Source organism: Psychrobacter coccoides (genome assembly GCF_017498085.1).
GTDB classification, from domain to species: Bacteria; Pseudomonadota; Gammaproteobacteria; order Pseudomonadales; family Moraxellaceae; genus Psychrobacter; species Psychrobacter coccoides.
In genome coordinates this window covers 236,692-294,362 of the sequence record NZ_JAGBKM010000001.1, presented here as the reverse complement: position 1 = coordinate 294,362, position 57,671 = coordinate 236,692, and the positions used below count along the sequence as shown (strand labels likewise).

Here is a 57,671-nt window from a genome sequence, read left to right as displayed (position 1 = left end):
ATTGATATCGAGCTCAAACAACAGATGCACTTGCTCAGCACGATAGTCCCAGACCTCAGTATCGAAGTTAAAGCAAATCGCTTCGATGGGGTATTGTACACCTGGATAACGTAAAGATAATTTGAGATGCTTGTCTTTTAATATCTTAAAACTCAGTACGTCAAATACGCCATCAAATACAGGCGGGGCAAAGCCATGGCCCCAGATGCTTGCCTCAGCCAAGTGCTCTGCAAACCACAAGCTAAAGTCACTTGCTTGTAGCGCCCCATCAGTGAGTTTTTGTTCAAAAAACACCGCATCATCCAATTCTGCCATGACCTCATTGAACGCTTGAACAAAACCTGTAAAGTGACCACGCTTAATCGTCAAACCTGCTGCCATCGCATGACCCCCAAAGTGACTGATCAAATCAGGGTGGCGCTCAGCGACCATTTCGATGGCATCACGGATATGTACGCCAGCTATAGAACGGGCCGAACCTTTGATCGCATCGTCATGGTCTGTATGCGCTTTATCTGCTGGTGCAAAGACGATACTTGGCAAATAATGATGTTCTTTTAACCGTCCTGCAACGATACCGATGACGCCTTGGTGCCAGTCATCTTGATACAGCACAATACTGCGCTTACCTGTACTGCTGGTATCAGCAGCCAACGTCTGTACGATATTATCCGCTTGCTTGCGCATCTCGCCTTCTACCTGACGACGGGTACGGTTGAGGTGCTCAAGCTCTTGCGCCAGACGCTGGGCGGTACGCCAGTCTTCAGTCAATAAACACTCAATACCGATACGCATATTATCCATACGTCCAGCAGCGTTAATACGTGGACCCAATACAAACCCAAAATCCTGCGCCTGCAATTGCTTGGGATCACGGCCTGCTTGCTCAAGCAGTGCTAAGATACCTAAGCAGCAGCGTCCTTGACGAATTGCCGCCAGACCATGATGAACCAAGATACGATTGTTTTTATCAAGCACACCAACGTCAGCGATCGTGCCCAGCGCCACTAAATCTAAATACTGGCTGACCTGCACGCTAGTCTTGCCCGCCTCACGGCGCTGCTTGGCCAAGCGTCCGAGTACATAAAACGCCACACCGACCCCGACGAGCGCCTTGCTAGCAAAATGACACTCAAGCTGATTAGGATTGACTACTGCTTCAGCAGGCGGTGTTTCTTTGGTCGTGAGATGATGATCAGTAATGATAACGGTAATGCCATCTGCTTGCGCACGTGCCACCCCTTCATGGCTTGAGATACCGTTGTCCACCGTCACTATCACGTCTGGCTGATAGGTCTTAATACCCAACTCAACAATCTCAGGTGTCAAACCATAACCATACTTAAAGCGATCAGGAACCAAAAAGTCGACAACTGCCCCCATAGCAGTCAAAGCCCGCATCATCAATGCCGTACTCGTAGCACCATCGCAGTCAAAGTCACCGACTATCAAGATTCGCTGGGCATTGTCGATAGCAGCATCTAACAAGTCCACGGCCTCAGTGACGCCATGCAGCTGCTCAGCAGGCAATAGTCCAGACAGACTGACCTCCAGCTCATCAGGTGCAGTAATACCACGGCCAGCATACAGGCGTGCCAGTGTTAGTGATTGGGCAGCAAGAGGCTGCAAAGCCATGGGCAACTCGTCGATGCGAGTGCCTTGATAACGGGGGGTTAAATTTAGCATGGCTGTATTCTACTGACTTTGACTCAAGGTCACAATCACAACTTATGGGAGTTTCGATATTTTATGGCATTTCAGTACATGGTTTACTCTTGCATCTTATCAGCCTGACGGTTATGTTAAAAAAAGCCAGTTAAAGGATCGATAGACAGCTGACTTCAAACAGTTATAGATGGAGACGCACTTCTGATGTACATTTTATGGGTATGCTTTGTTTACAAAAACTGTGCATATGCATCGTATTTTTCTGCATTTTGCTACAAAGCCATGATTGTATGTCGCCTACAAACCCATAGAATAGTAACTATCGAGTCATAGCCATTTATCGTTTGCTAGCTCTAAAACATTTAACACTCTCATATAATAAGGAAGCTTTATGAAAACCACCCCAGCGGCCGAAAAACTACCAAACACCATCGATCCAAACTTAGATTTGGATCAAGTAAAAAAAGAGTGTAAGAAACTCGTAAAAAAACGGGCCAGAGTTTCTGCTGGTGTCGCCATCGTACCCGTCCCTTTTTTTGATGTCGCTGTCGATGCCGGCATGCTTACCCATTTACTGCCTGAGATAAGTGAGCGCTTTGGTCTGATCGAAGGCCGAGAGTCTGCTGTCGACTTAGAGTCACGTGAGATTCATTGGCAGGCGTTAAAAGACCGTACGGTTGACTTTGCAGGCCTCATGGCGACACGTGGTATCGTCAAAAAAACCATTCAGGGCTTCGGTGGACGTATCGCTGCCAAGCAAGTGACCAAGTTCATCCCACTAGGCGGTCAATTGGTGGCAGCAACGATGGGTTATACGATATTTAGAAAAATCGCCAACGATCATATTAATGAATGCTATAAGTTAGCAAAAGACATTCAGAAAAAAGAAAGCAGCCAAAACGTCTAAAATCACTTGTACTAGTAGTTGTTGACAAGAAAAAACCAGCTGAGAGAGTCTTTCCAGCTGGTTTTTCGACGTAAGAGGCTTCGAAATGAAAAAAGTGTAAAATAAACGCCGCTTATTTAAGCGGCAGTCATATCAAAATCAGCATACTACTCTAGGGCGTGTCCTCAATCTGAACGATTGCATCTAAATGGACTAAAAATGGCTAAATTTTGCCAAACGGCGTCAAATAACTGGCTAGTATCCCGATATTATCTGCGTTATTTTCCTTGTTTGACTTCAATTTATCTCATTTTTATCATAATTTTCAAAATGAGGACACGCCCTAGTCTTTATCAGCTTCTGTAATCACAGTATCGCCATCTAAAGCTGCCGTCATTGGCAAGACTTTGTTGATACGAAAATACTTTGAATGACTGTTTATAATCTCATTCACACTATCGATTAAATCTTCAATCACATCATCATAGATACCGTGATGCAGCTCGGTGTCAAAAGTGGTAAAAGGGTGTTTACGTGCTGCTGCTCTAACATCGGTAATCCCTTCTTTACTATAAAAAATATTGACGCTGCCGTCGCTGTTTAGGATACACTTTAAGTCGCCATCTTCAACTCTCATTTCATATTGTTTAGGCGTAAAGATATAGTCATCTACATCGAGTAATTGTTGTTCTATACCTTTTTTAAATAACGCTTTTACATCCATTATCTTTATCCTTATTATTTAAAAACACTGAATAGAGCAAACTGGTATTAGCTGCGCTCATCTGTCTATCTTATTAAAGATATGACGATATTTTAAGAGTAACTATGTAAACCTACGTTTATGCCAGTAAGGGAAACGGCGTAAAAGGGTTAAACCCTGTCTGTCATCTCTGCAGATACTACGAGCTAACTGATGAGATTACTCTGAGCTGTTTTTACTCATCAAACCCAGCCTTTTTTGCGAAAGCGCTTTAATGCTTTAATAAATACTGCCATCTCGTCAGGTGTACCAAGCGTCAAGCGGTTGAACCCCTCAATCGGTGGAAAAGCCCGTCCAACCACAATGTCCTGCTCTTGCATTCTATCTATGTAGGTTTGGACATCACCTTTGACTTCATGAAAGATAAAGTTAGCTTGTGAAGGCAGATAACGCAGTCCTAGCTCGTCTAATGCCTCTTCTATCATCTGCCGAGACTGATTGGTTGTACGCAAACTGTGCGCCAAAAACGCCTCATCATTCAAGGTCGCTAGCACGGCTACTGCTCCTGACAGATTGGTGTTGTCTATAGACATAAAGTCTTCGACAGCGGCTGTGGTTTTGGGACTCGCAATCGCATACCCCATCCGCATGGCTGCTAGCGCACAGAGCTTCGAGAAAGTGCGAATCACGATTATATTATCTGACAGCTGTTGCCTCACCCATTCGACACCGCTCTCAAAGTCTGGGTCGGTAATATACTCTGAATAAGCCTGATCGATTAAAAAGTAATGATGCGCAGGGGCATTTTTTATCCAAGACTTAAGCTTATCGGTTGCAGTAATCGTTGCTGTTGGGTTATTAGGATTACAAATATAAAACAGGCTGATACCAGCAAACGCATCTGCAGCGCTTTGAAGCGCATCAAAGTCCAAATCATGACTGTGTGGGGTAAGAGGTACTTTGACCACGGACTCACCGATTGAGTGCGTATACAACTCTGCATAGGCAAAAGTAGGGTCTGGGACGATGACTTGCAGAGACTGGCCTTGTTTTAGCGCTTTGATTTGCAGCATTTGTAGCACTGCTCGAATGTTCTCGCTTGAGCCGTTGCCGAGCGAGACTTGGTTCTCTGCCACACCATTGATTTCAGCAATCTTACTGATAAGAGCAGCACGCTGATCATCTGGATAACGAAAGCCAATATCTAAAGTATCGATAATGGCTTGTTTGGCAGATTCTGCCATGCCTAAAGAGTTTTCGTTAGAGTTTAATTCGAGTAAATTATGAGTATGCACAGTGATAAATTGACCTAATAAGTATGTGGGTTATAACGCAAAAGGCTGCCATATTAAGGTGCATTTTATTGATTGACAAGGACTCTGAGTCAGATCCAGCCTTTTTTACGAAACGACTTCAGTGCTGCAATGACCACCCTCATCTCATCAGGCGTACCAAGCGTAATACGATTGAACCCTGGTATAGAGGGAAACTCACGGCCAACCGCAATGCCGTATGCTTTCATTCTATCTATGTAGGTTTGGACATCACCTTTGATTTCATGAAAAATAAAGTTGGTTTGCGAGGGCAGATAGCGCAGTCCGAGTTTATCTAACGCCTCTTCCATCATCTGCCGTGCCTGAGTGGTGGTGTGCAAACTGTGCGCCAAAAACGCCGTATCTTCTATCGTAGCTACGGCAGCTACGGCAGCTGAGGTGTTGATGTTGTCAGTAGACATCAAAGCCTCAATCTCTAAAATAATCTGCGGGTTTGCAATGGCGTAGCCCACTCGCAAACCTGCAAGCCCAAAGAGCTTCGAAAAAGTACGAACAACGACTAGGTTATCTGACAGCTGATGTTTAACCCACTCAACCCCACTCTCAAAGCTTGGCTCCGTGACATAGCCAAAGTAAGCCTCGTCTAATAAAAAATAATGGTTTTTTGGGGCGTTTTTTATCCAAGCTTTCAGTCTGTCGGTTACCGTTATCGTCCCTGTTGGATTATTAGGATTACAAATATAAAACAGGCTGATGCCAGCAAATGCGTCAGCGGCTTTTTGTAGCTGCTCAAAATCTAAATCATAGTTGTCGGGCATTAGTGGTACTTTGGTCACTGACACCCCAAGAGAAACTGCATACTGCTCAGCACACCCAAAGGTCGGGTCGGGCGTGATCAGCTGAAACGCTACGCCTGTCTTCAGCGCCTTGTCATATAACATTTGTACGACTGCTCTGATACACTCAATTGAGCCATTGCCTAACAAAACCTGCGCTTCAGGTACGCCATTCATAGCAGCGACCTTGCTCATTAGCATGGTGCGCTGTTTATCAGGATACCGTGCGCCATCGTTTAGAGCGTCAGTGACCGCTTGTCTGGCCGAGTCTGACATGCCTAAGGCGTTTTCATTAAAGTCCAACTTGAGCAATTCATTATTATAAGTCTGCATGATAAATCGTCCGCCAAAACAGCCAATGGGTAATAAAGTCAGTGGGCAACACCTTCAGTAACTGATACAGCTCATCTTAATCATTGATATCATATTAAGTGGCATCTACTATAATTACAAGTTATCTGACTACCAAATATAAGTTATCTATAGTGCTGTCTGCAGCATAAAAAAGGTGAGATGCAAAGGATGCACCTCACCTTTTAGTATCGATGAAAGCTAAGATATAGGGCGCTAAATCAAATGCGCTTTGAGCTCTAGCACCTTATCACGGGTTTTGGCGGCATCTTCAAACTTTAGATCACGAGAGTACTGCTTCATAAGCTTCTCAAGGCGATTGATCTCTTTAGCGAGCAGATCAGGGCTACGCAATATACTGATATCGACATCGGGCAGATTACTCTTGACGGGTATGGCCTGATTGTCATTGGCGTCAAGCTCCTCGCCAGTATCAATCTTATCCGTGACATTACGCCGTGCTCCCCTTGGCGTAATATTATGCTCACGATTAAAGGCGATTTGTTTTTCACGGCGACGGTCCGTCTCTTCTATCGCCTTTTCCATACTAGGGGTCATACGATCTGCATAAAGAATCGCCTTGCCGTTTAGATGTCGTGCAGCACGGCCAATGGTTTGAATCAAAGAGCGCTCAGAGCGCAAAAACCCTTCCTTGTCCGCATCAAATATTGCCACCAACGACACCTCAGGCATATCAAGGCCCTCACGCAGCAAGTTAATACCGACGAGGACATCATGGACACCGGTGCGCAGCTCGTGAATGATCTGCATGCGCTCAACGGTATCGATGTCCGAATGCAAATAAGCCACCTTGATATCATACTCTTGCAGGTAGCTGGTCAGATCCTCTGCCATACGCTTGGTCAAAGTAGTGATCAATACACGCTCATCGAGCTCACGGCGTTTGGTAATCTCTGAGAGTACGTCATCGACCTGAGTGAGTACTGGACGGATCTCAATTTCAGGGTCAATCAGTCCCGTTGGCCGCACCACCTGCTCGACCACTTGTTCGCTATGCTCAAGTTCATATTGCGCTGGTGTCGCACTCACATAAATGGTCTTGGGCTTAATACGCTCCCATTCTTCAAACTTCATCGGACGGTTATTCATGGCACTCGGCAGACGAAAGCCATAATTCACAAGGTTTTCTTTACGTGATCGATCACCTTTATACATCGCCCCCACTTGCGAGACGGTCACATGCGACTCATCGATAAACAGCAGAGCGTCCTCAGGAATATAGTCAAACAATGTCGGCGGCGCTTCTCCCCAAGGACGGCCAGAGAGATGCTGTGAGTAGTTTTCAATACCGTTACAATAGCCAAGCTGTTGGATCATTTCTAAATCATATTGGGTACGTTCTTTGATGCGTTGGGCTTCAATCAACTTATTATTATCACGGAAGTGCTCTAAGCGCTGCTCAAGCTCATCACGAATGGTATGGCTGGCCGCCTCCAAGCGATTACGCGGGGTCACATAATGCGACTTAGGATAAATAGTAATACGTGGCACACTACGCACGGTTTTACCAGTTAAAGGGTCAAACCAAGTGATTTTTTCTACTTCATCATCAAACAGATGAATACGGACCGCAAGCTGCTCAGACTCCGCAGGGTAAATGTCAAGCAGCTCACCACGCAGACGATAAGTACCACGCCCAAAGTCCAACTCGTTACGGGTGTACTGCATTTCAACCAAGCGTTTAATCGTCGCTGTGCGATCTATTTTATCGCCGACGACGACATGCAACAGCATTTTTAGGTAACTCTCAGGATCGCCCAAACCATAGATACAAGAGACCGAGGCGACGATAATGGCATCACGGCGCTCAAGCAGCGCCCGCGTCGCTGACAGACGCATCTGGTCGATATGGTCATTAATGGCGCTGTCTTTTTCGATAAAGGTATCACTGGCCGCTACATAGGCTTCAGGCTGATAGTAGTCGTAATAACTGACAAAATACTCAACTGCATTATTTGGGAAAAACGCCTTAAATTCACCATACAGCTGCGCTGCAAGGGTCTTGTTATGCGCCATGATAATGGTGGGACGCTGACACTCTGAGATAACCTTGGCCATCGTGTAGGTTTTACCGGAGCCTGTCACGCCAAGCAAAAGCTGCTCATCCATGCCAGCATCAACACCTTTGACCAGCTTTTCAATCGCTTGTGGCTGATCGCCTGCCGGCTCAAAATCAGTCACCATTTCAAAGGCACGACTGGATATCTGCGTTCCAGATGCATTCACACCACTGATCTCAGCTTCACCTTGGAGCTGAGTGGCCAACTGATTTAACTGACGCGACGAGCGTGGTTCGGGCATTCGCATATTGTACTTTCTTCTTGTTAACGTTTATAACAATATGGGGTCAAGCGCTTCTTTTTAAAGCATAATTCAGTACAAAAAACAGCGGCCCTACTGGCGGCTTGAGAGTAGTTGGTCTTTAAAATAAGCCGCTTGTCTAGCCGGCTTATATAGTCAGCTTATAGTCGATACACTCTAAAAATATCATAGCGCTACTGGGATGCTTTCTGTTCAAAATATAGGTTGCGCAGCATCGAAGGAACGCAGCACGCAAGTAAAATTTATACCAGTAGCGCATTGAAATCCATAACAGTTTTACATTCAGCTGACTATATATTGTTTTATAGCCGTTCTTATTTACAAGGTCTTTTTAACAAAGCCATTACATGACTACTCAATAAAACCTAACACTTTTGGGTTCCATTCATATGATGAGCTGATAACATAGATATCGAGTTGATCAAGGGACGATAAGCATAATCAATAATATGTCCGATGATTCATCTTTGTTGATCCTTTCTACAATAATTTAAAATAATGGAGTAATTTATGAGAGAACGCTATGCCAGTGGTATAAACGACAATACTGCCAAAAAAATGGTAGCGCTACTAAATTCGAATTTAGCCAACTTAATCGACTTAAGCATGGATTCTAAGCAGTGTCATTGGAACTTGCAGGGCACAGGGTTTATTGGTGTACATCAGTTATTAGACGAGACTTATGAGCGCCTGACAGAAGCTTATGATACGGTCGCTGAACGTATCGTGATATTGGGCGGTAAAGCCAACGGTATCTCCAAGCGTGTCGTTGAAGACTCTATTTTAGAGACTTATCCCACCGATATCACCGAGGTCGACTCACACGTTCGTGAGCTGACCAATCGCTATAAGACCATCGCTGCTTCATTGCGTGAGGGCATCGATGTCGCTGGCGACGCTGGTGATGAGGATACCGCCGACCTACTTACTGAAGTCAGCCGTATTATCGACAAAGACGCTTGGTTTATCGGCGCTAACGCTCCTAAATCATAACTCTGAAGTCATCGTATAATAGCCAGATCATAAGCCGCTATTATGCGATATGAATCAAAAAGTCACCTTACTTAGTAAGGTGACTTTTTTGTTTCCGCGTTCCTTCCTAAAATAAGCTTATAAAAAGCAGCACTGCGACTTACTCGTTGATGTCACAACTGGGACGATCTGAGCTTTGCATACGCATATTTTTACGAGCCAGCGCTGCATCAGCACGGCACTGCTGTAGAGGGGTTTTGATGTCTAGCGGCGGTATGGGTGTGGGTTTGCCATTGTCATCGATAGCAACCATAGTAAAATAGCAACTGTTGGTATGACGAATGGTACGTGCACGCACATCTTCTGCTTCGACACGTATCCCTACTTCCATAGAAGTCTTACCGACATAATTAATACTGGCAGCAAAAGTGACCAGCTCACCGACATAGATAGGCTCACGGAACATCACTTGATCAACAGACAAGGTCACTACATAGTTACCGCTATAACGACTGGCGCAAGCATAAGCCACCTGGTCGAGCATTTTGAGTAGATCGCCGCCATGCACATTACCGATGAAGTTTGCCATATCAGGTGTCATCAGTATCGACATATAAAGCTCATGATTTAACGGCGCTTTTTTTGCAGTTGAAGAAGTATTGGACTGTGCCATAATGTTCCTTAGGTTTTTAAAAGTACAATTATATTAGACATCAGTGTATCTAAAGCGCTCTTGGATTAACAGCGCTTAATGAGCCACTGACACCCTCTTTTTAGCCCGAACAACCTTAAACAAACCAGTCAATCGACCCTATCAGTAGTGAGAAGTAACGCTGTAAACTCACTAGCTAAAACGCCTTCTAAGAGACATAACCACCCTAATATCAAAATATTATACAAAAAGGCTTGACCTATTTTTTATCTTTGCTAGAATACGCCCCACTTAGCAACGACATGTAGGAGCAATCCTCAAGCGTCAATACTCAAATACTTGTATTAAGTCAGAGTGATGTTAAGCTGTAGTGAGATGATTCATCTTCACAACCTATTCCCCAATAGCTCAGTTGGTAGAGCGTCGGACTGTTAATCCGTGTGTCCCTGGTTCGAGCCCAGGTTGGGGAGCCATATTTTGTAGTTGCTTTTTATGCAGTACCCCTTCAAGTCATTTTTGATTTGATTATGGCATTTGCCAAGACCCTTATTTTTGTAGTGAGGGTTTTTTTGTGTCTAAGGCTTTATATAGAGTTGAAGCTGTTTATTGTCTGTATTTGATATACACAAACAGCGACAAACACCCGAAACCCTACGACATAAGAAAATATATTTTTAATTGCGTATTATGGTTGACAGACTCGCACTACTTGGCTAAAATACGCTCCACATAACGCAAACAAGCTCAGATCAAGTTGCTTGGTGTTATAACAACTTATTCCCCAATAGCTCAGTTGGTAGAGCGTCGGACTGTTAATCCGTGTGTCCCTGGTTCGAGCCCAGGTTGGGGAGCCATATTCTAAAACCTTCATCGATTTTGATGAAGGTTTTTTTATGTCTCGTTTTTTTATGTCTCATTGTTTTTACGACTGCTATTTTTTAGTCGGTTCTATTGTGTTATATGATATAGTTAGTCTTAGATAGCAGCTTATAACGCTTATTTCAGGTACTGCTGAGCACTTATCAATGTCATCACAACATATAACTACCTGTCCTGCGCTTTCATTCATTCTCTTTATTCTTACTCAATATAAGTAATGGTTTACTATGATACCTGTACGCATAAAAAACAAATTTTCTGATCATCCCCAAAAAGTCACGCGCCCAGTTAGTATCCGCCTGTCTGAGGAGATGATTGAGTTATTAGAGACCACCTCATCAGAGCTTGGTTTTAAACGCATTCAAGGTCTGATACGCCTATATATTCGTCAAGGGCTTGACCGTGATCACCAAGACTATACCCTAGCGCATGATGAGGTCTTTATCGAGACTTTACGCAAAAGTGGTGTGAGCCAGCATATCATCGATAAAGCGATTGTAGAGACGCATGATAGCAGTATCACTCATCCCCTATCAGAGCTACAAAACGAAGATTAAAACCTGCTATGACTCACGATTAAAAGACCAGTCCTGCCCAATCGCAGCTGGTCTTTTTTATTGTCTGCTGATTAGAATCTGATAAAAGTTTTAGGCATAAAAAAACCCCAATCAGCATATTGATTGGGGTTTTTATTTTTAAAACTTAAATTTGGCGGAGACGGTGAGATTCGAACTCACGAAGGGCTATGAACCCTTGCCGGTTTTCAAGACCGGTGCATTCAACCGCTCTGCCACGTCTCCATAGGTGCATCATTATAGCGATATCGAATGAGAATGCAAGCGCATATTTAAAATAATTTAAATTATTTTTTTTCTAAGGCTTTTTCAGTCAGTTTTTGCTTACTAGATGCCAGGTGCAAACACATATCCAGCAGCCTGTTGGCATAGCCCCACTCATTGTCATACCAAGCAAAAACCTTGTATTGATTGCCTACCTGCATGAGCTGCTGACCATCAATGATCAGCGACTCTGACTGATGAATAAAGTCACTTGAAACCAAAGGCTCCTCAGTATAAGACATAATATCAAGCAAATGCGCCGTACTTGCTGTTAGCAGTGCTTGTTTTACTGAGTCAATTCGGACATTGGGCGTCTCAAATACAAAGGTCACATCGATAGCAGCAACGTCTATGGTTGGCACACGTATAGAATGACCATTGATTTTATCTGTCATCGTCGGCAATACCCGCTCAGTCGCTGCGATACTACTAGATGTCGTAGGAATGATGTTATGGCCTGAAGCACGTGCCCGTCTTGGATCACGATGCGCCTGATCGAGCACCGTTTGATCAGCGGTCACTGCATGAATCTCAGTCATCATAGCCGACTGCACACCAAATGCCTTGTCAAGTGTATCAATCAAGGGCACCAAGGCTTGCGTGGTACAAGAGACGCTAGAGATGATTGGTAACTCGCACGTCAATAGCTCAGTGTTGACACCCATCACGATACAGGCGTCCACATCATCAAAAGGGGCTGCACCGATGATAACTTGCTGCGCACCTGCCTCAATATGCAAGTGCGCCTGATCGTAAGACCGAAAGTAGCCCGTGCACTCTAACACCACATCAATACCAAGCGTTTGCCATGGTAGCTGCTTAGGATCTGGCTCTGAGAGCATGCGAATACAATACGTGTGGTTTTTTTTGGTCAAGCACAATTGCGTTTGGCTGTATTCATCGATGGTGCTCTCTATGATGTCTGCACTGACCCCTAGCCGACTGAGACGACCATGAGTACTGTCAAACTTTAACAAATGCAATAAAATATCTGCTGGTGCTAAGTCATTGATAGCGACCACATGTATAGCACGGCCTAGCACCTCAAAGCGCTCAAGTAGCGCACGGAGGACATTACGTCCTATGCGACCAAATCCATTAATAGCGACCCTCAATGGCTGTGTGTGCTCACTGGTTGCATGAAACCCTGATGCTACTGCGGGGTCTGATGTGAGATGGTAGGTGGTGCTGGAAAAATCAGGCATAACAGGATATCGCTATAAAGGTTGGAAGTGGTATAAAGAGATAATAGACGCGGAACACTATAAATAATACTAGGGCTTGTCCTCATTTTAAAAATGGAGATAAAAATGAGATAAATTGCCGTCAAACAAGGAAAATAGCGCAGATAATATCGGGATATTACCTAGCTATTTAACGACGTTTGGCAAGATTTAGCCATTTTTAGCCCATTTAGGTATCCTTCGATTGAATTGAGGACATGCCCTAGGGTGTGATAAATATCAATGCCAAACGAATGGTATTATAGTCAAAGGCTTGTTTAAGATGCTCATAGATAGGACGCAGCTTGATACTGCCATTGTCGTTAAAGTCATTGGGGTTGTTGGCGACTTTAATAGCGACATAGGCATTGCCAACTGCGGTCATAATATCATCATCAGGGCGCAAGTGATCGCAAGCAAGGCTGGGGTCTTGTGACTTCAGCTCACTGATATGGCGCATAATCGTCGATTGTGCCAGTTCCCGTGTTTGGGCAATATCAGCGATAGACAGACTCTCTTCTAATAGTAGCCTGGTCGCCATCAGCGTACTCTCAGACTTATCAGCCACTTGATTGCTTAGCTTGCTCTTTTTATCCAGCTGCGCTTGCTGACGCTCACGGCGGCGCTTTTGTAGACTGGTATAGGCTTCAATGACGGACTGACTCAGTGTACCACCTGACTTTAGTACGAACTTATCATGAGCTTGTGACATGCTTTTTTCATCAAGCATGGCATAGTTGGCGTCTGCTTCTTCAGAGAGCACCAAAAACCGTTTATCAGCACCACGGGCCAACGGGTCAAGCTGTAGGCTCATCTCATTCATACCCAGCAGCTGCAAGCCTGCCAATGACTTAAGTCGTGACAACGCCACATAACCTTGTCCCAGCTCAAAGGTACGTGACAAATCGATTTCAGCGGCGTCCAGGGTCATGCCTTGAGATTTATGAATGGTAATCGCCCATGCCAGACAAAGCGGTACTTGATGATAACTTGCCAGCACGTCCCCAGTTTCGTCTTCGATAATCCACTCTTCAGGCTCTGCAACGACTTCACGTCCTGAGTTGAGTCTGACCACAGGCATTTTCTGTGTGATGGCTTTTTTTGACTTTTCTTTGTCTTTTTTTGCTGCCTCTTTTTTATGATCAGCTGTCTCTTCATCATTATCAGCAGCGCTGTCTGTATCCAAATCGATATCAGTGCCTTTTTCGGTTAAAGTCTCCTCACTATCTTTATTGTCGTCAACCTTGACCGCTGCAAAACCAACGAGCTCGCCCATGGTGCCATTAGAGACGCCAAGCTCCGTGTTATTTTTGATAAACATCACTTTCGCCCCAACTTTCAAAATCAGCTCATCTTGGGTGCGCACCGTCTTTTTTAATGTCTCAACCAGTTTGCTATCGCCTGTGGCTGTTGCCTCAAAGCGCATCATCTCGCCATTTAGATTTGCAAGCTCTTTGTCATTGATTTTATTGACATTAAGATTATGGGTATAAAGACGGGTGCGGCTGACATCAACATCTTGATCATAGGTGGCTTCCAGTGCCGCAATCGCTTCAAACGTGACTTCTTGTCTGCGAATCTGATTGAGAATATCATCCAAATCTAGACCACCCTGAGCCGCCTCGCTGACTTGCCTGTGTTGCTCCGACAAATAACAAATGTGAAACCCAGCATCGAGCCACGCTTCTGACATAAAAGCAAACTTCTCTCGATTGCTCTCGCCCTTACTTCCAATCGGTGGCAACTGAAAAAAATCCCCCGCCACCACGACTTGAATCCCCCCAAAAGCCTCATCTTTTTTTCGTATATGCTTGAGCACCTGATTGACTAGGTTGAGCTGCTTGGCATGGAGCATAGATATCTCGTCGATAATCAATACTGCAGTGTCTTTGATTCTGTCTGCCAAAAACTGCTTACGTGACAGATTGACCAAATCACGCTCTGATAGTTCATCCTTGATACCTATACCCGACCAGCTATGGATGGTCGTACCACTCATATGGGTCGCAGCGATACCAGTACTAGCGGTCACCGCCACCGGTACACGGCGTGCACGCAAATAATGAATATATTGGTTAAGCGTATAAGTCTTACCAGAGCCTGCCGAACCCGTCAAAAAGACATTTTGACCTGTTTTTAATATATCAAGTGCAGAAGATTGACGCATATATCCAAACCAACCCATAACTTAAGAAAGTAGAGCGCTACGCTTGTAGCATAATAGTGGTAGCAATTATAGCAGCTGTATCCAGTTTTCGAACCAATTAAAGCAAATACCTATACATAACCCAAAGTTATCAACAATCTTGCCAGCTCTTACTAAAAGTAGCTTTGTTTATATACAAAAGTTCAGTACGATAGTATGACAAGCAGATCAGGAAGGTCTGTAAAAACCGTGTGAGTAAATAAAAAAATCTTGCACTTTGAACCACTTCAATAAGTGCATACAACAAGGAGCCGTTAATGCTACACGCCTATCCCAATACTGAAAACAGTCCCGTTCAATTTCGTGAAAAATACGACAACTTTATCAATGGTGAGTGGGTGGCACCTGTCGATGGTGAGTACTTTGAAAACACCAGCCCCGTCGATGGTAAGGTCATCTGCCAAGTCGCTCGCTCAAAAGAAGCGGATATCGAAAAAGCATTAGATGCTGCCCATGCGGCCAAAGAGGCTTGGGGCAAGACCAGTGTCGCAGAACGTGCCAACCTACTGCTAAAAATCGCTGATAAAATGGAAGCCAATTTAGAGGCTATCGCCATTGCCGAAACCTATGAAAATGGCAAGCCCGTGCGTGAGACCCTTGCGGCAGATATTCCGTTAGCGGTCGATCACTTCCGTTATTTTGCCAGTGCCATTCGTGCTCAAGAAGGCGGTATCAGCCAAATCGATGATGACACTGTTGCCTATCACTTTCATGAGCCGCTAGGCGTCGTCGGGCAAATCATCCCGTGGAACTTCCCTATCCTGATGGCGGTATGGAAGATCGCTCCTGCACTTGCAGCAGGCAACTGTATCGTCATGAAGCCGGCTGAGCAAACGCCAGCATCTGTTTTATTCATGCTAGAAACCATCGGTATCGCTGATATTTTGCCTAAAGGTGTGTTAAATATCGTCAACGGTTTCGGTGTTGAAGCAGGTAAACCATTGGCATCTAACCCACGTATTAACAAAGTGGCCTTTACTGGCGAAACGACTACTGGTCGCCTTATCATGCAATATGCCAGTGAAAACATCATTCCAGTGACCTTAGAGCTGGGTGGTAAGAGTCCCAATATCTTCTTTGCCGACGTCATGGATGAAGATGATGACTTCTTAGACAAAGCAGTCGAAGGTCTTGTGATGTTTGCTCTTAACCAAGGTGAGGTCTGTACTTGTCCGTCACGAGCGCTCGTACACGAGAGTATTTATGATGAGTTTATCAAACGCTGTATCGAGCGTGTCAAAGCCATAAAAATGGGCAACCCACTCGATACTGATACCATGATTGGCGCACAAGCCAGTACTGATCAGCTAGAAAAAATCCTGTCTTACTTAGATATCGGTAAGCAAGAAGGGGCGAAAGTCTTGGTTGGTGGCGAACAAGCCAAGCATGAGGGTGACCTTAGTGAAGGCTACTATGTCCAGCCTACGATCTTTGAAGGCACTAACGACATGCGGGTATTCCAAGAAGAAATCTTCGGCCCTGTCTTAGCCGTCACCACTTTTAAGGACGATGAGGAAGCCATGCAAATCGCCAATGACACCTTATACGGTTTAGGTGCAGGCGTCTGGACACGCAGTGTACACAAAGCGTATCGCTTCGGACGTGGTATCCAAGCAGGTCGTGTATGGACCAACTGCTATCACGTCTATCCTTCGCATTCTGCATTCGGTGGCTACAAGCAATCGGGTATCGGCCGCGAAAACCATTTGATGATGCTCGACCATTATCAGCAAACCAAAAACATGCTGGTGTCGTATAGTCCAAAAGCGATGGGGTTCTTTTAAACCCTCGTTCACAGCGCTTTGTGATAAAACCCATAAAGCGCCTCATTGATTGATGTTTATAAAGCATCAATCTTTTAAGTAGTTACAAGGAGTAAGTAACGTGGCTAATAAAATGAAAGCAGCTGTCCTACATGAGTTTAATCAACCGCTACAGATCGAAGAAGTAGACGTCCCAACCGCAGGTGCCGGTCAGATCGTGGTAAAAATGGAAGCCTCAGGCGTCTGTCACACGGACCTCCATGCCGTAGAAGGAGATTGGCCAGTCAAGCCAAGTCCACCGTTTATCCCTGGACATGAAGGCGTAGGCATCATCACCTCTGTCGGCGAAAACGTCCATCACGTCAAAGAAGGCGACCGAGTCGGTGTGCCTTGGCTCTACTCTGCTTGCGGACACTGTACGCACTGTTTAGGTGGTTGGGAGACGTTGTGCCTAAAGCAAGAAAACTCAGGCTACTCGGTGAATGGTAGCTTTGCAGAGTATGTACTTGCAGATGCCGACTATGTGGGCATTATCCCAGAAAGCGTGGACTCTGTAGAGATTGCCCCTGTCTTGTGTGCAGGTGTCACTGTCTATAAAGGCCTAAAAATGACGGATACCAAGCCTGGTGACTGGGTAGTGATTTCAGGTATCGGTGGTCTGGGTCATATGGCAGTGCAGTATGCTATTGCGATGGGACTCAACGTCGCTGCAGTCGACATTGATGACGAAAAGCTTGAGTTTGCCAAAAAACTGGGCGCAAAAGTTACAGTCAATGCAAAAAACACAGACCCAGGTGAGTATCTGCAAGAAGAGATTGGCGGCGCTCATGGCGTGCTAGTCACTGCCGTATCCTCCAAAGCCTTTGATCAGGCGCTAACTATGTTACGCCGCGGTGGTACCTTGGTCTGTAACGGCCTACCGACAGGTGACTTCCCTGTCTCTATCTTTGATACTGTACTAAATGGTATCACCATTCGTGGCTCTATCGTTGGTACCCGTCTTGACTTGCAAGAGTCGCTAGATATGGCAGCAGCTGGACAGGTAAAAGCCACTGTCGCCGCTGAGCCTCTTGAGAATATTAATGATATTCTCGATCGCATGCGTGATGGCAAGATTGAAGGTAGGATCGTGATTGACTACAGTATGTAGCCATCATAATACCACCCTGTGATTGAAGTCTGTAACCATAACGCTTTGATCAAAAAAATAGGCCGTATCACTTTCAACTCTGTGTTTTTTAGCCACTTGAGTTGAGATGATATGGCCTTTTTTCTCTATGTCTTCCTTCGATAATGATAAGGAGTCTATTATGAAACTTACAGCGACAGAATCTTGTGTTGTCCTCATCGATCTGCTCAAATCCAAGCATGGCGAGCTTATGTTTCACCAGTCGGGCGGCTGCTGCGATGGCAGCTCTCCGATGTGTTATCCGCTCGGTGAGTTCAAAGTGGGCGGACAAGACGTGCTCGTTGGCGAGTTGGCAGGCTGCCCTTTTTATATGGGTAAAGCCCAGTACGAGCTATGGAAACATACTGATTTAACCATTGATGTGGTAGAGGGACGTGGGGCAAGCTTTTCACTGGAAATACCAGAAGGCAAACGTTTCATTGTGCGCTCAGAGGTATGCAAAGTTTGAGCACCTGCTCCTCATGTAATGGCTCAGCTGAGTCAATAAAAAATCCAACCCTAGATTTGGATCTCTAGAGTTGGATAAATAAAATCACAACCAACCAAGGTTGTTAGTATTGCCACGGTTGATCTTGTTCTATACCGGCCTTGTCTATTTTATTTCTTCTTTTTTGAATCTTGGTATCTACTTTTTTCTGCTTTTTTAAGGCTTTTTGGTTGATATCATCTATCAAGCTCTGAATCATTTTATCTACTTTATCTTGCTCTTTTTGGCGCTTTTTATCTACTTTAGCCAGCTCTTTTTGACGCACCTCGTCTATCTTATCTTGTTCTTTTTGGCGCAGCTTATTAAGCTTACTGAGCTGTTTTTTGGCCTTTTTACTCAGTTTGATATTATCTTTTGTTTCATTGTCGGCAGATTTCTTCGACATAATAGCTCTCCTTGATCATATTATATAACAGGTTTACCTACTTGATGTTAAGTCAAGATCGAGACCTAATCAACGTGCCAGTACAAAACAAATACACACCGTCCTCCTATTCAACAATAAAACAAGTGCACTTCCCCCGATAGCACGGTACCTGTTTTACTCTGTATATTTTTAAGTGTATTCACTACAAGGCTAAATGTCAGAGCGCCACTCTTCTTATTTAGGCGCTAAAATTCGTGCGGTTAGCTTTTGCACCGGTTGGCCGATGATAAGCACAGCAAAAAACGCTGCTGGTAACGCTACTTTCCAAGCATTGAGAAAGTTAATAAAAAACTCCTCTGACAATCCTAAATTGATAAAGGTAATAAACATCGTCATCATAAACGACAACAGCGTAGACATGATAGCGGTGTTCACAATTCTAAATTTGAGATTCATACTTCCCTCAATATCCAATCTAATAGTTAAGATAAGCCTCTATGACTAACCCACCTCAGCAATAGAATCATTATACATTTTTATATAATATTTTAAATTTCAAAAAACCAAACATAGTGATTGATTACTTAGGTCAATATGGAATGACAACAACAAGCATCAAACTAAAGTATAGTAGATTGAATTAAGAAAGGTACTAACACCACTGGGATAGTTATCCTAAATACGGGTTAGACAGCCTCTAGTCAAAGTAGCAAACAAGGTTATACCAGTAACGACTTGGAACTTATGGCTGTTTTATCTTTGACTGATTCTATGATCACAACTCGTTCATACCAACACTTTCCATATTAGAATGAACTGTGTAGTATTATTAATAGTTGCGTCTTCAATATTTACCTTAGTTAATTAAACTCATGATGCTTTTACTGTACTGTTAGCATACTTTTATTTATTATATTTACAGATGTATCTGTCATCTTGTTCGTACTATCGTTTTACAGATCTAGCATATACTTCTTTAATCACCTTACAAGGATGTAAAAATGACATTATCAAACGACGTAGATGTAGTCAGTAGTGCAGCCAAAAACACTATATCAAGACGCAGGCTGTTAGGAGCCGTTGGCATCGCATCGGCCTTAGTGCAGCCCCTTTGATGAGCACGCAAGTCTTTGCCGCCGCCAATGACGCCAGCCGCCCTGCCGTACCCTATCGTGCCAGTACCGCTGAGAAACAGCTCAATATCATTAGCCTTGAGCGCTTGGAAGTCGAAGCCCGCGGCGCTATTCCAAAAGCAGGCTATGAGTTTGTATCAGGCGGTGCCGGCAATGAGTGGACATTGCGCGAAAATCGTCGTGCCTTTAATGATTATCGTATCGCAGCCAAACGCTTGGTCGGTTTAAGTAATAACGATATTGATATTCGTACGAGCTTATTGGGTCTCAATATGCCTTCGCCTATCATGGTTGCGCCTATGGAAGCACACATGATGGTGCACGAGCAAGGCGAAAAAGACACCGCCCGTGGTGCTGGTCTTGCCAAGACGTTGTACTGCTCATCAGGCGCATCAAACACCACGCTTGAAGAAATTGCCAAAGCGACTAGCGGCCCGAAGTGGTTTCAGCTGTATTGGAATAACGATGATGCTGTCACCCGCTCACTGCTGACTCGTGCCCGTGAGGCGGGCTATACGGCGATTATCCTAACCGCTGATGCTTTAGGACCTGGCATGCCTGAAGATTTTAAAGCGATGGGCAGTCCATTTCGCCCAGATGCAAACTTCGCCAATCATGATCCTAAGAAAGGCGGATTTGGTAACTTCTTTGATCAAAAGACCGCTTTGACCCCTGAAAACATTCAATTTATCAAACGCTTCACCGGTTTGCCTGTTATCGTCAAAGGCATCCTGCGCCCAGACGATGCCGACAGATTTATCCGTGCGGGTGCTGACGCCATACAGGTTTCTAACCATGGTGGTCGTCAAATCGATGGCGTACCCGCCAGCATTACAGCACTGCCTCCTATCGTCAAAGTAGTCAATAATCGTGTGCCCATCATCTTAGATGGTGGTATTCGCCGAGGTATTGATATCGTGCGTGCGATTGCCATGGGCGCAGATGCCGTAGCAGTCGGTCGTCCGATGATGTATGGTTTGGGTCTGGGCGGCGCACAAGGCGTGCAGTCGGTCATTGAGCACTTGAGTAATGATCTAAAATCAACCATGTTGTTAGCAGGCGCAGCCAAATTGTCTGATTTGGATGCAAGCTATATCGATATTGTAGGTGAGAATGAAAGGTTTGATACTTATAATGGCTAATCGGTCTAGGGTTAAATGATAAAAAAGAGCTGCTAGACGACTCTAGCAGCTCTTTTTTACAAAACTATTAACTCAACTAAAAATCATAGCTCAGTGCTGGGCTAAAGCCACAGCCTACGAATCAGGTCAAACTATTCACAGCCTCAACCACCGCATCCGTAGTAATTCCAAACTCTTCATACAAGTCACTCGCAGGGGCAGACTCGCCATAAGTGGTCATGCCGATGATTTTACCATCGAGACCGACGAACTTATACCAGTAGTCCACATGTGCCGCTTCTACTGCGACGCGAGCACGAATATCGACTGGCAATACAGCATCACGGTAGCTGGCGTCTTGCTCCATAAAGACCTCTGCACACGGCATAGAGACCACACGGACGCCTACACCATTTTCGCTAAGCGTTTTATGCGCTTGCATCGCAAGGCCAACTTCTGAACCTGTTGCGATGATGATTGCTTTTAGCTCGCCTTGTTCATTCGCCAGTACGTAACCCCCTTTGGTGATGTTAGCGACTTGTTCACTGTCACGTTGCTGATGCGGCAAGCCTTGACGGCTGAAAATAAGCGCTGAGGGGTTGTTTTCTGACTTAATCGCTTCTACCCAAGCCGTCGCCGATTCGGTCGCATCACAAGGACGCCATGTGCGTAGATTTGGCGTGGTGCGTAGGCTGGTCAATTGCTCGACTGGCTGATGCGTTGGGCCATCTTCACCCAGACCGATAGAGTCATGCGTATAGACATGAATGACACGCTGTTTCATCAAAGCGCCCATACGGACAGCATTACGTGCGTATTCCATAAACATCAGGAAGGTGGCTACATAAGGAATAAAGCCGCCATGCAAAGCAATACCATTGGCAATCGCCGTCATGCCAAACTCGCGTACACCATAGTAGATATAGTTACCGTCAGCATCAGTCTCAATCCCCTTTGCGTCTTTAAATAGCGTAAGGTTAGAGCCTGCTAGATCTGCTGAGCCGCCCATGAGTTCTGGCAATAATGGCTGCAGGGTATTGATCGCATTTTGACTGGCTTTACGACTGGCGACATCACCGCCTGCTTCTTGAGTTTGCTGGATATAGTCCCTTGCTTGGCTCTCAAAGTCAGCTGGCAACTCGCCATTTAGGCGGCGTAGTAGTTCAGCGGCCAGTTCTGGATAGGCTTTTTTGTACGCTTCAAAGTCGGCATTCCAGTTCTTTTGTTGCACGTCGCCTTTAGCTTTAGCATCCCATGCTTCGTAGATTTCATCATCTAGATCGAACGGACCGTGTTTCCAAGACAAGGCTTCACGGGTCAAAGTAATTTCGTCATCACCAAGCGGTGCACCATGGCTGGCCGCTAGACCTTGCTTGTTAGGACTACCGACACCGATAATGGTTTTGCAAATGATTAGACTTGGTTTAGTGGTCTCATTAATGGCCTGCTCGGTCGCCTGTGTGATGGCGTCAGCATCATGACCATCCACTTCGATCACTTGCCAGCCATACGCCTCAAAGCGACCTTTGGTGTCGTCAGTAAACCAACCTTCGACATCACCATCGATAGAGATGCCGTTGTCATCATAAAAGAAGACCAACTTACCAAGCTCTAGTGTACCAGCTAACGAGCAGACTTCATGACTGATACCTTCCATCAAGCAGCCATCGCCTAGGAAGGCATAGGTATGATGATCAACGATATTATGGCCGTCACGGTTGAACTGTGCGGCTAAGGTCTTTTCAGCGATAGCAAAACCAACGGCGTTGGCAATGCCTTGACCTAGTGGCCCAGTGGTCGTCTCAACACCTGGCGTATAGCCAAGCTCCGGATGACCCGGGGTCTTTGAATGCAGCTGGCGAAAGGCTTTTAAGTCTTCAATACTGACGTCATAACCCGTCAAATGCAGCAGTGAATAAATCAGCATCGAACCATGACCATTCGATAATACAAAGCGATCACGATTATGCCAACTAGGGTCAGCAGGATTGTGTTTTAAAAACTTGCGCCATAACACTTCGGCAATATCCGCCATACCCATAGGTGCACCAGGGTGACCAGAGTTGGCTTTTTGAACCGCATCAAACGACAGTACACGAATGGCGTTGGCTAATTTACGTTCACTAATTGGAGCTGACATAGAGTGTCCTAATATTCAAATAAGAGGTATGACTGATAAGAGGAGGGGTTACTCGATAATAAAATAAGGACGCAAAATGCGCCCTTAAGCTGTAAGCTATAAAATCAAATTATGATTTTAACATATTTGCTATGAATCAAACCAAAAATGCATTTAAATGATTGTATTCAATTAAAATCCAGTCGCTAAAACACACCACAACTATCAAGCTGCTATCGTCTCAGCACCGCCCATAAACGGACGTAATACTTCTGGAATGGTGATACTTCCATCAGCATTTTGGTGGTTTTCCATCACCGCCAGTAATGTACGACCAACCGCTAGCCCTGAGCCATTTAGAGTATGCGCAAGGCTGGTTTTTTTACCGTCTTTGACTCGTGTGCCCATACGGCGTGCCTGAAAATCGCCACAGTTAGAGCAACTTGAGATTTCACGATAGGTCTCTTGGCTGGGCAACCACACCTCGATGTCATAAGTCTTTTGGGCACTAAAACCCATATCACCAGTACACAGCTTCACCACACGATATGGCAGATCAAGCTGTTGCAAGATGTCTTCTGCTTGGGCAGTCATCGCCTCTAGCAGATCATCTGACTGTTCAGAGGTGGCGATATTGACCATTTCTACTTTTTCAAACTGATGCTGACGGATAAGCCCTCGAGTATCACGGCCATGTGAGCCCGCTTCACTACGAAAGCATGGGGTATGAGCGGTAAACTTAAGCGGCAACTCTTTAATGTCCAAGCGCTCACCACGTACCAAGTTGGTCATTGGCACTTCAGCGGTTGGAATCAGATAAAAGTCTGTGCCTTCATTATTGGTGTGATTGGTTAACTTAAACAAATCATCTTCAAACTTAGGCAACTGACCCGTACCTTTTAAGCTCTCAGCGTTGACGATATAGGGTACATAAGTTTCAAGATAGCTGTATTTTACAGTATGAGTATTGAGCATAAACTGAATCAAGGCTCTATGCAGCTGTGCCAACTGGCCTTTTAGGACATTAAAACGGCTGCCTGTAAGTTTAGCTGCAGCCTCAAAATCCAGCAGACCCAGCACCTCTCCGATATGCGTATGGTCTTGAATGTCAAAATCAAACTCACGTGGCGTGCCCCATTGACGTACTTCTACATTATCGTCCTCTGAGTCACCAACAGGCACATCACTGGCTGGTAGGTTAGGAATTTGCAAGGCCGCTTGGGTAATGCGTTCTTGCAATGTACGCAACTCATCCTCAGCCGCCTTAATCTCACCGCTAACACTTTGCATCTCAGCGAGTAACTCGCTGGCATCTTCACCAGATTTCTTTAAGGCCCCTACCTGCTTGGCGCCAGCGTTGCGACGTGACTGCAGCTCTTCTGTTTTTACTTGCAGGGACTTACGCTCATTTTCAATGGTTTGCCAAAAGCTCATATCAAGCTCATAACCACGAGTGGCCAATTGTTGCTGTAGTTCGCTCAAGTCGCCACGTAAAAGTTTTGGATCGATCATAGTGTTTGCCTGTAGGGCTAAATGTGAATAAAAAATAAAAAGCTAATGGGATATTTTAGCTGCTTATGATACCAAGACCGAGCTGTTTTGACCATGTTTCCAGTAGGTTTTCACGGCTTATTAACAGCACTCTACTTAGCATTTTTACGATAGATAGTGCTGTTAGGTGTATTAAGGTGAGTTGCATCAGGACAAATAAACAGACAACAGTGGTTATCTGTTTCATTTAGGGGCACTTTTCGGTAAGATAAGCGCATATCTTTTTATCCACTTCTAGCGAGTCATGACATCACTCATCATGCTTTACGCTGCTAAACGAGTATCCGAGAAACCTTTATGGCCTTGTATCCCTATACCTTACAACCGATTGCCTTAAATCTAACCGAGGCCGAATTCCATCAAGCACAATACGAGTTGTTTTCGAGTGCCAGCCCTTCTTTTGGTCTATCTGCCATCAAAACCAAAGAATGGGTGATTATGGCCATTGTAGTAGCTCTAGCGATTGCAGGATTGGTCTTTGTCACCGGTTACTCTACTATTATTTTTTGGTTGATGTTGGTGGCAGTCGTGATTTACCTACTGGTTCGTACGCTTGGTTTTAAATGGTATGTAAAAAGAGAGTTTGATAAACAGGTCGCCGAACAAGAAATGCCAGATGAGATGCGTCAGATGAAGCTTGGCGTACAAAAGCATGGCTTGGTGATGGCGATGCCGGTCAATCAGCCAGACTTGATGCAAAACCCACAGATGCGCGGTATGCAGATGCGTGCAGGCTCGACTCAACAGGCCGTGGTCCCGTGGAGTGCCATCAAAAGTTGGGATGAGACTGATGACTATATTTTTATGATGTTTGAAATGAAAGGCCAACAAGGCAGTCAAATCATACCTAAGCGCTTGCAAGCACAAAAGTTCCCTATCGACACTGTGCGTCAACACCTACAAGAAGTGGTGCCAATCAAAGGCTTAAATCCTGAAAACTTACAACCACCGGCATAGATACTTTGCATAATCCCCCTTTTTTGTTTCTATTTGAGCAAAAAATGGGGATTTTATTTTGCAAAACCAATCACATTATTGTGTTTATTCAATTTTACTCATACATACGGTTTTGTTACTATTATAAGCATAACAAGAAAGCGTCTAAAGCAAGTGCTCTCTATAAAAATGACAGTTGACTGCTGACAGGGTATAACTGAGTATTGTAAGTATCAGTTATTCATTATTAAACGGTCACTGGTATTGTTATTTTTCTGAGTGAAATAGATATGTTATATTAATGGAAGTAGCCATATCGCCTATGACTTGGTACACTCCTAGACGTCTTGATTTAGAGCGCCAAATAATTTTAACACTCAAACTATAAGGATAATTTTATGAGTAATAATGCAACCAATCAAATTGGTCTAGAAAAAGCAGATATAAGCGAAGTCATTGCCAAATTAAATGGCTTATTATCAAGCTATCATATGTTTTATATCAACGTTCGTGGCTATCACTGGAACGTAAAAGGCGAGCATTTCTTTTCCTTGCATGAGCAGTTCGAAGAGCTATACACCAATCTACAAGTAGAGATTGATGAAATTGCTGAGCGTATTTTGACCTTGGGTGGCACGCCTCTCCACGCTTATAGCGACTTTGCTGAGCATACTCGCATCTCTGAAGACAAAAATGTGAAAGATGGTAACTCTTGTGCGCAAGGTGTGGTGACTGGTCTACAATCACTTATCGAAGAGCAGCGTGAAGTGTCTGAGCTGGCAGAAAAAGCTGAAGACCAAGGTACAGCTGATTTAGTAGACGACTATATACAGCAGCAAGAAAAGCTGGTGTGGATGTACAACGCATTTTTGGCGAATTAATTTATCGTTTTATTGATATATAATTCTACTCGTAAGATAAAAAAAAGCACCTATAAGGTGCTTTTTTTGTGCTTTATTTTATCTAAAGCACTGGTTGACTCCATCCAAACTGATACAGTCCTGCTAGTATAAGGCGTACCAATTTTACTTGGTGTTGGCTGGAAACACGTATTGAGTTACTGCTGAATCCATTGACGGATTTTCTCACGCTCAGCGGGCGTAGCGTTTAGCCACAGTTGCATAAACTGATCTAAAGTACTCGCCGAGGCAGACACTTTAGCAGTTTGTGTCACGACCGTTTGGCTGGCCGTTGATGGCTGATCTAATGCAGCGATGACACGTTGGTTTTGTAGTTGGGCATCACCGCCACCACTAAACACGCCGCCAATTGCATTACCTAAGCCTGAAAGCAGACCACCACCCCCAGAGACGCTTTGCTGACTGGCGATGATCGTATTACCTTGCTGGACGGCAAGAGTTGGGCTCTCTGCATACTCTTTTGCAGCACTATACTCTTCAGGTTGGTTGGGCATAGTCAGACGATAAGTCTGATTGTCTAGCATCTCTGCGGTGACGCTGATATTACCTGAGCGCAGATAATCGTGCTCGTCACGGCGCAAATTATACAGACGATCATACTTGGCAGTAATAACATGCTTGCCTGGCTGTAAAGTAAACTCTTTTTTTAGTGGCTGAAAGACGCTTTGTTTGAGCTCCTGACCGTTTATCGCTGTTACTTTAATATGGTCATCCACTAGCAAGGTGATGTCTGCGTGTGCGAGCATGGATACTGAGCCTGCACCGACAAGTAAGGCGCTCATAGTAAGCTTTTTGAGCGAAGAGGCAGATGTTTTCATAAGATATCCTATCTGTAGGTCTATGTTAGTTGGGTGTAGGTCTAGCGAGCGGTTTCAGTTGTAGTCTCTACGCTTAGTAGTCAAAGTTTATAGTCGTAAAAGCTTACGTGGCCTAGAGGCTGTTAAGTAAACCCTAAAAGTCTAATGGCATGGTATGATGGTCTTGCTTGACTTTATCCTCTTCGCTTTGTGACTCCTGCGTGATATCAGCAAGCTCTGCGACAAGTGTCTGCTCATCGATAGTACGTAAGGCATCAGTGATAACAGCCTTCGATATGTTGCTCCGTCCAAGATTGGAAAACATTGGTTGGATATAATTGAGCACTTCCATCATGGCGCCGATACGGTGCGGTCCCTCATTTAGCAAATGATCGATAATACGCTCATCAAACTGCCAACCACGTCGACGCAAAATAGAACCAAGTAGCGCTTGTCTATCAGCCAAGTCATGACCATTGGGTACCTTAAAGGCAGGTGCTTGGGACAGTCTGCTTAGCAAATCTGTCAGCTGAAACGGCAGCTCGCCAGCAGGCTTATTGGCTGCAAATATTAATTGTCGTTGCCCTTCACGACTACGATTGATCAAGTGAAATAAAGCAACCTGCCACTCAGTGCTATGCTCGAGTACCTCAACATCATCAATAGCGATAACATCAAAGTTCTCTAGAGAGGATAGGACGTTCACATCTGTATGTATCAGCTCATTAAGAGATAAGCAAATCGCTGACTTGTCCATGTCAATAAATGACTCACAAATAGCCGATAAAAGATGCGACTTACCAGTAGCAGGGCTACCAAATAGGTACAGTTGCCGAATCAGACCGACATGCAACTGCCGAACTGCATCAATAATCGACATCCAACCTGGACCGGAAAAGTCACTGAGACTCGCATCATGCTTAATGTCCAGATTGAGACTTAGCTGTGCTTCTGCCATGAATCATCAACTCGGTTTGCGTAATACATTAAATAAGTAATACCATTAAATAAAGAGACTGAGCGCTAATAAAAAGTCAATCAGCCTTAAGATTGCGTCATATCGATCAGCTATCTTTAGATCCAGTGCTTGTGATCGATTGCATATAGAGCACCAACATCTTGGGTCATAAAAACCCATATCTCAGATGTCATCATAACAAACACTGCGCCTATATATACCATATTTACAAAATGACTGACAAGTCTTTTGCTGTCCGTCTCTTCTTTCCATTCAGATTAACCACTTATAACACAGGCGATAAGCCTACTCAGGCTTGTTCCTACCCAAGAAGGCATACCTTCGAGTAAGGCTTATTTTTTTTCAAATAAGTCAAACTGCTTACGCCCTTTATAAAAGTCAGTACTGAGATAGTAATCGTACAAGTGATGAAACAATACATTCAGCACTGCTGCAACAGGAAGAGCAATAAGCATACCGACGAAGCCTAATAAACTCGCTCCTGCCAGTACGGCAAATATAACCCAAAGCGGTGATAGTCCAATTTTGTCACCCAACAATAACGGCTGCAAAACATAGCCTTCAGCGGCCTGCCCAACCAAAAACGCCCCTGTAACAAGTAACAAGTACTTCCAATCAAAGCCAAACTGAAACAGGGCTGCGATAATGGCAGCCACAAACCCAATACCAAAGCCTAAATAAGGCACAAAACTCGCAATACCTGCTACCATACCAATGATCAGCCCAAGCTCGAGACCAATGAGCTGCAGCTGTACTGCATAAATCGCTCCCAACAGCACCATGACTAATAGCTGCCCTTTAATAAATGCCATCAAGGCATGATCACTATCTTTGGCTATGCGCGTTATTTTCTGAGCATAAGCAGCTGGAAGGGCTTGTTTCCAAGTATGCAAGCGCTCATCCCAGTTGAATAAAAAGTAAAAGGTTAAAATAGGCACCAACACAATCAAGCCAGCATTGTTGATAAACCTCATACTCGAAGCCACAATCTGACTCATGAGACTGCTGGCATCGGCAAACTTATAATGTGTCTGCATGTAATCTACCAACGTTTCGGACAACCCTCTAACCTCTAGCTCTGGCAGACGCATACGGCTGTTATTGGCAAACCATTCACGTACCACTTCATTGTACCAGTTCAAGATCTTAGGTAGATACTCCCAAGCGGCTTGCAGCTGATGCCATAAGGTAGGTACTAACCACCACAGCAATAAAACCATACTCAATGTAATCGTGGCATAAACAACAATAATAGCAATCCAGCGTTTGATATATTTTGACAAACGCTTCACCAATGGATTAAACAGATAAGCCAATACAAATGCAATGACAAATGGAATAATGACTGGCATCATCAAATGTAGTAGAACCAAAGCCACTATCAGGACAGCGACAAAAAATAAGCGCCGAAAAAAAGGATCTATCTGTTGGTGAATCATTAAAAGAATCCTTATTGATTGATATATAATAATTAGTTTTGCGCTTTATTATCGCAGAATACGATGAAAAATCCGTCATTTTTTGTTTCTTAACTTTTTATTTGACGCTTATTTGGTACTTATGCTGAATATTCGTTGAATATTGGCAAGTTGCTTTGCGAGTAAGGGCTGTTTTTGGGTATAATGCGCCCACTATCGTCAAACCTTTCTTCTCTGATTTTATTTATCGATTTCGACGGTTCGTTCGAATTATTTAACCCCAATTGTGAGATAACCATGAGTGATAAGCCTTCTTTAAGCTACAAAGATGCCGGTGTTGATATTGATGCAGGCGACGCATTGGTTCAGCGGATCAAATCCGTAGCAAAAGCCACTACTCGTCCTGAAGTCGTGGGCGGTCTTGGCGGTTTTGGTGCGCTTTGTCGCATTCCGATTGGTTATACCTCACCTTTATTGGTATCAGGTACAGATGGTGTCGGCACCAAACTTAAATTAGCATTGCAGCTGCAGCGTCATGACACCATAGGTATCGACTTGGTCGCTATGTGTGTCAATGACTTACTGGTATGTGGTGCTGAGCCTTTGTTCTTCCTAGATTATTACGCGACCGGCAAGCTTGATGTGGATGTGGCGGCCACTGTCGTTACGGGTATCGGCGAAGGCTGTAAGCTAGCAAACTGCGCCCTTATCGGTGGCGAAACTGCTGAGATGCCAGGTATGTACCAAGATGAGGATTACGACCTTGCTGGATTCTGTGTCGGTGTGGTCGAAGAAGCAGAAGTGATTACTGGTGAAAATGTCGCTGAAGGCGATGTATTGATCGCTCTGGCTTCTAGCGGTGCTCACTCAAATGGCTATTCACTTGTTCGTAAAGTCATCGAAGTCAGTGGCATAGATCTTACCAACAGTGATGAGCAGTTAGATGGTCAGCCTATTCAGGATGCGCTGATGGCGCCGACTCGTATCTATGTTCAGGCCATCAAGGCCCTACAAGATACGCTGGGTAGCTCAGCCTTGCATGCCATGTCACACATCACGGGTGGCGGCTTGACTGACAACCTACCACGGGTACTGCCAGACGATCTGTCAGCGAGCATCGATACCAACAGCTGGCAGTTTTCCGAGCTGTTCACATGGTTACAAAATGAAGGAAATATCGAGCAAAGCGAGATGTATCGCACCTTCAACTGCGGTATTGGGTTTGTCATCGTTGTGCCAAAAGATAAAGCTGAAGCGGCCATCAATACTTTGAATGATGCTGGTGAGACAGCATGGCAGTTGGGTGAGATGGTCAAACGCAGCACTGATGAGCAGGCAGATGCGGTGGTATATCGTTAATGTCTAGCAACAAGCAAAATAACGACAACCAGCCTTTGCACATTGCGGTTCTGGTATCTGGTAGCGGCAGCAATCTGCAAGTACTAATAGACGCAATGCAAGCAAACATACTGCCAATTGAAATCGTCGGGGTCATTAGCAATCGTGAAGATGCCTACGCCATCACACGTGCGCAAGATGCCGCCATTCCAGTAGCAGTGCTATCACATGTAGCCAGTGGCAAACGTATGGGCATCAAAACCTTTGAAACTCATGCCAGCACTCAGCTACAAGCATGGCAGCCAGACCTGATTGTATTGGCAGGGTTTATGCGTGTCCTTAGTGGCTCATTTATTGACAGTGCGCCAGCACCAATGATTAATCTGCATCCTTCCTTATTACCGGCTTATAAAGGGCTTGATACCCATCAGCGGGCCATAAAGTCAGGTGATCGACATCATGGTTGCAGTGTCCATGTGGTCACAGCTGAGCTTGATGCAGGTGCGGTCTTAACCCAAGCACTGCTTAACGTTACACCTAAGGACACCGCTGCTGGCCTACAAACCAGGGTACAACGGCTCGAGCATCAGCTATTGCCTTGGACGATTCAGCTTATCGCAAAGGGCGTCATCGACCTAAACATAGCGCAGACCACCCCCTCCGTTTTGCCTGCTTTACCCCTAAAACTTTGGCTAGATGACTAAATCAAAAACCCCCTCGTTACTCAAGTAACGAGAGGGTCATAATAACAATAATACTAAAAGCTAGGTAGAGACTGAGGCTTTAAGCTGGTTTTTTATTGACCACATGCACAGCCTTAATATTCACAAACTCTTTAATACCAAAGCCGCCATGCTCACGGCCATAGCCAGAATCTTTAACCCCGCCAAACGGCAGTCCTGGATTGACTAGATTATAACCATTGATATATACCATTCCAGTATCGAAGTGATCTTGGGCAAGGCTTATTGCTTTTTCTTCGTCTTTAGAAAAGATAGCACCCCCTAGCCCATAGCGACTGTCATTAGCGATACGAAACGCATCTTCTTTATCCTTAGCACGAATGAGCGACGCCACTGGCCCAAACAGCTCATCTTTGTACGCTGGCTGATCTGGCTTGATATTCTCCAAAATCGTTGGTGGATAAAACGCACCAGGTTTATCTGGCACTTCACCCCCTAGAGTAATGGTTGCGCCCTTACTGACACTCTCTTGTACTTGTTCGTGTAGAGTATCACGCTGTTTACTACTCGACATTGGACCGACGTCAGTAGATGCTTCCATTGGATCACCGACTTTGTAAGCCTTAAACTTTTCGATGACCAAATCACGGAACTTATCATAGACGCTGTCAACGACCACAAAACGCTTGGCTGCGATACAGGTCTCACCGTTGTTATAAAGACGAGCATGGGCACAGGTTGCCGCAGCAAGATCCAAGTCGGCATCTTCTAATACGATAAACGCATCATTAGAACCCAGCTCCATTACCGTCTTTTTGAGCACTTTGGCCGCCTGCTGTGCCACTACCCTACCGGCCGTATCACTACCTGTCAGCGTCACGCCGCGTACCTTCTCATGTTCAATCACTTGCTCAGACTGATCGTGACTGATAATTAAAGCACGGAATAAGTCATTTGGTAAGTCTGACTCATGCATGATTTTTTCAATAAGTAGGCCTGAGCCTGTAACGTTTGAAGCATGCTTGAGCAAAATACTGTTGCCCGCCATCAAGTTGGCAATGGTGTAACGAAACACTTGATAAGCTGGGAAGTTCCAAGGTTGAATACCATAAATGATACCGATAGGGTCATAACTAATAAGGCCTTTTTTGATCCCTTCGATCTCACGCTCGTCATCGGCTAAAGCGGCAACACCCTCTTGTGCCGTAAAGTCACAAATGGCTTTACATAGGTCGACTTCTCCTAAGCTGGCCTCGAGAGTTTTGCCTCGCTCCTCGGTCATCAGTTTTGCCAACTCATCTTTATACGTCATTAGCGTACCACCAATTGACTTGATGACTTTAGAACGCTCTTCTGCGCTTACCAGACGCCAATCTATAAATGCTTTATGAGAAGCATCGATAATCTTATTGACTTCATCATTACTCATATAGCTATAGTCTTTGATATTTTCGCCCGTCGTTGGGTTCACAGTTGTGATATCTGCCATGATTATTATCCTTGTTTATTAGTGTGTTTTTGAATCAATTAGATTAGGACGTGTCTTTTTTCATGATGTTTATCAAGCATAACAAATGGATCAGGGAGTAGGTTTACAAGTTATAAAGAAGTGTGCGTAAGATGTTAAGAATGTGACTGTACCTATAAAGTCACATCATACAAAAGAGAGCAATAAAAAAACCAGCTCAATTCATAATGGCTGGTTTTTCTGATATCGATTAATAGCGCCTTAGTCTCTAGAGTCATATCAAAACAAATGGTTAATGACAGGTATCTCCTGCGTCGGGTTTTCCTCATCAGCGACCACTTGCCGTGCAACATGCATGATGAGCTGACGTAGCCAACGGTGAGCTGGGTGATGCTGCAATAGGGGCGACCACGCCATAGTCAATTCAAATTCAGGAATAAAAAACGGCGGCTCTTTCATAACGATACTGTCATTATTTGCTTGCATCCGGGCCACTCGTGTCGGCAGTGTAGCGATGAGATCTTTGTTGGCAGCGAGCATGGCTGGCATCTGATAATGACGGGTAAAGACACTGATCTGACGTTTTTGACCCAACCGCTGCAGCGCTTGATCAATAGAACCTAGCCCACCGGACTTTTCTGGATTGACCCCAAACCCCACACCCATACCTGTCTTAGACACCCAAACGTGCTGAGCCTTTAGGTAATTTTTTAAATTAAATCGATTGGCAATAGGGCTATCAGCAGACAGTAAGCAGCTAAAGGTATCGCGCCAGACCAATACTTGGTGAAAGCTTTGTGGTATCTCATTAAAACGGTTGATCGCCAGATCCACTCGCCCCTGCTCCATATCTCGATAAGAAACGTCTGATGGCGTTAAAAAATCCAAAATCACATTGGGCGCCTCAGAGCGCAACGCCTTAACCAACTTAGGCACTAAAGTCGCCTCCGCATAGTCTGAGGTCATAATACGAAAGACCCGTGAGGTCGTATAAGGGCGAAACTCAGTACGAGGCTCTAATACTTGAGTGAGATCAGCCAATATTTCACGAATTCGTGGCTGCAGCTCTAAAGCTCGCTCAGTGGGTGTCATACCTTCAGAAGAACGCACCAATAAAGGATCATTAAATAACTTGCGCAAACGCCGCAAAATATTACTCATTGCTGGTTGGGTGATACCTAACTGCTCAGCGGCTCTTGTGACATTTTTTTCTCGTAACAGTACATCTAAATGCACCAATAAATTTAAATCAACCCGCTGCAAATTCATACGTATTTCTCTATGCTTTTAAGTATATGTCCATCTAGAGTGTGACGGCTGCTATATGCTGTTATAACGAAGACTGTCCGAACAAAATAAAACCGATACCTATTCCAATCTGCTACTGGAAGAGATAACGAAAAACTCATCTCAATACTACAAAACCGATCTTACAATTAATTATCTTTTACGAGTTAAAACAGGACTTTTCACCTCATTATTATGCTATAAGCCTTTGGATTATTGCTAAATTTAGAATAAATAAACGCCTATGTCGTTGTTTATACTACACTATAAATACAAGAAATACCAAAGATAACTATCATAAATTAGATAAATCCCAATAACCTCGCTATAGTGGCCCGTGTAGACAAATTGAAGTGTCAATAACAAAACTCGTTTTTAATACGTGCTTAAATGACTTTCTAAGCTTTAACTTTAAGCTTATATCCACTTATTGTAGCATTTCTTATGAGCCAGTAGTGAGAGCGTCGCCGTAGTAGTCTCGTATTTAGCCATAAGCTTGTTTAGGGTAGTTAAGCTAAAGATTTTGAGTAGTCAGATGAGTAGCACTTAAGCTTCGAGACACAAGCTTCTATTTAATCAATACGTTCGTATGTGATACGAATATCCTGCAAGTACAGTAATACTTAGTAGCGCTTATTGATTTTTGTACGTTAATTATTTTTGTAAGTAAATCATAACACCCACCAAGGAGACTATAGATGTCAACTGCATATAAATCAGCAATCGATTTAGTACGTGAATTAAAGCAAAAGCACGGTAACTGGCAGAACATCAGCGAAACTGATGCAGCACGTATGATGATGCAAAACCGCTTTAAAACCGGTTTGGATATTGCAAAATATACTGCAAAAGTAATGCGTCAGGACATGGAAGACTATGATAATGACACGTCTCAGTACACACAGTCTCTAGGCGCTTGGCACGGTTTTGTAGCCCAACAAACCATGTACGCTAAGAAAAAGTACTTTGGCACCACGTCTAAAACGTACATCTATCTATCAGGTTGGATGGTCGCTGCCCTACGCTCTGAGTTTGGTCCTCTACCTGACCAATCTATGCACGAAAAAACCTCAGTGCCTAAGCTAATCGAAGAGATCTACACGTTCTTACGTCAAGCCGATGCTAAAGTACTGAACGACTACTTCCGTGAGCTAAATGCTGCAGAAGAAGCGGGCCAAGACACTTCAGCCATCTTAGAAAAAATCGAAAACTTTGAGACGCACGTTGTGCCAATCATCGCTGACATCGATGCAGGTTTCGGTAACGAAGAAGCGACTTACTTGCTAACCAAGCAAATGATCGAAGCTGGTGCTTGTGCTATCCAAGTTGAAAACCAAGTCTCTGATGCCAAACAGTGTGGTCACCAAGCAGGTAAAGTTACTGTACCTCATGAAGACTACATCGCAAAAATCAACGCCATTCGCTATGCATTCTTAGAGCTTGGTGTTGAAGACGGTGTTATCGTGGCCCGTACTGACTCTGAAGGCGCATCATTGACGCAAAAAATCCCAGTATCAGAAGAGCCAGGCGACCTTGCTTCTAAATACATCGACTTTATCGAAATGGAAGAAATCACGCTCGAAGAAGCCAATGAAAACGACAGCTTACTGAAGCATGACGGTAAACTAGTACGTCCTGTTCGCTTAGCAAACGGCTTGTATCAGTTCCGTGAAGACACCAATATCGACCGTGTTGTACTTGACTGTGTGACTGCTCTAGAAAACGGTGCCGACCTACTATGGATCGAAACGCCGACTCCAGACGTAGAACACATCAAAATGATGGTTGACCGTATCAAAGAGCAGCAGCCAAAAGCCAAGCTGGTTTACAACAACAGCCCATCGTTCAACTGGACGCTCAACTTCCGTAAGCAAATCATCGCTCAGTGGGAAGAAGAAGGTAAAGACATCTCTGCCTACAATAAAGACGACTTAATGAGCAGCGACTATGATGGTACTGAGCTTGATCAAGCCGCTGACGAAGCTGCGAAGAACTTCCAGCGTGATGCGTCACGTGAAGCAGGTGTCTTCCACCACTTGATCACGCTACCGACTTATCACACCACTGCACTTAGCGTACATGAGCTTGCTAAAGGCTACTTCGGCGAAGAAGGTATGCTTGCGTATGCAGCTGGCGTACAGCGTAAAGAAATCCGTGAAGGTATCGACTGTGTTAAGCACCAAGCCATGGCTGGTTCAGACCTAGGTGATGATCACAAAGAAATCTTCTCAGGTGACAACGCTCTAAAAGCTGGCGGCGAAAAGAACACTATGAACCAGTTCTAATCACTGTTGGTCTATAATTAAGCTTACTCAAAAGCCGTCCTACATGCATGTAGGGCGGCTTTTTTAATACCTGCCAGCCATTAATTTTATCGAAGATTCCCCAGAAACACCCTTGTCACTGGCCATGATATAAGACATAGTAAGTCTATAGCTGATTATTAGTGGATACGACCTCAAAGGAGGGTTTGCCTGTGCAAGAGATAGAACTGAGATTTTTGATACCGCCAGCACGTCTAAAAGGTCTGATGCGCCAGACTAAGATAAAGTCTTCACAAGTGACCAAACTTGCGGCTCATTATTATGATACCCCTGAGCAAGCCTTAGCAAAAGCGGGTATTGGTCTGCGCATTCGTAAAGAAGGTGATGACTGGGTACAGACCATAAAAGCTGGTGGCGATGGTATTGCAGCACGCCTAGAGCACAACAACTTGCTAGATAATGAGCAGGTTCAGCAGATGCTAAATGATAATACGCTCTTGCCTAATTTGACCTTATATAAAGACACTGTGATCGCTCCCGCTTTGGCTGACTTCAAACTTAAGAAGCTGAGCAAACAACTTACATTATTATATGTTACCGATGTCGAGCGTATCACACGCTTAATCGATGATGACACCACCCCCCTTGACGACAATCATGTCAACAGCCAGATAGAAGTCGCTTACGATAAAGGGAAGATTATTCATGGCAATGATAAAAGCCAGCAACACCCTATTCATGAGATAGAGTTTGAGCTGATTGCAGGTGATTTAGACTTTTTATTTGATACTGCCAAAACCTGGTGTAAGCGCTATAAGCTGTGTCTGTCTACCGTGACCAAAGCCGAGCGAGGTGGTTTACTGATCACAGGACAAGCTTATAGTCCAGCAGTCAGCGCCAATCTAGAGCAGCTAAACATTGATAAAAAAACCACCATGCCCGCTTTTATACGCACCGCTGTGCACAATTGCTTACTGCATATCTTACCTAATAGCAGTGCGATCGTGGCAGGCTGCGAGCAAGACAGTCATGTGTGGCAGTTATATGTCGGTATCACTCGCCTCTATGCTGTCCTGCAAGCCTTTGCCGGCTTCTCTGATCATACCAATCCGGAGTGGTTACCGATACTAAAACAAACCGCAACGCTACTTGATGACTATCGACAACGTGCTTATTTGGCGTCGTCTATAGAGCCTAATCTACAAAGGTATAATGCACCTATCGTCGACTGGACTGCAGAGCTAAATACCATCAAGATCAAGCCTATAGACGCCATCAGTGCTAACGACTTTCAGCTGACCTTACTTGAATTGATCGCTTTTACGATGAGCGACCCTAGCCTTGAGACCCAAGCGGACAGCTGTGCTAAAGATAAACTATCAGAGGTTTTATCTCAGCAGCAAGACACGCTTATACAGGCGGCACAAAACCTACCTGATACATACAGCGCTCCTTTAGAGAGTAGCTCTCCAAATAATAACGATACAAAGGATGCGAATGCAAAAGGTGCAGATGCAAAAAATACTGACGTGAAGCGTGACGACCAGCAAGCTCTATATAACCTACAGCATGAGTTAGCGCTGCTACGGTATATGGGTGAATTTGCCATACCGGTTTTTGATAAGAAAAAATCAAAAAAGAAAAGCAAGCGGTGGCTAAAACGTATCACCAAAGCACAAAAAGCCATCAACCACTACCGCAGTCATAAGCAATACCAACAATACTATCAAAATAAATCAGCGACAGATGCCAAGGCCTTGTATGGTGCAGGCTGGTTTGCCGCCAAGCTTGCCAGCGACTATAAACGCAGCCAAAAACGCTTGGCCAAAGCAGTCGATAGCACTGCGTTTTGGTAAAGTAATCACAACTGAGGAGAAGTGACTGCAGCCCTAAATAGGTCACCATCTCAAAAAACAAAAAAGACAGCTCAGTTCAAAGAGCTGTCTTTTTTTATTCATGGCTTCTTTTTATTTATGGTTTTTTTGTCCATGAATTTATAGATGGTTTTATTTTTAGCACCTCTTAGTCGTTCAAGCCCAACACCTTCATACGCTCACTGACGGGCTGATACGTTTTTTCGCCAGCAGGGGCTTGAATGCTACCAAATGGCATCTGTGCTATCAACTCCCAACTGTCCGGAATCGCAAACGCTGCCGCTGCGTCCTCATCTACCAGCGGATTATAATGCTGTAGGTTGGCACCGATATCTAGCGTGCGCAGCTCTGTCCACATGGCATACTGGTGCATGGCTGAGGTCTGCTCTGCCCAAATTGGGAAACGATCAGCATATAGGGCAAACTGCTCTTGCAGTGATTTGGTCACTTTTGTGTCTTCATAAAACAGCACAGTACCAGCCGCTGCCCGAAAGCCGTCTAATTTTTGTTTACTGGCAGTAAAGTCACCATCACCGACCGCTATACGCAGTTTCTCTTCAGCGATATCCCACAGCTTTTGATGCTCAGCACCAAACAATACCACCAAGCGTGAAGACTGCGAGTTAAAAGCAGACGGTGTATGTAACAGCACACGCTCAGCCATATTCACGATCGCTTGCGGTGCTACTGGTAATTCATTACCTAAAGCATATATCGAACGGCGCTCGTCAAAGGCTTGTTGTACGGTGATTAGACTTTCTTTTGACATTATAGATACCCTCATTAATAAGTGATATATTTATCGACTAAAACTGGGCTCATTATAACAGCCCTCTTAAATATAAGCACCTTATATGAAGTTGAGATTATCAATAACTGTGTACAGTTATTTTGTTTAACCCAGATAATGGCATATATAAGCATGCGCCTCAATGCTCAGCGACGATCGTCACCACTGTCCCCTCTTCTACTTGGGAAAACAGCGCCATAATATCTTGATTGCGCATACGTACACAGCCATGCGAAAGCGGTGTGCCCATAGGCTCAGTGTCTGGCGTACCATGAATATAGATATAGCGCTGATAGGTATCACAGCCGCCTTGGCGATTACTGCCTTTATTACGCCCCTCCTCAAGACCACTTAGCCATAAGATACGGCTCAATATCCAGTCACGCTCAGGATACTGTAACCCAAGCTCAGTATCATAAATCTCACCTGTAGGCACACGCCCGACAAACACCGAATTGATAGGCGCCCTTCCACCAATTTTTTTGGCAATGACGTGTCGGCCTAGTGGCGTGCAGCCACTATCTTGCTGACTGCCCACACCGTTTTTGGCAGTAGAGACCAAGTACTGAGTGGTTTTTTTATTCTGCTGATATACCGTCAGCGTTTGCTGAGCGATATCCACTACCAGCTGTATATCTGATTGGTTGTTATTTTGCATAAGTATATCCAACTGTCATATCGACAGTGCTATTTATAGATTGATTGAGCTTTTCTATTCTTAAGGGATTGTATCTAGGCAGTTGGCACCGTAATATATAGGCACACTTTTTTGATGCTAGCAGATTATGACGACTATTTCACCGACACGTGTATCGATGTATGATTTTTTATATCAAGATACCCAGCCCCTAGTGTCTTTATTAGCCGATGCAGCAGAGCTGTCATTACCGCAAACCCGTCTTGCTCTAGGTGCCAGCTTACAGGCGATCGTAGCAGCGCTGCTGGCCTATCAGCAGCGCCATCAAGGCCAAGCTATTAATAAAAAGCTGTTTAATCGTGCTGCTGTAAAAGAGCTGCGTCAATACAACTCCATGAACTTTGTGACCCTCAATGCGACATTATACCATCGCAATGATGTCGCCGACGCCGTCTTTCATGATAGCGCACGTGTTGTCAAAGCCAGCTCATATATTGCATCGCAAGTCGATGCGACCACCGAACAAGTGCGCACACTGTTGACCTGCCTTTGTGTCATCGTCTTAAGAGAGCTTGCTATTTTAGCTGACTACAGCAAGCTCGATAACGACGAGCTCGATAAGTGGTTTGCCCTGCAGCCTCAGTTTTTATCAGCAGAGCGTTTTGCTAAAAACAATGTACTAGCCGTATCTACATTGGAACAAAACACAAGCCCTACCAGCCAAAGCAGAGCGCACGACATCGAGGCGAATAAAAGCAACCAGCATCAACAGCAAGCTTCAGTCTTAGCGGAGAATGATGAAGAAAGCTTAAAGACAGCAACCTCATCAAAAACAGAGGCCACTTCTCTTACAATAGTACCGCCACCTTTTGATAACTATTGGTACGAGCTGACGAGCTTTACCCCAGAGCACAGCGCTGCAAAACAAGATATGCAACAAGCCACCTCAAACTACCTCAAAGCGATCGGCCGCTCCTCTGATAGCACGCCACAGGGTCATCATAATGACACCCTCGTATTTGCCCAAATGTATGCCATCGCTCTACCGCATCAACGCTGGTTATTACAACTGGCAAAAATATCTGATATTTACCTGAGTCGCAACCGCTTACGCATTACCTCCGAACCCACTACGCCACCTACACCGCCGCTAGTAAGCTTGGGTTTGATAGGCGCTAGCAATGACAACACTCCAACGACCACCAGCGAGATACCGATCGAGTACGACAAGCCAAAGCCGCTTTGGAAAGATCCTGCGATTTTGATACTCATACTGGTCATCGGTGGACTTGGGGCACTGGCGACATTCAAGTATCAAACTCAAAAATCTCAGCAGCCGTCGCAAGTGATCTCTACCACGGAGGCGGTCTCAGAAAAGCAACGCCAAATGCAAGATGTGGCCATCGTCAAAGTCGATGAGGACGATCTTGATAGCACTGATGATGTAGCGCCTACCGTACCAGAATGATTAAGACGCTCGAAAGACACGAGCCTTTACGCTTCTAGAGTTAGCATAGTGCCTTTTGCCATTGACAATAAAAAAACAGAGACTCTATCACTATAGGTCTCTGTTTTTGAATAAGTCTGACTTAGTCCACAAAACCGTCTAAGCCGATTATTTTGACAGATCACGCCCACGGCTGGCTTCGATAGCAAGACGCAGACCATTTAGACGAATAAAGCCTTCGGCGTCTTTTTGATCATAGGCACCAGCATCATCTTCAAAGGTAGCGATTTTTTCATCAAATAATGAATCATCTGACTGACGTCCGACGACACTAACACTACCCTTATACAGCTTCACACGTACCGTACCATTGACATACTCTTGTGACTTGTCAATCAAGGCTTGCAACATCATACGCTCAGGGCTAAACCAGTAGCCGTTATAGATGATCTTGGCATAACGTGGCATCAGCTCATCTTTAAGATGGGCCGCTTCACGGTCCAAGGTCAAAGACTCAATACCGCGGTGCGCTTTTAGCATAATCGTACCTGCTGGCGTCTCATAACAACCCCGTGATTTCATACCAACATAACGGTTTTCGACGATATCTAAACGCCCAATACCATGCTTGCCGCCGATTTCATTGAGTTTAATCATTACTTCATAAGGCTTGAGGCGCTCACCATCGATTGCGACGATATCGCCTTTTTCATATTCAAGCTCTAGATACTCAGCCTCATCAGGGGCGTTTTCTGGGCTTACCGACCAGCGCCACATCTCTTCTTCGGCTTCTGCATACGGATCTTCTAAGATACCGCCTTCATATGAGATATGTAATAAGTTAGCATCCATCGAGTATGGCGACTTTGTCTTTTGATTGGCATAGTCGATTGCGATGTCATGCGCTTCGGCATACTGCATCAAGCTCTCACGGCTTGATAAATCCCACTCACGCCATGGCGCAATGGTAACGACGTCTGGAGAAAGAGCAACAGCGCCCAACTCAAAGCGAACTTGGTCATTACCTTTACCAGTGGCACCATGACTGATGGCATCAGCGCCATGTTCTTTTGCGATCTCAACCAGACGCTTGGCGATGAGTGGGCGCGCAATAGAGGTGCCCAGTAAGTACTCACCTTCATAGATGGCATTGGCACGAAACATAGGGAACACATAGTCACGTGCAAACTCTTCACGCAAGTCTTCAATATGAATGTGCTTGATGCCCATGGCTTCAGCTTTTGCACGTGCAGGCTCGACTTCTTCACCTTGGCCGATGTCAGCAGTGAAAGTGATCACTTCTGCATCATACGTTTCTTGTAACCATTTGGCGATGATAGATGTGTCAAGACCACCAGAGTAAGCCAACACAATTTTATTGATATTTTTTGGATCAAGCTGAGCCATGAATAACTCCCAATATAAGCATGTAGTGTGTAATAAAACACAAATAATGAGTCAAAAGATAGATTGCCTGCTCAGTGTACATCATATTCACAATCGGCAAAAGTGCAACGCTCATACAAAGCGAGGATTTTGGTGAAACTTCCAAGCAAGTATCGAAAAATCCTCTGGCAGAGGATGGATGATTAAGCAGCTTATTGTGACTTATCAGCGCTCAGTTATTTAGTCATGTTGGCAAACCTGTTATGATAGCTCAAACAAATACTGTCATTACCAGCCAGATAAAAAGGTGTACAGTACGCCTAAATATACGCCATTTTCTTTGACTTTCTTATTAGAAGATATACAAACATGACCTCTATGACTGATTCAACCACTGAGTTAACCATTTTGCAGCCAGATGACTGGCACATTCATTTGCGCGATGATAAAGCGCTAGCGACCACTGTCCCACATGCTGCCAATAGCTTTAACCGTGTCATTTGTATGCCCAACTTGGTCCCGCCCGTCAAAAATACGGATGAGGCAATGGCTTATCGTCAGCGCATCTTACAGCATCTGCAGGACAGTGACATCAGTCTTGAGCGCAAAGCTGCTTTTGATCCCCGTATGACGCTATACCTAACCGATCAGACGACAGCAAAAGATATCGAAATCGCTGCCAAATCAGGTGTGGTACAAGCTGTAAAACTATACCCTGCTGGCGCAACCACCAACTCTGCTGATGGCGTGACCGATATAAATGCCTGTGTCGATGTCTTTGAAGCGATGGAAAAGCATGACTTGCCTTTATTACTACATGGAGAAGTGACTCACGATCATGTTGATATTTTTGATCGTGAAAAGCGCTTTTTGGATGAAGTACTCGCACAGATAATTGCCAAGTTTCCCACACTAAAAATCGTCATGGAGCATATCACCACCAGCGATGCTGCGGACTTTGTATTGGCACAAGGCAATCAGATTGCTGCCACCATTACACCGCAGCATCTCATGTTTAACCGCAATCATCTGCTGATAGGTGGTATTAAACCGCATTTTTACTGCCTCCCTATCTTAAAGCGAGAAAAGCACCAAAAAGTACTCTTAGATGTGGCGACCAGTGGCAGCCCCAAATTCTTTTTGGGCACTGATTCAGCGCCACATGCCACCGATAAAAAAGAAAACGCTTGTGGCTGCGCTGGCTGCTATAGTGCAGTCCACGCTCTGCCCTTATATGCTACTGCTTTTGATAGCGTCGGCAAGATTGATAAGCTAGAAGGCTTTGCCAGTCGCTTCGGTGCTCAGTTTTATGGCCTACCCATTAACGAAAGCACGATTACTTTGACGAAAACACCTTTACAAGTCCCTAGCGGTTATCCGTACTTTGATGGCCAAACCCTGACACCACTTATGGCAGGTGACACCTTGCCTTGGTCTCTTAAAATATAAAGTCTCTTAAACTATAATAAACACCTCACCATTCCAATGCTATTTACATGCTGTAGATAGTATTGGGTGTTGGTGCTCTCTTTAGCCCACCGTATGCTCGATAGAAGTGATTTGGACTGCTATGACAACCGAACAACATATGACAAACTCTGACGCCAAACAGTCTGATGACCGCTCTACTGGTCAGAACAACACTGTAACTCAGACGATGAGTCATCACGAAAATAACCCAGAAGTAGACGCATCATCCGCTAAGTCAGTGACAGAGCAGACAGCCCCTATGACGCTCAAAGACCGTTTTCGTAAGTTTATGCCTGTAGTCGTCGATGTGGAGACAGCTGGCTTTAACTCACATACCGACGCTTTATTAGAAATTGCTTGTATTCCTATACTGCTAGACGAACATGGCGTGTTTTATTCAGGTGAGCCTCTCAGTGCTCACATTGAGCCTTTTGAGGGTGCCAACCTAGAGCCAAGCGCCCTTGCTTTTACCGGTATCGATCCAAACAATCCGATGCGCAAAGCCATTGCCGAAGACGAAAAAACAGCACTACGACGTATTTTTAAAGGCCTGAAGGAAGTGCGCCGTAGCGAAGAATGTCGCCAATGTGTCTTGGTCGGCCACAATGCTCATTTTGATTTAGGCTTTTTAAACGCTGCCATATTGCGTACCAACAGCAAAAACCACAACCCTTTCCATCAGTTTTCTGTATTGGATACGGTCACATTATCTGCACTGGCTTTTGGTCAGACGGTTCTTGCCCGCGCTTGTAAGGCCGCGGGACTTGAGTTTGATGGTAATGACGCTCACTCTGCGCTATATGACACTCAAAAGACAGCTGAGCTGTTTTGTCATATCTTGAACAACTACCCAATGTTACCCAATGCTTTACATGACGAGTCAACCAATGTAGAGTTAAATGATAGCAATGCAACTTAAGCCATGATAGCTCTTGTGCCATGATAGCTTTTAAACCAGGATTGTTGATAGCATAGTGTTTTACAAAACAACGTTGGCACTTTGAGTACAGCGCTCGTTTGAATTCTAGTGACTCTCGTCTGCCTTAAAGCAAGGATGTCCTTTAAGTGACTTAAGTTGCTCATACCTTAGATAGCACATGCAATGCATCGTTTAAGGTTACAGGGAGGGACTTTACTATGGATCCACAGCTCAAGTTATGGGGCACTATTTTTGGCTACATGTTACTTGCCTTAACCATTAGTGCTTGTACGTCCTTATGGATACGCCATCATTTAAAGAAAAAAGACCTCCATCCCAAGCGCGCACTGAAAAAAAGATACTTAATTTTAAAAAGACGCAGAAAAAGGCTTGACAGAAAACGCAGACGCCATTAAAATACGCCCACTTCAGCAAAAATGGTGAAAGCAGCTGAAGTGTTGTTACTAGTCCCCATCGTCTAGAGGCCTAGGACACCGCCCTTTCACGGCGGTAACGGGGGTTCGAATCCCCCTGGGGACGCCACTATATGGCGTCACTTATCAGCATTATGTTTATAAAACATTCAGTAAGACTGGTAAGCGTCCTACCAAAAACCCCAACCATAATTATGGTTGGGGTTTTTTTATGTCTTTATTTTTTGATACAGACTTAAGATGGGTGCATTAAGGCTTACTTATGGAGCAGAGCTGACGACATATAGAGCTGATACAGGGCTGCTATACTAATATAGAGTGCGCCAGTTTTATATAAGACTGACTGTCAAAAAAACCAGCAATTAAAGATTACTGGTTTCTATTTTTAGAAAAATGTGATGCTGCATACATTTCATTATAAAATCTATAAAAACTTATCTGATAACACTAGCCACAGTAGCGTTAACACAATCAAAATGCCAAGCACGGTTTGAATCAAAAAGAAAGCTTGATGCTCCCCCACTACTTTACCCAAAGTGACACCCAGTGCACTGTATTTGATTGGCTGAGCATCCATATCGCCTGCATCTTTTTGCTCTTCGTAGTAGCGGTGCAACACTGCTAAAAACTGTTGCCATTCATTGTCTGCCCAATTAAAAGGCTTAAATGGTAACAGCGCTTTTGCCTTAGCGTCTTTTACCATCCAGCGCTCAAGCACTATAGAGCGCAACGACCAACTACTAAAACGCCGCACATCTATCTCAGAGAAGTCTAAGAGCTGCATGTCTTTGTGCCGATCATCCATCAGTAAGGTGTTTTTTAGATTGGTTAACGCTTGTTCTGAGCCTTCTACATACTGAAAAAAATAGCCATTACCATAACAAACAATACCAGTGATGCCCTTCATTTGATTATTTTTGATGGACGTTTCAGCAATATCATTAAGCGTACTAGAGCCTGACATCCCAGTGGAGGTGATACGGCTGATATATACAAGCTGATAGAGAGGCTCGACTCTAGATTCTTTTATATTCGTAATGTCTGACAATTTGCCTCTCCTATGTAAGAAACAAAAACACTTATTTTATAAAAATATAGAAGCAAAGCGTTTTTTGGCGCAAAACAAGCTCTTTATATTATTGATATTATAAGGTTTATTTTTTATTGTATAAAGTTGGTTACATCATAGGCCAATTACGTCAACAAAGCAACTGTTATAGGTTGTCGCTATAGTTTATATGATGCGAGGTGGTAATGAAGAGATAAAACGAAAGATTAATCATGCTCAAGCAGGGCTTATGTCTAAAGCAATTAGAGCAAACAGATAGATAGGAGCTATAACAACAATAACACTAGAATATGTCATTATTTGGAAAGTACAGATCAAAACAAGACAGGCAGCAGTCAAACAAGGAAAACAGTGCAGCTCTCAGCGCTATTGAGACATTAGCTGGCTATTTAACGTCATTTGACAACATGTAGCCATTGTTAACCCACTTAGAGAGTTATGGTTTGAGTTGAGGACGAGACTTTTTTTGAGCAGTCAAGATGGCTTGTAATAAGACAGCATCATCAGGATAGGTCAGCTTGATATTTTGGCGACTACCAGCGACCAAGCGAATGGGCAGATTTAAATGCTCAAAAGCACTGGCTTCATCGGTGATGGCGAGCTCGTGCCTAGCAACATGTGCTAAGACCTGCTGCAACTGCTCAAGTCGGTATACTTGCGGCGTTTGGGCCTGCCACATCCCTTCACGGTCAACAGTATGAGCGATATAACGTGCCGAACCTAAGGCTGGCGTTGATGGTGACTGATTGGGGGAAACAGACCTCTTCAACGTATCAGCGACGGGGACGGCTAAAATAGCGCCATATCGTTCAAGCATCGCCGCCTCAATCACGTGCTCAATATCTTGGGTAGGCACGGCAGGGCGAGCAGCATCATGTATCAATACCAAATCTGAGCCAGCCGCACCGGTATTGACAATTGCGTCGACCCCTGCTTGTACAGACTGCCAACGCTCAGCGCCACCGATGGCATAGGATATTGGCAGCTTAAAACTCAATGTCTGAGCTGTCGTATCATTTGCTGCGATGACCAAAAGGCATTTGTCAATATAAGTGCTAGCGGCTAACCTCGCCACACTGTGCTGTAGCAGCGTCTGCTCTTGTAGTCTTGTATACTGCTTAGCTATAGAGGCACCAAAACGGCTACCACGACCAGCAGCGACGATCATAGCATGTACAGAGGGTTTGGTATTCATGATGTTATATTCGTAGTGTTGCAGGGTATGCTACCCATGGCAATAGAACTTAAAAGAAGGCGTCAAACGCTTAAAAAAGACAAGTAGATAAGCAAAAGCACTAATTGCGGCTGTGCGTCGTAGGTGCCGTTGACACTTGTACAAAGGTCTCATTTGGTTTGATCAAGCCTAGATCCAGTCGTGCATGCTCCTCTACTGCCTCAAGGCCTGTTTTTAGATCTTGCACGTCTGCACGTAATAGGTTGTTGGCTGCTACTTGGTTATCATTGGCGCGCTGCTGCGCTTCAACGTCACTTAGTAATTTGTTATGAGCAAATCGTCCGTTTTCTCCTAACCAATACTGATATTGCAGTCCGAGTAATACTGCAACGGCGAGAGCAAGCAGAACAAATTGGCTGAGATATTTCATAAGATAGCAACATAAATGAAAAAAGCGGTATACGACGATATACCTAAGATAATAACGCTAAAAGCCACTCTCTCAAGCGAGACGAGAGGCTCTAAAACAAATAATGCTAAAACGCACCAAATGATATAGTCACTATATCATTTGGCTCATCTGATGACGACTAATGATAGGTTTTGTTTCTTAACCACGTAGACCGATAAACTCTTCACGGCCACGGTAGCTGGCACGCACTTGCTGCTCGATACGCAGCAGCTGATTATACTTCGCCACACGATCTGAGCGGCAGAGAGAGCCTGTTTTTATTTGACCGGCTGCCGTACCTACGGCTAGATCGGCAATGGTGCTGTCTTCTGTTTCACCTGAGCGATGCGAGATGACAGTGGCATAGCCATTGTTTTTGGCCAAGTAAATGGCGTCTAACGTCTCTGATAACGTGCCAATTTGGTTGAACTTAATCAAAATCGCATTGGCGACTTTTTTGTCAATACCTTCTTGTAAGATGGCCGGGTTGGTCACAAACAAATCATCCCCAACCAACTGTACTTTGTCACCGATTTGCTCAGTCAGATACTTCCAGCCGTCCCAATCTGACTCATCAAGGCCATCTTCAATTGAGATGATGGGATATTGACGTGCCAGCCCAACTAAGTAGTCTGAAAACCCTTGACTATCAAAGGCTTTATTGCCTTCACCCGCCAAGACGTACTGACCGTTTTTATAAAACTCGCTGGCCGCACAATCAAGCGCTAAGTGAATATCATCACCTGGCTTGTAGCCGACTTGCTCAATGGCTTGCATGATGACGGTAATGGCTTCTTCATTACTACGTAAATCTGGCGCAAAGCCGCCCTCATCACCTACTGAAGTACTCAAACCTTGAGATTTAAGCACTGATTTTAGGCTGTGAAACACCTCAGTGCCCGCACGCAAGGCTTCTGAAAAACTGGTAAAGCCGACAGGCTCAATCATAAACTCTTGAATATCTACCGTATTGTCAGCATGTTCGCCACCATTTAAGATATTCATCATGGGTACAGGCATCGTCAAAGACGTTTGATTGCGTAGATTGGCGATATACTGATGTAATGGTAGGCTTTGCGCTTTTGCCGCAGCTTTGGCCACAGCAAGCGATACCGCTAGCATGGCATTGGCACCCAAGCTTTCTTTGTTTTCTGTACCATCAAGCGCAATCATAGCATCATCGATACGCTGCTGCTCAGTGACATCCGTATTCATTAGAGCACTACGAATCTGGCTATTTACGTTGGCGACAGCCTTTCTGACCCCTTTACCCATGTAGCGCTCTTGGTCACCGTCACGCAGCTCTAACGCTTCACGTGAGCCCGTTGACGCCCCGCTCGGTGCTGCTGCACGGCCGATAATGCCATCCGCTAAGGTAACATCAGCTTCAATCGTTGGGTTACCACGTGAGTCTAGTATTTCACGGGCGCGAATGTCTTTAATTTCGGTCGCATTTTTGATTTCTTCAGCATACATAATGTCTATTAATTCCTTTGGTCATGCCAAGTGTGTGGGATAAAAAAGGGACTTAAAACTATAAATCTGTATCATAAAATTATATGTTGCATCATAGCATAAAATTGTTTATATCGCCCATTTTAGCGTCTGAAGCAGCATCTTCTATACAACAAATGAGGTTATAAACGCAGTCACTGACCACTGGTTAAGTTTTGAGTCTCAGCGGTCGGTTTAGATAGGGTATTATCCAACTCAACTGTCGTTTTAAACCGTGTGAGGCGTAAGGCGTTCATCAGTACTGAAATCGAGCTAAGTGCCATCGCCGCCGCTGCAATCATCGGGTTTAAAAAGCCAAAGGCCGCCAGTGGAATCCCCAGCGTATTATAAAGAAAAGCAAAAAATAAGTTTTGTTTGATGTTGCGCAGTGTGGCATTGGCGATTTTTTGTGCAGCATCGATATGCATAAGTGACTCGCCCATCAAGCGAGCGGAGGCGCTATGCTGTGCCACGTCTGTTCCCTCAAACATCGCAAAACTGGCATCCGCAGTGGCCATCGCTGGTGCATCATTGACACCATCACCCGCCATAGCGACCTTATGACCTGCTGTTTGCAATACGGCAATTTGACTGGCTTTGTCACGTGGGCTCATCTGCCCATATGCTTTTTGTATACCAAGCTGACCTGCCACATGGTCGACCACAGACTGCTTATCACCGCTCATTAGGATGACAGTAATACCCGCCTCTTGAAGCGCTGTAATGGCTGCTGGTGTATCAGACTTCAGGTCATCGGCTAGCGCAAAAGCACCCAGTGGCTCGTCATTGATACTCACGGCCACAGTACTGGCAATCTGCCATACTTTTGGCATGAGCTTTGGTAGGGTTAAGCTGGCAAAGTCTGCCGTACCTACTTTGACCGTACCCAGACCTTCAATGTTTGCCTGAATACCAGCGCCTTTTATCACCCTGACCTCACTGACAGGCAGTAGTGACAAACCACGGTCTGTTGCTGCATTGATCAAGGCTGTGGCCAGTGGATGACTGGCATGCACCTCGACACTAGCGCCAATTTGCAGTACGTCATCGGCTGCAAGCGACTTGTCCACCATCACTTCATCTACGATGGCCGGCTTACCTATGGTCAGCGTGCCGGTCTTATCGAGTACGACGGTATCGATATCACCTGCTGCTTCTAGGCTCTGAGCATCCTTAAACCAAACGCCATGACGTGCCGCCACACCCATACCAGCCATGATGGCCGCTGGCGTCGCCAAGCCCAAGGCGCAAGGACAAGCAATCACCAGTACCGATACCGAATGCATCAAGGCGGTGCTTACTGTACCTGTGACCCACCATGTCACTATAAAGGTGATGATGGCGATGGCAACGACCACAGGGACAAATACCGCTGTTACCCGATCTGCAAGGCGTGCCAGATTTGATCTTGAGCCTTGGGCGTCACTCAGTGCTTGTACCATATCACCCAGCTTGGTGTCACTGCCTTTGGCTTGAACACGATAGAGCAAGCTGCCGTTTTCGACCAAAGCACCGGCCAAGAGCTCATCGCCCTGCTCTTTTTTGAGTGGTACTGACTCCCCCGTTAAATGGCTCTCGACACACCAGCCACTGCCCTCGATGACGACACCATCTGTCGCCACCCGGCTGCCCTGCTTGGCACGTAAAACATCCCCGACTTGGACGTCTTTGAGCGCCACACTATGAAAATCACCATTTGGCTGCTGTTGTTCGACTTGATCTGGGGTCAATGATAATAAAAGATCGATGCTGTTTAGGCTGTGCTTTTTGGTACGCTCTTCGAGATACTTACCGGTACGTACAAAGGCAATGACCATCACCCCTGCCTCAAAATACACCCCAGGGCCATCGTGAGTCATGCCTTGAAACAGACTCGCTAAACCAGCATCTCCATGCGTCAGCCACAGATACGTTGAGTAGGCCCAAATCGTGACGGTGCCGATGACCACCAGCACATCCATATTGGCCAAGCCGCCTTTGATTGACGCCCAAGCGCTCTTATAAAACGGCAGTGCCAGACCAAACTGCACAATGGTCGCAAGGATAAACTGAATCCAAACGGGCGGCATCCACGCCATGCCCTGACCGATGAGCATACCTGCCATGCCTACCAAAAATGGCAACAAACAGATCCATAGCCCAATCAAGCGCCACGGATACTCAGTAGCGGTGTCGGCATCGGTTTGGGCAAACAAGCTGTCACCTGCCTGTAGGTTGGCGACAAAGCCAGTCTTATTGACCCATTCGATGATTTCTTCGGTACTGGCCTGCGCCGGATCATAATCGACGTTGGCCGTCTCACCTGCAAAGTTGACATTAACCTGATGAATGGCTGTTTTTTTGTTCAGTACTTTTTCTATTCGTGATGCACAGGCCTGACACGTCATCCCATCCACTGCCAGTTGCAAGTGGGCAAGCTGCGGCGCAAGCTGGGTATCTGACTGAACCTCAGTCTCGACATCATAAGCGGATCGATCGGAGGCGGTATTGGTAGAATCACTCATAAATAAGACTCATTATGATGGTATGTAGGCTAAAACAGCGCTATCGTAAGCTTTATTATACAATAAAGTATATTAATACTCACTGGTATATGGTTGTGATAGGTTTTAATTCAAGTCAAGTCACTATAGTTGAGACGCTATATGGTGTCATCAGTATAGAAATTAGGGTGTGCTCTCAATCTGAACGACAATACTTAATTAAGGACAAGCCTTAATATCAATAAAATAAAAAACCAGCTGCCGAAATTGACAGCTGGTTTTAATATTAAAACAGGCGTTATGAGTTAGCGACGGTTGCATCAAATCCAGCGTCTTCAATAGCAGCTGCAATAGCTTCGGCACTGGTTTTGCTGTCATCAAAAGTGACTGTTGCTAGATTGTCTGTCAGATCGACAGTAATAATATCTATACCGTCGATATCGCCTGTTGCCGTATGGACGCTTGCCACGCAGCCTTCACAGGTCATACCATCGATGTTAATAATACGAGTTTGACTTGCCATAATAGGCTCCTTTGTTGTGAGTGATTTGTGATGTTTTATACGCTCTAAAACCGTAAAGCGCTATACCATTACTCTGGGTTTTGGGGCGCGTCGATAGGAAACGGCTGGGTCACATAGTCGACCATGCTGATCGCCGCTGTTAGCGCATGAATACTGGTATCGGTGTCATCATAACGCACAGTGGCCATCTTACTTGCAGCATCAAGGTCTATCGCCGTCACGCCTGTGATATTTTTTAGCGCAGTCATAACACTGTCTAACCCTTCAGCATCATCGATATTTTCGATGCTCACTTGTGCTGTCTGAATTGCCATCGTTCTATCCCTTTTTTATTTGCCCTTTTTTATTGATTTGATTAATGAGTGTCTAGGGCTGCAAAACCTTTGACCAAATCATCAATCTGCTTTAACTGCTGCAAAAACGGCTCTAACTGACTCATACGTAGCGCACAGGGCCCATCACACTTGGCAGCCTCTGGATTTGGATGCGCCTCCAAAAACAGCCCAGCCAGTCCAGTCGCCATGCCGGCACGGGCGAGAGTGGTAATCTGCTCACGGCGACCGCCAGCACTATCGCTGCGTGCGCCTGGCTGCTGCAAGCTATGCGTCACATCAAAAAACACGGGCACATTCATCTGCTTCATGGTATCAAAGCCCAGCATATCTACGACCAAGTTGTTGTAGCCAAAAGCACTACCACGCTCACACAAAATCAGCTTATCGTTACCTGCCTCAAGGCATTTATTAAGGATATGACGCATCTCATGGGGCGCTAAAAACTGGGCTTTTTTGATATTGATGATGGCACCTGTCTTAGCCATCGCCTGCACTAAGTCTGTCTGACGTGACAAAAAAGCCGGCAGTTGAATAATATCAGCCACCTCGCTCACAGGCTCAGCTTGATAGGGCTCGTGTACATCAGTGATGATGGGCACATCATACTTTTCTTTGACTTGCCCGAGCCAATCTACACCTTGCTCAAGCCCTGGCCCACGGAAGGAATGCAAGCTTGAACGGTTGGCCTTATCAAAGCTGGCTTTAAACACATAGCCGATGCCTAAGCGCTGGCAGATATCGATATATTGCTCAGCGATCTCAAATGCCAACTCCTTTGACTCCAAGACATTCATCCCGCCGAACAGTACAAACGGTTGGTCATTGCCGATATGGATGTCTCTGTGGTCAGGCGTGCTAAGCTGAATATGCGATTGAGCGGTTGGCAAGTTGTCCATAAAAAGGCGTTCCTCTGTTATTGTTATCAATACACGATATTGTAACCGATACGCTCACAAATAAAAGTGTACAAGCGTAATTAGCTGTCATCATAAGTAACCGTTCACAGACCCTGCCCTCTTCAAAAACCTAAAGTCAGCCATGAAAAGCAAAAAAGACCAATCCGAAGATCAGTCTTTTTTGTCATGACACGTTAAGAAATAATTAGCTTAATACTGTACTAAAAAACCCTATCCTTTATCGTTATAAATCTTTGCCGCTTTCACAAAGCTATTAAACAACGGGTGACCACCACGTGGCGAGCTCGTAAACTCAGGATGGAACTGCACGGCGATAAACCAAGGATGATCGGCAATCTCAACCGACTCTACCAGATGCTGCTTGGCAGAATAGCCAGAGATGCTCATACCTGCTTGCTCTAATGGCTCGATATAGCGGTTGTTCATCTCGTAACGGTGACGATGACGCTCAGTAATGGTGTTTGAGCCATAGATTTGGCTCAGCTTGCTACCAGCCACCAGCTCAGCCTGCTGGGCACCTAAACGCATGGTGCCACCAAGATCTGAGTCATCGCTGCGAATCTGCAGCTCACCACGCTCATCCAACCACTCAATGATCAAACCAATGATTGGCTCTGCGCTCTTTTTGTCAAACTCAGAAGAGTTGGCGTCGATGCCCAGTACATTACGGGCGTACTCAATCACCGCCAGCTGCATACCAAGGCAGATACCCAAATAAGGCACCTTGTTTTCACGAGCATACGTAATGGCTTTAATCTTGCCTAGTGTGCCACGCTCACCAAAACCACCCGGTACTAAAATAGCGTCTGCCTGCTGTAGCTGTGCAAACAACGCATCATCTTCTTCTAAAAGCTCAGCATCGACGTAGTCAATCTTGACGTCTGTCTTATGCGTGATACCAGCGTGCAACAAGGCTTCGTTGATAGACTTATAAGCATCAGGTAGTTCAACGTATTTGCCGACCATGGCGACTGTGACGATCGCTTCAGGGTTGAGCTGCGCTTCGACGACCTTGTCCCAATCGCTCAAGTCCGCTTCTGGTAAGTCCAAACCAAAGCGCTCACAGATCAAGTCATCTAGGTCTTGCTCGTGTAGGGTGCGTGGTATCTGGTAGATGCTCTGGGCGTCTTCACACATGATGACCGCACGCTCTTCGACATTGGTAAATAGCGCAATCTTGCGACGATTGTCAGGAGAGATCTTATGCTCAGAGCGCAAGATCAAAATATCAGGCTGCAGGCCGATAGAGCGCAGCTCTTTGACTGAATGCTGAGTGGGCTTAGTCTTGGTCTCGCCAGCACTGGTGATATAAGGCACGAGCGTCAAGTGCATCAGCATCGCTCTGTTGCGACCCAGCTCCACCTGCATCTGACGTACGGCTTCCATAAATGGCAGTGACTCGATGTCACCGACGGTACCGCCAATCTCGATGATCGCCACGTCATGACCCTCGCCACTGGCCAGAATCTTACTTTTGATCTCATCGGTGATATGCGGGATGACCTGTACAGTACCGCCCAGATACTCACCACGGCGCTCTTTATTCAGTACGTTTTGATAGATGCGACCACTGGTGAAGTTGTTGCTCTTGCTCATCTTAGAATGACGCAAAAAACGCTCATAATAACCCAAATCTAAGTCCGTCTCTGCGCCATCATCAGTGACAAACACCTCGCCATGCTGAAAGGGACTCATGGTACCCGGATCGACGTTGATGTAGGGGTCCATCTTGGTCATGGTGACGCTGACACCACGGGCTTCAAGTATCGCAGCAAGTGAGGCTGCGGTGATACCTTTTCCTAGTGAGGACACTACCCCACCGGTCACAAATATAAACTTGGTCATAGTACTCTGTCGGTAATTGGTAAAAGAGGATTTTACTAAAAATACGTGACGAAATATAGGGCAAAAACCAAAACAGTTGCTTTTTGCTCTGCAATAAAAAAACCCACCCCGAAGGATGAGTTTTTTAGATCAGATTCTAATGGTTAGATTAGAATTTGTATTCGATACCACCGCCGATGCCAAAGCCATCATATTCTGTTTTAACCGTACCATCATCATACTCAGTATTTAGATAAGCACCATAAACGTGACCGGTCGTTGCTGCGTTGATAGCATATTTGCCACCTACAACACCACGTAAAGCATCACCATCACCATCACCACCAAAATTACTAACCACATCAGCTTGAGCATAAGCAGTCCAAGGAGTGGCTGTCGCCATCTCGCCACTGATAGTGAATGTATTTTCATTGTCGTCTGTATTCATATCTGTATTTTGATACAAAGCGCCAACTAAAACCTGTGGGTTGATTTGATAGTTACCACTGACACGAATTGCTTTTTTGAATTCGTTTACTACATCACCTGATGATTGAATATAGCTAACACCAGCATTCATAGGACCCATTGCATACGTACCAGCAACACCAGCAATATTTTCTTCATCTACGAAGTTGTCTTCGTCCATGCCATACATAGCCATAAACTGCATGCCATTGTAGTCAGGTGAGAAGTAAGCAAAAGAGTTGTTAACACGTGGAGCATCAAAGCTAGTAAGTACCGCATCGCCGCCTAGTACGCCACCTTGAGTAACGTTCGCAAAGTTAACGTAGTCATCAATAGCTGTTAAGCGACCAGCAAGCACCTTACCATACTGGGCATTTTGTAGACCAAGGTAGGTATCACGTGAATAGAACTGATCGGTGTCTGCATCAACATCGATACCATACTCTAGTTGATAGAGTAGATCAGTGTTGCTAGTCAATGCTTCAGAACCTTTCAGACCAATGCGAGAAGCATTAGAGTTCAGTGAAGTACGTTCATCTGCATTAATTTCAGCACTACCACCAGGGCCAGAAACATCGACATCAGCTTCTACAAGGTCAAGAGTTAAGAAAGCTTTACCATAAACGGTAGGAGCGGCTTGGGCTGCAGATACAGATAGAGCAGCAACTGCTGTAGCTAAAAGTAGTTTTTTCATGGGGGTATCTCCACTTTACAATTTTAGTAATGAGCGAGCTATTATTAGCTGTTGCCCAATTGGTATCGTCACAAATCCTCAAAGATCTAATGTGTAACTGGCTACCGAGATTAGTCAGAAACAAGTGTGGCGAAGTTCTATTACCGTAAGATGAAAAAAACCATGACTTACATAACTGGGACTACTGATGTAACCATCATGTAAACGTAGGTCTTTAACGCTCTAGCATGTAACATCCGTTACCAAACTCATACTTCGGCTATAATCATAACAACTTTGACATAATTTGCAACATATTTTTTTTATTTCTTTGCAGCCCGCTTAATATCTACCGAACACAGCGTTAAGACTCAGTGAGGATATAGCAACATTCGGCGAACTGCCATAAAAAACACCGCTACCCGCCATTGCAGATAGAGGTGTTACTGATAAAGGGATAATCTGAAAACTAGCACTTTAAGCCAGTGATGACTCATCACTGATTCATCACTGACTTTCTAGCTGGGCTTAATTCTGCCTTACTTCATCTCGTTTATTAAGCTCTGCAAGGCAGCTGTGCTTTTAGATCTAAGCGGGCCTGATGCAATAAAGGCTCAGTGTAGCCACTTGGCTGCTCACGTCCTTTAAATA

47 protein-coding genes and 4 tRNA genes (2 of these 51 only partly in view) are annotated in these 57,671 nt (G+C 44.9%); 19 read left to right on the top strand and 32 right to left on the bottom strand.

Annotation, left to right across the window (positions count from 1 at the left end; genetic code table 11):
* On the bottom strand, positions 1 to 1,686 hold the 5' portion of the coding sequence (gene recJ / locus J3492_RS01360) for a single-stranded-DNA-specific exonuclease RecJ (RefSeq protein ID WP_207988919.1). The gene continues 63 nt to the left of window position 1, outside the view; only the first 1,686 of its 1,749 coding nucleotides appear in the window; its start codon is at positions 1,684 to 1,686; the stop codon falls past the left edge of the window.
* 373 nt (positions 1,687 to 2,059) lie between these two features.
* Between recJ and J3492_RS01355 the strand changes: the two genes are divergently transcribed.
* Positions 2,060 to 2,575, top strand: coding sequence for a hypothetical protein (locus tag J3492_RS01355; RefSeq protein WP_207988917.1), 516 nt, complete (start codon positions 2,060 to 2,062; stop codon positions 2,573 to 2,575).
* 322 nt (positions 2,576 to 2,897) lie between these two features.
* On the opposite strand, the gene J3492_RS01350 is transcribed toward J3492_RS01355, so the two are convergent.
* The 4 genes from J3492_RS01350 to uvrB form a co-directional block, all read right to left on the bottom strand.
* Complete coding sequence (locus J3492_RS01350; RefSeq protein WP_243453028.1) at positions 2,898 to 3,278, bottom strand: hypothetical protein; 381 nt, start codon at positions 3,276 to 3,278, stop codon at positions 2,898 to 2,900.
* A gap of 221 nt (positions 3,279 to 3,499) precedes the next feature.
* Positions 3,500 to 4,552, bottom strand: a complete 1,053-nt coding sequence (locus tag J3492_RS01345; protein ID WP_341534074.1) for a pyridoxal phosphate-dependent aminotransferase — start codon at positions 4,550 to 4,552, stop codon at positions 3,500 to 3,502.
* A gap of 89 nt (positions 4,553 to 4,641) precedes the next feature.
* On the bottom strand, positions 4,642 to 5,700 hold the full coding sequence (locus J3492_RS01340) for a pyridoxal phosphate-dependent aminotransferase (protein ID WP_207988915.1): 1,059 nt from the start codon (positions 5,698 to 5,700) through the stop codon (positions 4,642 to 4,644).
* Positions 5,701 to 5,934: 234 nt separating this feature from the next.
* Positions 5,935 to 8,046 (bottom strand): excinuclease ABC subunit UvrB, encoded by a 2,112-nt coding sequence (gene uvrB / locus J3492_RS01335; RefSeq protein ID WP_207988913.1) that lies wholly within the window; start codon positions 8,044 to 8,046, stop codon positions 5,935 to 5,937.
* A gap of 525 nt (positions 8,047 to 8,571) precedes the next feature.
* On the opposite strand from uvrB, the gene dps reads away from it, so the two are divergent.
* Entirely contained in the window at positions 8,572 to 9,054 is a 483-nt protein-coding gene (dps, locus tag J3492_RS01330) for a DNA starvation/stationary phase protection protein Dps (RefSeq protein WP_207988911.1), read from the top strand.
* A gap of 139 nt (positions 9,055 to 9,193) precedes the next feature.
* Here dps and J3492_RS01325 read toward each other — a convergent pair whose 3' ends face one another.
* Positions 9,194 to 9,706: an acyl-CoA thioesterase gene (locus tag J3492_RS01325; protein ID WP_207988909.1), complete on the bottom strand. Its 513-nt coding sequence runs from the start codon at positions 9,704 to 9,706 to the stop codon at positions 9,194 to 9,196.
* A gap of 376 nt (positions 9,707 to 10,082) precedes the next feature.
* Here J3492_RS01325 and J3492_RS01320 point away from each other — a divergent pair.
* From J3492_RS01320 to J3492_RS01310, 3 genes are all read left to right on the top strand, one after another.
* A tRNA-Asn gene (locus J3492_RS01320) sits at positions 10,083 to 10,158 on the top strand.
* A 305-nt stretch (positions 10,159 to 10,463) separates the two neighbouring features.
* Positions 10,464 to 10,539: transfer RNA gene (locus tag J3492_RS01315), tRNA-Asn, on the top strand.
* A gap of 252 nt (positions 10,540 to 10,791) precedes the next feature.
* Positions 10,792 to 11,121 carry a CopG family transcriptional regulator gene (locus J3492_RS01310; protein ID WP_207988907.1) on the top strand — a complete coding sequence of 110 codons (330 nt, stop codon included), beginning with the start codon at positions 10,792 to 10,794 and terminating at the stop codon, positions 11,119 to 11,121.
* A gap of 152 nt (positions 11,122 to 11,273) precedes the next feature.
* On the opposite strand, the gene J3492_RS01305 is transcribed toward J3492_RS01310, so the two are convergent.
* The 3 genes from J3492_RS01305 to J3492_RS01295 form a co-directional block, all read right to left on the bottom strand.
* Positions 11,274 to 11,364, bottom strand: a tRNA-Ser gene (locus J3492_RS01305).
* Positions 11,365 to 11,426: 62 nt separating this feature from the next.
* On the bottom strand, positions 11,427 to 12,608 hold the full coding sequence (locus J3492_RS01300; protein ID WP_207988905.1) for a type I glyceraldehyde-3-phosphate dehydrogenase: 1,182 nt from the start codon (positions 12,606 to 12,608) through the stop codon (positions 11,427 to 11,429).
* Positions 12,609 to 12,849: 241 nt separating this feature from the next.
* Positions 12,850 to 14,793 (bottom strand): AAA family ATPase, encoded by a 1,944-nt coding sequence (locus tag J3492_RS01295; protein ID WP_207988902.1) that lies wholly within the window; start codon positions 14,791 to 14,793, stop codon positions 12,850 to 12,852.
* Between the two features lie 296 nt (positions 14,794 to 15,089).
* Between J3492_RS01295 and exaC the strand changes: the two genes are divergently transcribed.
* The 3 genes from exaC (at position 15,090) to J3492_RS01280 (ending at position 18,232) form a co-directional block, all read left to right on the top strand.
* A complete protein-coding gene (gene exaC, locus J3492_RS01290) occupies positions 15,090 to 16,616 on the top strand; it encodes an acetaldehyde dehydrogenase ExaC (protein WP_207988899.1) in 1,527 nt (508 codons plus the stop codon).
* A 100-nt stretch (positions 16,617 to 16,716) separates the two neighbouring features.
* Positions 16,717 to 17,745 (top strand): alcohol dehydrogenase AdhP, encoded by a 1,029-nt coding sequence (gene adhP, locus J3492_RS01285; protein ID WP_207988898.1) that lies wholly within the window; start codon positions 16,717 to 16,719, stop codon positions 17,743 to 17,745.
* 160 nt (positions 17,746 to 17,905) lie between these two features.
* Positions 17,906 to 18,232, top strand: coding sequence for a DUF779 domain-containing protein (locus J3492_RS01280; RefSeq protein WP_207988896.1), 327 nt, complete (start codon positions 17,906 to 17,908; stop codon positions 18,230 to 18,232).
* 103 nt (positions 18,233 to 18,335) lie between these two features.
* Here J3492_RS01280 and J3492_RS01275 read toward each other — a convergent pair whose 3' ends face one another.
* Both J3492_RS01275 and J3492_RS01270 read right to left on the bottom strand, forming a co-directional pair.
* Positions 18,336 to 18,656, bottom strand: a complete 321-nt coding sequence (locus J3492_RS01275; protein WP_207988894.1) for a hypothetical protein — start codon at positions 18,654 to 18,656, stop codon at positions 18,336 to 18,338.
* A 216-nt stretch (positions 18,657 to 18,872) separates the two neighbouring features.
* Positions 18,873 to 19,094, bottom strand: coding sequence for a DUF2798 domain-containing protein (locus J3492_RS01270; protein ID WP_207988892.1), 222 nt, complete (start codon positions 19,092 to 19,094; stop codon positions 18,873 to 18,875).
* Between the two features lie 658 nt (positions 19,095 to 19,752).
* On the opposite strand from J3492_RS01270, the gene J3492_RS01265 reads away from it, so the two are divergent.
* The gene (locus J3492_RS01265; protein WP_207988890.1) at positions 19,753 to 20,913 is read left to right on the top strand and encodes an alpha-hydroxy-acid oxidizing protein; all 1,161 of its coding nucleotides are present in this window, start codon (positions 19,753 to 19,755) and stop codon (positions 20,911 to 20,913) included.
* Between the two features lie 121 nt (positions 20,914 to 21,034).
* Here the strand turns inward: J3492_RS01265 and tkt are convergent, their stop codons facing one another.
* Positions 21,035 to 23,032: a transketolase gene (gene tkt / locus J3492_RS01260; RefSeq protein WP_207988888.1), complete on the bottom strand. Its 1,998-nt coding sequence runs from the start codon at positions 23,030 to 23,032 to the stop codon at positions 21,035 to 21,037.
* 204 nt (positions 23,033 to 23,236) lie between these two features.
* Positions 23,237 to 24,523: a serine--tRNA ligase gene (gene serS, locus J3492_RS01255; RefSeq protein WP_207988886.1), complete on the bottom strand. Its 1,287-nt coding sequence runs from the start codon at positions 24,521 to 24,523 to the stop codon at positions 23,237 to 23,239.
* Positions 24,524 to 24,859: 336 nt separating this feature from the next.
* On the opposite strand from serS, the gene J3492_RS01250 reads away from it, so the two are divergent.
* Both J3492_RS01250 and J3492_RS01245 read left to right on the top strand, forming a co-directional pair.
* Positions 24,860 to 25,519: a YcxB family protein gene (locus tag J3492_RS01250; RefSeq protein WP_207988884.1), complete on the top strand. Its 660-nt coding sequence runs from the start codon at positions 24,860 to 24,862 to the stop codon at positions 25,517 to 25,519.
* Between the two features lie 377 nt (positions 25,520 to 25,896).
* Positions 25,897 to 26,379, top strand: a complete 483-nt coding sequence (locus J3492_RS01245; protein ID WP_207988882.1) for a Dps family protein — start codon at positions 25,897 to 25,899, stop codon at positions 26,377 to 26,379.
* A gap of 176 nt (positions 26,380 to 26,555) precedes the next feature.
* Here J3492_RS01245 and J3492_RS01240 read toward each other — a convergent pair whose 3' ends face one another.
* The 3 genes from J3492_RS01240 to J3492_RS01230 form a co-directional block, all read right to left on the bottom strand.
* On the bottom strand, positions 26,556 to 27,236 hold the full coding sequence (locus tag J3492_RS01240) for a DUF2057 family protein (protein ID WP_207988879.1): 681 nt from the start codon (positions 27,234 to 27,236) through the stop codon (positions 26,556 to 26,558).
* Positions 27,237 to 27,369: 133 nt separating this feature from the next.
* Entirely contained in the window at positions 27,370 to 28,173 is an 804-nt protein-coding gene (gene hda / locus J3492_RS01235) for a DnaA regulatory inactivator Hda (RefSeq protein WP_207988877.1), read from the bottom strand.
* A 353-nt stretch (positions 28,174 to 28,526) separates the two neighbouring features.
* The gene (locus tag J3492_RS01230; protein ID WP_207988874.1) at positions 28,527 to 29,633 is read right to left on the bottom strand and encodes an AI-2E family transporter; all 1,107 of its coding nucleotides are present in this window, start codon (positions 29,631 to 29,633) and stop codon (positions 28,527 to 28,529) included.
* Positions 29,634 to 29,909: 276 nt separating this feature from the next.
* Between J3492_RS01230 and purM the strand changes: the two genes are divergently transcribed.
* Both purM and purN read left to right on the top strand, forming a co-directional pair.
* Positions 29,910 to 30,971 (top strand): phosphoribosylformylglycinamidine cyclo-ligase, encoded by a 1,062-nt coding sequence (gene purM / locus J3492_RS01225; RefSeq protein WP_207988872.1) that lies wholly within the window; start codon positions 29,910 to 29,912, stop codon positions 30,969 to 30,971.
* Positions 30,971 to 31,654 carry a phosphoribosylglycinamide formyltransferase gene (gene purN, locus J3492_RS01220; protein WP_207988871.1) on the top strand — a complete coding sequence of 228 codons (684 nt, stop codon included), beginning with the start codon at positions 30,971 to 30,973 and terminating at the stop codon, positions 31,652 to 31,654. Before purM ends, purN begins: the two co-directional genes overlap by 1 nt.
* 79 nt (positions 31,655 to 31,733) lie before the next feature.
* Here purN and J3492_RS01215 read toward each other — a convergent pair whose 3' ends face one another.
* The gene (locus J3492_RS01215; RefSeq protein ID WP_207988869.1) at positions 31,734 to 33,122 is read right to left on the bottom strand and encodes an NAD-dependent succinate-semialdehyde dehydrogenase; all 1,389 of its coding nucleotides are present in this window, start codon (positions 33,120 to 33,122) and stop codon (positions 31,734 to 31,736) included.
* Between the two features lie 258 nt (positions 33,123 to 33,380).
* Entirely contained in the window at positions 33,381 to 34,370 is a 990-nt protein-coding gene (locus J3492_RS01210) for a LysR family transcriptional regulator (RefSeq protein WP_207988867.1), read from the bottom strand.
* A 716-nt stretch (positions 34,371 to 35,086) separates the two neighbouring features.
* Here J3492_RS01210 and J3492_RS01205 point away from each other — a divergent pair.
* Together J3492_RS01205 and J3492_RS01200 are read left to right on the top strand one after the other, a co-directional pair.
* Positions 35,087 to 36,673, top strand: a complete 1,587-nt coding sequence (locus J3492_RS01205) for an isocitrate lyase (protein ID WP_207988865.1) — start codon at positions 35,087 to 35,089, stop codon at positions 36,671 to 36,673.
* A 191-nt stretch (positions 36,674 to 36,864) separates the two neighbouring features.
* Positions 36,865 to 38,508 carry a CYTH and CHAD domain-containing protein gene (locus J3492_RS01200; protein WP_207988862.1) on the top strand — a complete coding sequence of 548 codons (1,644 nt, stop codon included), beginning with the start codon at positions 36,865 to 36,867 and terminating at the stop codon, positions 38,506 to 38,508.
* Between the two features lie 166 nt (positions 38,509 to 38,674).
* On the opposite strand, the gene J3492_RS01195 is transcribed toward J3492_RS01200, so the two are convergent.
* Entirely contained in the window at positions 38,675 to 39,295 is a 621-nt protein-coding gene (locus J3492_RS01195; RefSeq protein WP_207988860.1) for a nitroreductase family protein, read from the bottom strand.
* A 160-nt stretch (positions 39,296 to 39,455) separates the two neighbouring features.
* Positions 39,456 to 39,974: a L,D-transpeptidase gene (locus J3492_RS01190; protein ID WP_207988858.1), complete on the bottom strand. Its 519-nt coding sequence runs from the start codon at positions 39,972 to 39,974 to the stop codon at positions 39,456 to 39,458.
* A 127-nt stretch (positions 39,975 to 40,101) separates the two neighbouring features.
* Between J3492_RS01190 and J3492_RS01185 the strand changes: the two genes are divergently transcribed.
* A complete protein-coding gene (locus J3492_RS01185; RefSeq protein ID WP_207988856.1) occupies positions 40,102 to 41,421 on the top strand; it encodes a hypothetical protein in 1,320 nt (439 codons plus the stop codon).
* Between the two features lie 147 nt (positions 41,422 to 41,568).
* Here J3492_RS01185 and J3492_RS01180 read toward each other — a convergent pair whose 3' ends face one another.
* Positions 41,569 to 42,807 carry an argininosuccinate synthase gene (locus tag J3492_RS01180; RefSeq protein ID WP_207988854.1) on the bottom strand — a complete coding sequence of 413 codons (1,239 nt, stop codon included), beginning with the start codon at positions 42,805 to 42,807 and terminating at the stop codon, positions 41,569 to 41,571.
* A gap of 357 nt (positions 42,808 to 43,164) precedes the next feature.
* Between J3492_RS01180 and pyrC the strand changes: the two genes are divergently transcribed.
* The 3 genes from pyrC to J3492_RS01165 all read left to right on the top strand — a co-directional run bounded on the left by pyrC (position 43,165) and on the right by J3492_RS01165 (position 45,718).
* Entirely contained in the window at positions 43,165 to 44,235 is a 1,071-nt protein-coding gene (pyrC, locus tag J3492_RS01175) for a dihydroorotase (protein ID WP_207988852.1), read from the top strand.
* A 280-nt stretch (positions 44,236 to 44,515) separates the two neighbouring features.
* The gene (gene rnt / locus J3492_RS01170) at positions 44,516 to 45,175 is read left to right on the top strand and encodes a ribonuclease T (RefSeq protein ID WP_243453041.1); all 660 of its coding nucleotides are present in this window, start codon (positions 44,516 to 44,518) and stop codon (positions 45,173 to 45,175) included.
* A gap of 467 nt (positions 45,176 to 45,642) precedes the next feature.
* Positions 45,643 to 45,718: transfer RNA gene (locus J3492_RS01165), tRNA-Glu, on the top strand.
* A gap of 315 nt (positions 45,719 to 46,033) precedes the next feature.
* Here the strand turns inward: J3492_RS01165 and J3492_RS01160 are convergent.
* The 11 genes from J3492_RS01160 to J3492_RS01110 all read right to left on the bottom strand — a co-directional run.
* Positions 46,034 to 46,657, bottom strand: a complete 624-nt coding sequence (locus J3492_RS01160) for a BLUF domain-containing protein (protein ID WP_243453026.1) — start codon at positions 46,655 to 46,657, stop codon at positions 46,034 to 46,036.
* 457 nt (positions 46,658 to 47,114) lie between these two features.
* Positions 47,115 to 47,873: a 2-C-methyl-D-erythritol 4-phosphate cytidylyltransferase gene (ispD, locus tag J3492_RS01155; RefSeq protein WP_207988850.1), complete on the bottom strand. Its 759-nt coding sequence runs from the start codon at positions 47,871 to 47,873 to the stop codon at positions 47,115 to 47,117.
* A gap of 100 nt (positions 47,874 to 47,973) precedes the next feature.
* Positions 47,974 to 48,282: a septum formation initiator family protein gene (locus J3492_RS01150; RefSeq protein ID WP_207988848.1), complete on the bottom strand. Its 309-nt coding sequence runs from the start codon at positions 48,280 to 48,282 to the stop codon at positions 47,974 to 47,976.
* A gap of 180 nt (positions 48,283 to 48,462) precedes the next feature.
* The gene (gene eno, locus J3492_RS01145) at positions 48,463 to 49,779 is read right to left on the bottom strand and encodes a phosphopyruvate hydratase (protein ID WP_207988846.1); all 1,317 of its coding nucleotides are present in this window, start codon (positions 49,777 to 49,779) and stop codon (positions 48,463 to 48,465) included.
* A 173-nt stretch (positions 49,780 to 49,952) separates the two neighbouring features.
* Positions 49,953 to 52,301, bottom strand: a complete 2,349-nt coding sequence (locus J3492_RS01140; protein WP_207988844.1) for a heavy metal translocating P-type ATPase — start codon at positions 52,299 to 52,301, stop codon at positions 49,953 to 49,955.
* Between the two features lie 277 nt (positions 52,302 to 52,578).
* Positions 52,579 to 52,803, bottom strand: coding sequence for a heavy-metal-associated domain-containing protein (locus tag J3492_RS01135; RefSeq protein ID WP_207988842.1), 225 nt, complete (start codon positions 52,801 to 52,803; stop codon positions 52,579 to 52,581).
* A 68-nt stretch (positions 52,804 to 52,871) separates the two neighbouring features.
* Positions 52,872 to 53,117, bottom strand: a complete 246-nt coding sequence (locus J3492_RS01130; RefSeq protein ID WP_207988839.1) for a heavy-metal-associated domain-containing protein — start codon at positions 53,115 to 53,117, stop codon at positions 52,872 to 52,874.
* Between the two features lie 41 nt (positions 53,118 to 53,158).
* Positions 53,159 to 54,034, bottom strand: coding sequence for a 3-deoxy-8-phosphooctulonate synthase (gene kdsA, locus J3492_RS01125; protein WP_207988837.1), 876 nt, complete (start codon positions 54,032 to 54,034; stop codon positions 53,159 to 53,161).
* Between the two features lie 231 nt (positions 54,035 to 54,265).
* Positions 54,266 to 55,900: a CTP synthase gene (locus J3492_RS01120; protein WP_207988835.1), complete on the bottom strand. Its 1,635-nt coding sequence runs from the start codon at positions 55,898 to 55,900 to the stop codon at positions 54,266 to 54,268.
* A 148-nt stretch (positions 55,901 to 56,048) separates the two neighbouring features.
* A complete protein-coding gene (locus tag J3492_RS01115; protein WP_207988833.1) occupies positions 56,049 to 57,041 on the bottom strand; it encodes a porin in 993 nt (330 codons plus the stop codon).
* Between the two features lie 535 nt (positions 57,042 to 57,576).
* Positions 57,577 to 57,671: the 3' portion of a malate synthase G gene (locus tag J3492_RS01110; RefSeq protein ID WP_207988831.1), read on the bottom strand. Its footprint extends 2,116 nt past the window's final position; 95 of the gene's 2,211 nt are visible here — the last part of the coding sequence; the start codon falls outside the window, past its right edge; the stop codon is at positions 57,577 to 57,579.

Bases quoted from the DNA above. Each gene is read 5' to 3' on its own strand.
- J3492_RS01355 (WP_207988917.1), top strand. From the start codon at position 2,060: ATGAAAACCACCCCAGCGGCCGAAAAACTACCAAACACCATCGATCCA.
- J3492_RS01350 (WP_243453028.1), bottom strand. From the start codon at position 3,278: ATGGATGTAAAAGCGTTATTTAAAAAAGGTATAGAACAACAATTACTC.
- J3492_RS01340 (WP_207988915.1), bottom strand. From the start codon at position 5,700: ATGCAGACTTATAATAATGAATTGCTCAAGTTGGACTTTAATGAAAAC.
- uvrB (WP_207988913.1), bottom strand. From the start codon at position 8,046: ATGCGAATGCCCGAACCACGCTCGTCGCGTCAGTTAAATCAGTTGGCC.
- dps (WP_207988911.1), top strand. From the start codon at position 8,572: ATGAGAGAACGCTATGCCAGTGGTATAAACGACAATACTGCCAAAAAA.
- J3492_RS01325 (WP_207988909.1), bottom strand. From the start codon at position 9,706: ATGGCACAGTCCAATACTTCTTCAACTGCAAAAAAAGCGCCGTTAAAT.
- J3492_RS01310 (WP_207988907.1), top strand. From the start codon at position 10,792: ATGATACCTGTACGCATAAAAAACAAATTTTCTGATCATCCCCAAAAA.
- J3492_RS01300 (WP_207988905.1), bottom strand. From the start codon at position 12,608: ATGCCTGATTTTTCCAGCACCACCTACCATCTCACATCAGACCCCGCA.
- J3492_RS01295 (WP_207988902.1), bottom strand. From the start codon at position 14,793: ATGCGTCAATCTTCTGCACTTGATATATTAAAAACAGGTCAAAATGTC.
- exaC (WP_207988899.1), top strand. From the start codon at position 15,090: ATGCTACACGCCTATCCCAATACTGAAAACAGTCCCGTTCAATTTCGT.
- J3492_RS01280 (WP_207988896.1), top strand. From the start codon at position 17,906: ATGAAACTTACAGCGACAGAATCTTGTGTTGTCCTCATCGATCTGCTC.
- J3492_RS01275 (WP_207988894.1), bottom strand. From the start codon at position 18,656: ATGTCGAAGAAATCTGCCGACAATGAAACAAAAGATAATATCAAACTG.
- J3492_RS01270 (WP_207988892.1), bottom strand. From the start codon at position 19,094: ATGAATCTCAAATTTAGAATTGTGAACACCGCTATCATGTCTACGCTG.
- J3492_RS01265 (WP_207988890.1), top strand. From the start codon at position 19,753: ATGAGCACGCAAGTCTTTGCCGCCGCCAATGACGCCAGCCGCCCTGCC.
- tkt (WP_207988888.1), bottom strand. From the start codon at position 23,032: ATGTCAGCTCCAATTAGTGAACGTAAATTAGCCAACGCCATTCGTGTA.
- serS (WP_207988886.1), bottom strand. From the start codon at position 24,523: ATGATCGATCCAAAACTTTTACGTGGCGACTTGAGCGAACTACAGCAA.
- J3492_RS01250 (WP_207988884.1), top strand. From the start codon at position 24,860: ATGGCCTTGTATCCCTATACCTTACAACCGATTGCCTTAAATCTAACC.
- J3492_RS01245 (WP_207988882.1), top strand. From the start codon at position 25,897: ATGAGTAATAATGCAACCAATCAAATTGGTCTAGAAAAAGCAGATATA.
- J3492_RS01240 (WP_207988879.1), bottom strand. From the start codon at position 27,236: ATGAAAACATCTGCCTCTTCGCTCAAAAAGCTTACTATGAGCGCCTTA.
- hda (WP_207988877.1), bottom strand. From the start codon at position 28,173: ATGGCAGAAGCACAGCTAAGTCTCAATCTGGACATTAAGCATGATGCG.
- J3492_RS01230 (WP_207988874.1), bottom strand. From the start codon at position 29,633: ATGATTCACCAACAGATAGATCCTTTTTTTCGGCGCTTATTTTTTGTC.
- purM (WP_207988872.1), top strand. From the start codon at position 29,910: ATGAGTGATAAGCCTTCTTTAAGCTACAAAGATGCCGGTGTTGATATT.
- purN (WP_207988871.1), top strand. From the start codon at position 30,971: ATGTCTAGCAACAAGCAAAATAACGACAACCAGCCTTTGCACATTGCG.
- J3492_RS01215 (WP_207988869.1), bottom strand. From the start codon at position 33,122: ATGGCAGATATCACAACTGTGAACCCAACGACGGGCGAAAATATCAAA.
- J3492_RS01210 (WP_207988867.1), bottom strand. From the start codon at position 34,370: ATGAATTTGCAGCGGGTTGATTTAAATTTATTGGTGCATTTAGATGTA.
- J3492_RS01205 (WP_207988865.1), top strand. From the start codon at position 35,087: ATGTCAACTGCATATAAATCAGCAATCGATTTAGTACGTGAATTAAAG.
- J3492_RS01195 (WP_207988860.1), bottom strand. From the start codon at position 39,295: ATGTCAAAAGAAAGTCTAATCACCGTACAACAAGCCTTTGACGAGCGC.
- J3492_RS01190 (WP_207988858.1), bottom strand. From the start codon at position 39,974: ATGCAAAATAACAACCAATCAGATATACAGCTGGTAGTGGATATCGCT.
- J3492_RS01185 (WP_207988856.1), top strand. From the start codon at position 40,102: ATGACGACTATTTCACCGACACGTGTATCGATGTATGATTTTTTATAT.
- J3492_RS01180 (WP_207988854.1), bottom strand. From the start codon at position 42,807: ATGGCTCAGCTTGATCCAAAAAATATCAATAAAATTGTGTTGGCTTAC.
- pyrC (WP_207988852.1), top strand. From the start codon at position 43,165: ATGACTGATTCAACCACTGAGTTAACCATTTTGCAGCCAGATGACTGG.
- rnt (WP_243453041.1), top strand. From the start codon at position 44,516: ATGACGCTCAAAGACCGTTTTCGTAAGTTTATGCCTGTAGTCGTCGAT.
- ispD (WP_207988850.1), bottom strand. From the start codon at position 47,873: ATGAATACCAAACCCTCTGTACATGCTATGATCGTCGCTGCTGGTCGT.
- J3492_RS01150 (WP_207988848.1), bottom strand. From the start codon at position 48,282: ATGAAATATCTCAGCCAATTTGTTCTGCTTGCTCTCGCCGTTGCAGTA.
- eno (WP_207988846.1), bottom strand. From the start codon at position 49,779: ATGTATGCTGAAGAAATCAAAAATGCGACCGAAATTAAAGACATTCGC.
- J3492_RS01140 (WP_207988844.1), bottom strand. From the start codon at position 52,301: ATGAGTGATTCTACCAATACCGCCTCCGATCGATCCGCTTATGATGTC.
- J3492_RS01135 (WP_207988842.1), bottom strand. From the start codon at position 52,803: ATGGCAAGTCAAACTCGTATTATTAACATCGATGGTATGACCTGTGAA.
- J3492_RS01130 (WP_207988839.1), bottom strand. From the start codon at position 53,117: ATGGCAATTCAGACAGCACAAGTGAGCATCGAAAATATCGATGATGCT.
- kdsA (WP_207988837.1), bottom strand. From the start codon at position 54,034: ATGGACAACTTGCCAACCGCTCAATCGCATATTCAGCTTAGCACGCCT.
- J3492_RS01120 (WP_207988835.1), bottom strand. From the start codon at position 55,900: ATGACCAAGTTTATATTTGTGACCGGTGGGGTAGTGTCCTCACTAGGA.
- J3492_RS01115 (WP_207988833.1), bottom strand. From the start codon at position 57,041: ATGAAAAAACTACTTTTAGCTACAGCAGTTGCTGCTCTATCTGTATCT.